A 57671-nucleotide genomic window follows, 5' to 3' on the forward strand; every position below is an offset into this window, starting at 1 on the left:
AAAATTATTTTACAAAAAGAGATCCAACTATGCTGAAAAGATATATTAGTCCAATTTTATGGAGTTGATATTTCAGGAATCATAGCTGCTTGATATATGCTTTTGTACAAACTGGATGATCTGAAGAAATGATATTTGAGAAGTTATATTAAAGTTGTCTGATTTATGGCTGAAAGTAAAAAACAGCCCTTAATTTTTTATGAGGGCTGTTTTTTATAAAATATATACATTTAATTTTCTTTACATCAGTATTCTATTTAGCGGGCAAAATGCTAACTCCATCCACATACCATGTGTGAGAACTAGTGATTTTTGTTTTCATCTTAATTACAACATAAGAACCATTAGCTTTTTCCCAATATATCAAAGCTTGTGACTTATCTGGACTTATAAGTAAGGCGGACATTTTATCGCCCATATCAAGATTCTCTCTTCTCTCCTCACTATAAAAAGCTTCTAGGAAAGAAGATTGTTCTTCTTTAGAGAAAGAAGATAGTAACTCTTCTTCAAAGTTAAGTAAATTTAAAAAACGTCCATGTTGTAACATCTTGGTCTGTACTGACGTCTTTACTGTTAGTAAATGCTTTGACTTTTTCACTTTTTTGAATGATTTCCCTTCCTTTATTCCATGAATGGGTTAAGCGTTCCTCTACTATTTTGGCTTTATCCTGGTGTTCGGAACTTACTGTTGGAAAAAGAGAAGAGATAGCACCACTGGCATATGCGCTAGTACCAGTTATCAAAATGAAAGTGGCTAATCCAAGGACGATAAACATTTTATTTTTTCTTTTCATTACTAACACTCCTCATAAAATATTTTAGTTCAAATAATAAGTTTTTTCTCCTGAGTCGGACCAATCACTTCCATTACTATAGTAACCTTTTACTCGACCAGACCATTGCATTTTATATGATCCTGACTGGGTATGCGCACCATCGGTAATATGAGCTGTAGCATATTGGTCAAGATAATAATTGTCACTAACATCTAACTTCGATCCAAGATACGTACCATCTCTGTATAACTCGAAATATGCACGAATTTCAGTAACGAAATCATAACCCCGGTGAACGACAACTGCTCCTGCTAAGGCTGATTGCTGTTTATACATACTAGCAATTGCGGATGCTCTATCTCCTGCTGATGCTATTGATGCTGAAACCAACATACTACAAAAAATGTGAGAGATAGAATACTAAAAAACTTAGATTTCATTATTTCTGTAATCTTCATTTATATTACTCCTCAAAATGAATAATTCAAATCCTAATTCCATGATGTTCCATTTGGGAGAAAAATCATATAGTCCTGTAGGTATAACCCCATGACTTACCTTAATTACAATCATATGCCTTTAGATCCAGCCAAAGCAACGGAACCCAATCACCCATTATAGACCAAGCTACCACAGGAAAAACTTTGGTGTCTATTCTTTTAGTCCCAATTTATAACTTGGGCAGTACACTTTGTTATAGCCAAAAAAATAAAATGAAAGAAATTATCTCAATTAAAAACCGAGATAGTGAAGCTTGATAAGCAGTTAGAGTTTTTATGTACTTATCCAAAGAAATAATAAACCAATTAAAAGGAATTGCGAAAGTTTAACGACTCCTAAAAAATCAAAATAATTGTTGAAATCTTTAGTAAATCTCATTTGGTATGACAGAAAAGGCAGCACTGTTCTTTAAGAAATTGAATACCTATGAGGTGACACTAACAACTGTTAGTGTCTTCTCTAATTATTTTAGTTATATAGAAAATAAATATTAATAGATGTGGTCATCTGACAATTCACAGACGGATAACAAGATACCTACGCCACAACATTAAGCCCGATGGGAAGAACAAGGGATGGTCAAATATTAGGGTTCAAAGATTGCTGGCAAGCGAGATCCATTTGAGTTATATCACTTATGGCAAAACCGTTCCAAGCGTGGTCAGGTGGAACATGTACCTGAAGAAGAGCGGATTAAAGTCATGGGAACACATGAAAAGCTAAAAACGCCGGAAGAACATGAAGCGATTATGGGGCGGCTGCTGAAGAACAGAATGCTGAACCCAAATTCAAGGCGTAACATTTTTCCTTTGTCAGGTTTGCTGTATTGTGAGAAATGCGGTTCTCGGATGAGATTTAGAGTAGGTGAGAACAAGAAGCAGGGACAGCATTGGAGTGCATTGTGCTATCACCAGTACAAAGACGGAAGCAAAGGTGAACAGCGTGGCAAGGTAATGGATGCTGATTTTTTTAATGCTCTGTATGATCGGATTATACATGTAGATCCGAATATTCTGCGTGAGATTGAAATGCATGGCAGTCGGTATAATGATACACAGGTTATTATCGAGGTCAAAGAGCAGGAGTTGAAGAAGCAGAAGCGGGCTCTGGACAAGCTGCATGAATCTTATGAAGAGGACATGATAACGAAGCAAGTGTTTTTAGGGCGAAACGCTGTTCGGTCACGGCAGTTACAGAAGCTGGAGGAAGAGTTGAAGGATTTGCGGAAGGTTGTAGTAGATGAGAAAGTTTATCCGACTGTGGAGCAGATATATGAGCGGGTAGGTGAGTTAGGGAGTTGTGGGGCGCTTTAGTGACGAGTGAAGAGAAGAATCGGGCTTTGAAGAAGCTAGTGGAGCGGATTGTGTATGATCGGGAAGGGAATCGGGTGGAGCGGACGGTTTGTTATAAATGAAGATTGATATATTCGTTCTTATTACTTTCTCCTCACATGTTGAGTGCTGTGTGTTGTTGGTTAGGGAGTAGTGAGTTGGAGCCACATTCACCTGTTTAAATAGCTACTTTGCCCGAAGCTTCTAGAGTTCGGGCTATTTGTTATAACCAAAGTAATTAATTCAGCGTAGGACTTTTGATGAAGATACCGTTTGTTGGGTAGAGAATAGTATATATAGTACTACTTAAAAATGATGCTTCTGTCACTTGAGGAGGTCTTTTTTTGTTGCAAATGGGAAAAATTTCTGGAATTTAAAACCTAAATGGTCTATGCTTATTGTAGTTTTAGCATGTGTATAAATGATAGATTGTCAAGTTTTATTGATAGAAACCATCCAGAAGATTTTCCGGAATGAAATAAATAGGACATATAAAAATATCTTCCTGCAACGTAGGAGGATGTGAGTTTGGATAGATCAATGGAAGCTTTGTCCCATTTGTTTCGACGAATATCGAGAGGCTATTTCATTACAAGGGAGCAGATAGTTTATGACGTTTCGTGAGAAAATCCAACAATTGCGTAAAGGTGCAAGCGAGGCTCAATCTGCAACAAAAATTATCGATAAGCTCAAGGCCCTTAAAGACAGCAATGGTCCAGATACATCGTATAGATGGATATGGGAGTTGATTCAAAATGCTAAGGATGTCGTTAATGCAAGTGGGTTCGTTGATATCGAGATTAAATTTAGCGAAGTTAATAAAACTATTGAATTTAACCATAATGGTCGATTGTTTACTACTGAAAACATAGTTTTTTTGATTGAACAGGTTTCAACAAAAGAACGCTCATTGACCGCTGAGAATAAAAAGAAATCTACTGGAAAATTTGGAACAGGTTTCTTAACGACTCATTTGCTTTCTGAAAAGGTTTGGGTGCATGGTTATCTACAAGACGATGATGAAAGCCCTCGTTCCTTCGAGACATTATTAGACAGGACTGGACAAGATAAAACATCAATTATGAATGCTATAAGTGAGAGTTGTGGTATGCTGGACAACGGAACAGAGTGTACTGTTAATGAGAATCAAATGAATACGAAGTTTGTTTATGAATTGGATAGAGTAGGAATAGAAACAGCAAAGTCAGGCCTAAGAAATCTTCTGATTTCTATTCCATATGTATTTGCATTTGTGCCAGAGTTAAGTTCAATAACCGTTAGTATGGATAATTATGAAAGAGTGATTCGAAGAGGGGGAAGATTCACTGTAGACCTTGAATCTGCTAATGTTACCGAGGTGCAAATCGCAAAATCAAAAGGTGAAAATCCTACTTATGAAAATAGGTATGTCTTTGTGCAGTCGAATGATGAGGTATCGATTGCTGTAGAAATTAAAAAAAACAGTACAAATGAAAAACATTTAATTGGTCTACATAAGGAATTGCCACGGATTTTTTGCGATTTCCCCTTACTAGGCACTCATGACTTCTCATTTCCAGTAGTTGTAAATAGTCCGTTGTTTAATCCCACAGAGCCTCGTGACGGCATCCCCTTGATTCATTCCGAGCGTTCAGGTGGTGACTCAGAAGATAACAGAAACAGAATTATAAAAGCAATAAACCTATATAACAATATGCTTGACTATTTTGCAAAGGAAGGTTACACAAACCTCTATAATATTGTTAAGATTTCTGAACAATCCGAAAAAAATTGGCTCGACTCAGATTGGGTTGAGAAGATTCTTATTCATCCAATCAAAGAGCATATAAAAAGAACTACTTTCATTAATAATAGTTTGGATGAAACTTGTTCTCTTTATGATGTTTGGGGCACCTCAAGCATTTTGATTATGAAAGATGAAACTCCTGAATATAGAAGTAAAGTTTGGGAGTTGTCAAATATATTGATGCCTGCGAAGATGACCCGAAAAGATGAAATCGAAAACTGGTACAACTCATTGTGGGTGGAGTGCCGCAATTTTGGCATTGTTGATCTAATTAAAGAGGTTGAGGACTGTGGTAATTTGGTGACCCTGAGTATTCGTTTGGGTTGTGATTCGATAAAATGGCTTAACGATTTAATTATTCTTCTATATCATAATTCAAGTAAGTTCATTGCTGAATTAGGGCTAAATCCATCCATTCTTCCTAACCAATGCGGAGATTTTTTACCTTTGGATAGAATATATGCTGAAAAAAATATCGGTGAAGTATATAAGGATATAGCCTTAATTGCAGGTATTAATTTCAGAGCAATATTGCTTGATAATAGGGTCTCAACAGACTATCTGCAAGGGTTGCGAGAATTTAACTTGAATAATGTATTTAGTGAGCTTATTCAAACCCCAATTGATCAAGAAACAAAACTTGAATTTTATAAAGCAATCACCAATCTTCGTACAGGAAAAAATGATAAGCAAAACGAATTTGTGGATATTGCTAAATGCCTATATCCAAATTACTTTGATCAATACAGCAGAGTAAATTATCTTAATGATAAACTGCTCTCCGATGCATTGAAGTTTTGGAGGGAGAAGATTTGTATAGATTTAAGTGACTGTGCCTCTATTAGTAGTGTCCTTGAGCAATATGACTTTCAAAATAACAGAGAAGTAGCTGAATGGATATCAAAATTGACAAACCATTTCAGAATATGTGAAGACGAAAACTTACTTGATAGATATGCTGTATTACCAAATCAAATTGGGGACTTTATGCGCAGGAGTGAAATGTTTCTTGATGACGGAAGTCTTAATGAAATTCTAAAAGACGCGGCTATGTATTCAGGCAATGACGTAAGGAGAAAAATGATATTCGAGGGCATTGCACTTGAGTTGCCTTTAAACCGAACTATATCGCTTGAATCTATAGCTCCAACAATCACTGACTATGTTAGAAATAACAATAAATCTATAAGAATAAAAGATTTCGAGGTTAGAGAAACATTTAGAAACACTTGCGCATGGATTAGGGATAACCGCAAGGATAGTAGAGTTAGTAAAGCTTTTAAAGAACTTATAGAAAACCTTCATTGGTTTTATGACGATGAAGAAATTGCTGAAAGTATGGCAAAGTCAGAACAGTATGATGAAATTTTAAAAAGATACAATGTAGCTGATATAAATGAATTGGCTAATATACTTGCATCTCAACCATCTGCCGGGAGCGAAACTATCAGCATTTCAAAAGAACTGCTTGCTCAGTGGGGCATATCATCAGAAGAAGAGCTTTGCAAAGCACTGTCAAAAAATGTTTTTGGTTCTGCTCAAATCCACTATTCCAAAAGTGATCCTGAGGTTTTTAGTTACGTTAAAGATATTCTGAATCGCTCAAGAACTAATATTGTAAACTTTTTGCATGAACATGATGATTATGATTTTGATAAAAACAACCTTCAGCTTATAAAAAATACAGCGAATACGATTTTTAGAGTTCGTAAATTCGAACAAGAAATTTACATTATTGCTAGACCTTCAGATTTTGAACAAATAATTTTGTACTATGATACGGAAATAGATTTGCTAGATTTCGATAAAGACTGTGAGTTGTGGGTGGAGGATGGAGTTGATCCAATCCCCAAAAAGATCACTCTTGGCAGAATACTGAAATTAACAGGAGTAAATAAGATTCCATTAAGGAGTTTAAAGCATAATGATTGATAGACATACAATCAGTACGTTGTTAGGTTCAACATCTTTTAAGAACCTGGTCGGTGTAGGAATGGAATTAAAGCCGTATGAATTGGCTTTGCTTATGTTGCGTGCATTAGACAACTCCGAAGAATATGGGTATATCGTGATGGGTGTATCTAAGCTTATCAACAATTACGTGGTTGTTGGGTTAAGCCTCGCGGTTAAAGACAGTGCTAAAGAACCTATCTCTACTGCATTGAGCCTTATATCCGTTGAACTTGAGGTTGAGTACGATAACATAGATGTTAATGGGAAAAATGTATTTGTAATAAAGTTGAAGAATAGCCCCAAAGCTCCTTCTATGAATTTTTCAAAAGATCTCGATTCGCAAGAAGGTTTTATCAAAAATTTAATTGTAGCTTGTTTAACTTTACAAGCAAGAAAGTATTATTCTAATGCAAGTGAAGACGAGCGTAATGATTATATTGGTGACATGCTTGCAGCCATCGGTTATAACATAAAAGACCAAACTAGACGAGGAAGTTCTTCGTCAGGCAAAGGTACTGGTGAACTTGATATATTCGTGTCAAAAGACAGATTACCGTTTACTGTTATTGAAGCAATGAATCTTAGTTCTTTAAGTACAAACTACATTAACGAGCATTTGGATAAGATTTTTTCATACGATACTTCAGGTAATAAATTCAATGTATGCCTATCTTACGTCAAAATCGCAGACTTCAATTCATTTTGGGAAAGATATTCTGCGCATGTGACGAATCACAGCTATCCTGCCCCTTTGCTCTCATCAGATACAAGTATCGATGATGAATATGGGTATTCAGAATTAAGAATAATGAAGACCAATCATAATCGTTCGAGTAGAACGGTTATCTTGTATCATATTTGTGTCAAAATTCATTGATTTATACAAGATAATATGAAGGGTTGGAGTGAAGCTTGCTCTATGATATTTGGAACAATACATGATAGGGCATCCTACTATAATAAAAGTTTTATAAATCAAAGAACCCCAGAAAACAGACAAGCATGCCTGGAAATGGCGATTACAAGGTATTTTTCTGATTTGGAAAGTGTTCGAATACTGACAAAAGAAACTTTTTAAAGATTGTAGTTACTTATGGGTATATTAAATGGTGGTGTTAATGACTATGATGAGCAAATACTTCAATTGTTTTCACTGCGCCTTCCCCCACCTTTTTGGGTAAACTACCACTAAGCAATACTTTACCCAAATTCAACACGAAACGAGGTGATGCCTCATGACAACTTACAAAGTACCCAATAGATTAGCTAAGGAAAAGTCGCCGTATTTGCTGCAACACGCACATAATCCGGTGAATTGGTTCCCTTGGTCGGAGGAGGCTTTTGAAGTCGCAAAACGCGACAACAAGCCGATCTTTCTTTCTATTGGGTATAGCTAGTTGTTGATTCACACGTACCTGTCATTGATGAAATGTCCGGTCAATCATGAACCCCTATAACTTTCATATTCAAAATATGAATAAATGAGCAAAAAAGATGATGTCTCTGTGCCCAACACAGAAACGTCATCTTTTTTGATGTGTAAACATAGCATTCATCCATGAGGCAAATCTGATCCACAAAAGAATTTATATCATGATGCCATCACTCACAATGGAACCTATAATATTACTTTGAGCGCGATAATAAACTGGTATACAAAGTAGCCAGAGAAACCTATCAAAATAAATCCAGCGATGATGGATACCCATTTGATCATGGTCGGACTCATCACTTTTCTAGTTAGCGCTACCATCGCAAGTAAGCCCACATCATGCACGAGTATACCAGCTAAAATGCCAGCGCCGACGATTAAAAATTTGGTCGGTTGGGTCATATCATACGAATCAGAAAGTACAGCACCAAACACAGAAACCCAAAACACAAGATTACCTGGTGACAAAGCTACGAGTAAACCGTTACGATATGAGCTGAAAAAGGATTGACTTGGTTTCTCGCCAGCTAACGTAATATCTTGCGCGGAATGTTTTATGGAATCATAGCCTAAATAGGCCAAGAAACATGCACCAATCAGCCACATTGGAATTTGAATGTAAGAGATAGCAAGTACAGAAGCCAACCCCATATATAATGCAATAATTAATAAAAGATCGACTGTCATGCCACCTAATCCTACAGCCCAACCATGCATAAAGCCTTTTTTTAAACCTTGTTTGGTCATCTCAACGGTCATTGCCCCTACGGGCATAGCAATGGCAAGACCTGCTAGGAGATATGTGAAAAATATATCCAAAACACCACTTCTTTCTAAGTTGATAAGCTCATATGTCTATTAATATACACAATTAAGTATTAAAATTCAACAATTGGTTAATTATTATGCAGAAGCATCTCTAGCGATTCAGCAGCTATTAATAACTTTAGTCCAAGATAGTAACGACATTATGAAATGCGAAATGCTGAAACCTGCCTAAATACGCGGGGTCAAATAAAGGGTATAGAAAAAAGAAACTAAGATCGGGTGATCTCAGCTTCTTTATTGTTCATGCGCTGCTATGTACGCTCCCATTTTATGCATTAGATAAGTCAGGGAAGGCCATGGGACGTTTCGCCATTATCGAAAATCGATCGCATTCATCTTCTCAAGTTCTTTTTGGAGTTTCTTTTGGTAGGTCACTCGTTCTTTACTCCATATGCTAAGCTGTAAGACGAGGTAAAGTACAAATGGAGCCATATTCGAGTAAGTGAAAGATAAATCGTACCTATTAAACATGATGACAGTGCTTATCACTACGATGGCTGGAATAATCCCTCCCCAAACCCATGAGCTTCTTCTTGATAAATAGATCTGAAGTAACAATCCTCCGATAAGAACGATCCACATGATGATCTTAAACCACATGATATTATTCCTCCTGTTTTTCTTTCTTGTAATAGTCGATGATTTGTTTGGCTGTATCTAAATCAAGTTTAGAATCAATAGCGAGCTTACTAATGAAAATAGTAAAGGGCTCGCTTTCCTGCTTGTCACTGATCTCGATTTTTTGAATTAATTTATCCAGTCGTAATCGAACGGTGGGGTAGGAGACATCATAAATTTTAGCAATCTCTTTAAGTGAACCGGAATGAATGACGAAATTTTTAATAAATGAGATGTCTTCAATATCCAGCGATGTGATCCATTGTGGAATTTTATCCTTGTCCATTTGATAGCCTCCTCATAGTAGGTTTTTTAATAATTTTTATTATATACTAGATAAAATTAAAGTAAATAGTTAAAAATAATTAAATAATATCAATAACAAAGTTTAATTTATGTTTTTAATAAGTGAAGTCCGTCTCCAGTAACATTTGAGAGGAGGGAATAATAGACAGCGTAAAAGAACCGACGGGTGTGGTTGGTAGAAGAATGGTTTCTTTTTAGAAGGCAAGGACTGCAAGGGGAATGTGCAGATCTCTGTCTGCCACACTGACATCATACATATTCATAAATAGAAATTTATAGTAGACTGAAAAAATGATCTATTGTCAGAAACAGTTACGGCTCTTATGTACGCTGATTACAAATATATACAAGCTGTATAAATGAATGATCATAGTAGCTTCTTAACTAACCCTGTTACCGAAGTAGAAGTAAGTTCATATTGAGGAGAAATAAGCATATGAATCTATTAATTGTTGGCGATGTACATGGCTGCCTGCATACGTTTAAAGGGCTTCTAGGACAACATTGGAAGCCTGATGAGGAGCGGCTTATTCAACTAGGTGATCTAATTGATCGTGGAAACGATACGCCGGGAACACTCCTTTTGGCTAAACAATTGAAGCAGCGCCACGGTGCGAACGTTGTTTTTCTCAAAGGCAATCATGAATACGAGTTTGAACAGCATATAGTGAATGGTCCAAACGAATACTGGCTGCCGCAATGTGGCTATGACACATTGAATCAGCTTCGAGCCGCTGAAATGGAACTGCAGGAGGTATCCGATTGGATTGGTGAGCTCCCGCTCCTCTGGGAAAACGAACATGTATTAATAAGCCATGCGGGGGTTGCAGAGAAGGCGGAGTTCCCGTTGGATGAAGCAAATGAGATCGGTGTACTTTGGAATCGTACTCCGTTAAGGAATGTGGGCAAGCTACAAATTATCGGTCATACTCCCTGCAAGTCTGGCTATCCCGAATATGAAAAAGCGTCTCACTCGTGGAATATTGATACCGGAGCTTACCGGAAAGTTGCATTAAGTGCTATTCGCGTGACTCCTCTAGGAAAAGTGCTTGAGATTGTTCAGTCAGCGGTTGATCCAAGAGATGTGAGTGAACAGGATTAAGAACGTGTAATGACAATGCCTACTACAATAAGGTTCAAAGTCGACACAAAGTATCGAATCCCCTTATATTGCATCTCTCATAATAGAGTAGTACTTCACCAGGGTAATCAGAATCAGAGATTCATTATCCCGTAGGAGCGTACATCTACTTTTTCAAATGGGCAGAATAAAACAGCGCGCTCTGATTGAGTACAGGCGCGCTCTATTTTATTCCGAATTGACAGATAATCTTATATTGAACAAAGCTTGGTTATGTTGCTGTGGGCCAGACATAAATACATGTTCCGTTGTTTCAACAAATCATAAGAAGCCCTTAGTAGTATAGGATGTGTCTGAAAGTGAATTGACAATATAGTTCATTTTGTATACAATCAATTCGAAAGTTATCGAAATGTAATATTAATATCGGGTTTTTAAAACAGAAAAAGTAGGAGGTTTAATGTAAATGAGAATATTGATTTATGGCGCTGGGGTTTTGGGAAGTTATCTTGCCCATGTGTTGGTCCGGGGAGACAATGACGTGACTATGCTGGCGAGAGGACAACGGGTGGATGAGCTGCAGAAGGATGGACTTGTGATTCGTCATTACTTTCAACTCCATACTACAGTTGATAAGGTGAGTGTGATACGTGAGCTGAGGCCTGAGGATGAATATGACCTTATTTTTGTAGTGATGAAATACTCGGATTTCCAGACGGTACTGCCTGTGCTAGCCGCAAATAGCAGCAGACATGTGGTGATCACGGGTAATAATGCAAGTCCCGCTGAGATGCTGGATTATTTACAGGAAAATAGTCTTGTGGAGAAAAAGGTTGCGTTCGCTTTTCAGAACAGCGGTGGATGGCGGGAAGAGGGGAGAATGATCTGTGTTCGTGGTCCGAAGGTGCAAATGTCCATCGGTGGTCTAGGCGAAGAGCTGATCTGGCGATCGGTGATCGACCAAGCTTTTGTGAATACCAACTATAAACTGACTTATTATGAGGATATGGAGGTATGGTTAAAGAGTCATATGATGCTGATTTTGCCTATGAATTTCATTTCTCCTGCCAGTAACGGTAATCTGCGCCAAGCCGCAGGGAACAAGAAGCTGCTGAATCAGGTCATTGATGCTATAGATGAGGGCCATCAGGTATTGGAAGCACTTGGGTATACGGTTATGCCTGCAAGTCAGCCTAAGTTGGTCCGTGAGAAGCGGAAAATGTTCTATATAGGGCTGAAACTAGTCATAGCAGCCCCTTTCGGAAAAATATTGCTCAGTGATAGGGCAGTGTCTGCAGACGAGATGAATGCGTTACATCATGTCTTTCATGAGTTGAAGCAGCGCGCGAACATTCCGACCCCGAACTGGGATCAGCTTGCAAATCATGGCCCGTCCGTATTCAAATTGACATGAACTCCAGCGTAAGCTAAAATTATTTGATAATTATCGAATAATGACATTGTTTGATTGGGGTTGCTCACTAGTGGATACCAAAAAAATGGCGAAAATCTTTAAAGCTCTTTCGAATGAAAACCGGTTGGAATTATATCTAAAAATCGCGGAGTCCCACGAAGCCAGCTTTGAAGCGGGCGGCGGATTGTGTGTTGCAGATATCATCTCCTGTCTGAATATTGGAGCTCCTACGGTTTCCCATCATATCAAAGAATTGGTGAATGCAGAACTCGTGACCACTGAGAAAAAAGGAAAGTTCTTGATCTGCCGCGTTAATAAACAACTGGTTACGGAGATTACTGAAATGCTAGCTTTACGGTAGATGATTAACATTCATTGATTATATGGCTGAATAATATTTCGATAATTTATAAAGTGTGGAATTGTTGTGAAGCTGTTTCCTAAGATAAGCTTTTCGTTGAACTTCAACAGGAATTTAACATCTACTGATCTCCAATTATAAAAAGACTTTCGCGGCTAGATGTATACCAGCTAGAAATAGGAATTAACTCCCATTACTAAAAGTACGGGAGTTTTTGTTATGCATCCTGTAATACTCATCCTATTTTCAGACACTATTCTACGTTAACGCTTCTTGACTTTTGTGGGTTCACTTCAAGCACTGGACAGAAACCAGGATTCGTTAAACATAACAATTGGGTGAATTTCGGCTTAAGCTGGGCGAGCTCTGCGAAGTAGTTGCCGATCATATGATTAAGGGCTATTGATCCATTTTGGAAAGACAACGATGAGAGGGTCTGAATATGATGGTAGTAATACCTTTTTTCCCGTTTGGGCAGCTTGTATATGGTTGGTGGAGCATGAGGTACGACGTCAAAGTGATTCGCAATCCGGTAGGTGTTTAGAACATATGATGCAAAAGCTTTTGTAAAGGCTGGGTCGCCAACACGAGGAGAGCCGAATGTAAACAAATAAGGCGAGTTACAAGTAGTGTTGGCTGCTATATCAACCGCACATAGTGTCGCGAGTGCTCCACCAAGGCTGTGGCCTGTAATGTATAGGGTTTTGTCGGGTGACAGCTTGCTGATTGTGGAGATAATTCCATTGCGGGCTGAAGAATAGATGTCTGTGAAGCCACGATGTGTTAGAGCGTTTTCTTTAATATATTTGAATCTCTTTTGCGAGGCCTTAATATTAGATACCCAATCGGTCGTTGAGCTGGTTCCCCGAAAGGCAATAATAATCTCTGTCGGAGATTCCAGAATAAATCCAAATCGTTCCTGCACCTTGCTGGCGGACTTTGCTTGAATCGTATGGCGAACTGAATAATGGAGTGGAACGACAAACGAACCATCTGTATTTGTAAATTGTGCATAAGTCTGTCCGCAAACAGCAGCCAGAAAGATAGCACGCTCTTCTAATTCATTATCGTGACGCAGATAAATCCCACCTTTCCCTCCTATCCTATTTATGATAACAACACGAGATCGGTGCTTGTCGATCAGTCGAAACGTACCATTTATTCTAATTTATACTACAAATACATCACTCAATTTTTGAAGTCTCTAACATAATAGTATCCAGCTGATATTGCGCCAACTAATACTGCAATTGAAAAGCACATATAAATGATTTGTTTATAGTATACGGTTTCATCTGGAACAACAACGCTAAAAACTGTGAATAATACAAGGAGCGATATGAACATCGAATTCGTGACATGTAATCTGATTTGCAGACTGTATTCATCCTTTTTTCCAATTTTGTTCAAAAAATAAGTGTATATAATGACACTTATTAGTCCAACAGAAGTAACAATGCCAACAAACAAGTTAAAGTTGCTTCTAATGTCTAACCACGGATCTAAATTATTCAACATTTTCGTTTCCTCCTTTTTTGTAGGTAAATATTTCTTCAATACTTACACCGAAAAAATTTGCAATTCTGTAAGCAAGCAATAAAGATGGAAAGTAATTATTCTTTTCCATTACAAATATGGTTTGCTTAGATACGCCTACAACTTCTGCAAGATCACTTTGAGACATCCTCTTTAATACCCTGAATTCATAAACTTTATTAACTATTGAGTCTGATTTGTTTTCCAATATTAACTACTCCTTTCGTGTTTAGTGTAAATTACATTTAGAAAAAAGTAAAGTAAACTTATATATAATAATGATTTAGTATCATTTTATTGAATACTTATTAAGCTTATACAATCCTGTAGACGGGTACCCGTGAGGCGAAAAAGCGTTCGCCAAAGTACAGTAGAGAGTAAACCTTTTACTTAAGTAATCGGCTACAGTATCTGTCATGAATGAGATGTTCGCGTGGGTCTGGATTTTGGTCTGTGGATAACATGCTGTAATAGCCTCGTTCATTGAGAATCACTTGTTGATTAAACATCTGGTGTTTATAATGGATAGACAGTCAAGGTGCTCATTTTTTCTTTATGTGTTTATCATGAGTTAAGCGACAGATGAATCTAATTATATGGCACAAATGGAACAATAATTTGGAAGGTTTACAGGAATATCCTGTAAACGTAGACCAAAGAGTACTGTCATTATGATGGATGGGGTTGTGTTGTTGAAGAAGAATGATTGGGAAGTGAGGGCTTGATGCTTCTTGAGAAAGGTGCATAAATAAGGATTATGGGAAGGAGCATTCATCATACGATGAAGCAGCAAGAAGAGTACAAAGTCTGGAATCAATTACATATTGAGCTTGCCGATATCCGTCTGCATACACTTGCTGCGGGAGACGCAGTCAATGACTACCATTTGCCTGCAAGTGCTTTTCTATTCCTGTACAGGGGCAAAGCGCAGATACGGATGGATGGGCTTATTCATCCTGCTGAACATTTTTACTGTTTACATGGCTGCAAGGGTATGAGGCTGGATATTGAAGCAAAGGAATATCTGGAATATTATTTGGTGCTCTATCGTGGCGAATTTTCGCTCCGTCGAAGATATTTTCTAAGCAAGGGAGAAATTGCACCGTATCAGCAAATATTTTCCTTTGCTCCCACACAACCCGTAGGTCTCTATCAGATACTACACCGAATGAAAGAGGCATGGAGCGAATCGACGGAGAAGGATAAATTTGTGGTGAAAACACTGTTCTATCAATTTATATTGGAAATGCTTCAGCAAAAGCAGCAGTCAGGAGTTGATCTCCTTCCTACAGAAGTTGTTAAGCAAGTAGTCCAGTATATGCATAAGCACGTAGACGAGCCGTTGACACTGGAGCTTCTAGGACAGAGGTTCGGCTACAATCCACAGTATTTGGCCCGTAGATTCAAGGAATTGACGACGCGCAGTCCAATCGATTATTTAATTGGAATCCGTATTGGCAAAGCGTGCCATATGCTTCAGTATACGGATGCATCGATTTCCGATATCTCCCAGAGTGTAGGTTATGAGGATGTTTTTTATTTTAACCGCATATTCAAAAAGAACGTCGGTCTCTCTCCCAGCCATTTCAGAAAAAAGCTGTGCGATGAAGAGGATGTTCGGTTTAATCCAGATATAAGGTGGGGATTGTCCATATCGGAGTCTACTTCTCGATGTTATATTGATAATGATAATTATTATCGATATAACAAAAGAGGAGAATATTCTATGTACAGAACATCCAGAAAAAATATAATGGCAACACTTTTACTCTGTATGGCCTTATTGGTTACAGCTTGCGGAGGGGGAGCCCCATCGGAAACGTCTGCTCCCGTCTCCAATTCTTCTGAACAAACTCAGAAAGCAACGCCCGTGGCAGCCACCAAGATTGTGAATACCATGTTCGGAGAGGTGGAAATATCAAAAACTCCTGAACGCATCGTGGCGATTCAATATTTGAGCAGTCTTCTGGCAGTAAAGGCTAATGCAATCGCCTCTACGACCCGCATCATGGACAACCCGTATTTCAGAGGTTTAACGGACAATATTGAGATTGTCGGTTCTTCCGGCAATGATGTTTCCTTTGAAAAGCTGATTGATCTTAATCCTGATCTGATTGTTGTAATGACCTCGGATGAGGAAGAATATAATAAGTACAACAAAATTGCACCAACGGTTGCCATTCCCTATGGGTACTTTTCATCCATTGAGGAGGAAGTGAAGTTCTTTGGAGATCTGCTGGGGCGGGAGGAAGAGGCCATCGCATGGATAGCTGATTATACTGCGCGAATCGCTGCTGCCCATGCGAAGGTCCAAGCAGTGATACCCTCGGATGCAACTTTTAGTATTATGCAAGAGTCAGACAAGACATTAAGTATATATGGCAGTGAGTTTGGCCGTGGCGGAAAAGTTATTTATGAGAATCTAGGACGGAAATCACCTCCATCCTATAATGAAGCTTTTGCGACAGAGAAATATAAGGATATCTCGATGGAATTATTGGACCAATATGCCGGAGACTATATCATCCTGACAACTGAGAAATCACTGGAGGAACTTCGCAAGGATTCAATCTGGGGGAAATTGGAGGCCGTCAAAAATGACAGGCTATATGCTTGGTCCAACAACCGCTCTTATTTCATTGACCCGTTGTCGGTGTTGATGCAGACAGAAGAATTGGCAGAGTGGTTGACGAATGTTTCACAGAAAAATTGACCAAGAACCTGATTAACTATTAGAAGCTTCTGCGATCGGACGCAGGAGCTTTTTTTGTTTGGCGGCATCTGACGGCCTTGTTCTGTCGCCATTAAAATTATCAAGTTATAAATGGGACAAGGAATGAAATATTTTAATTGTCACGATCTCGTGACGATGGTATTATTTACATAATATAGTACCATTACTTGGAATGTTAGTGGAGGCATGTATGGGGCATCTATTGTGTTTTCAGGTCCTTTTATCGAATGGGGAAAGACTGTGGCCCGCAACTATTTTTCCTGCGTGGGATGAGAGCATGCTGTTAAAGGATTTACATATGGTCCGTGAATTTTTAGAACGAGATGGAAATCTAATCGTTGCTGTTATGGCTTACGACTGCCACGGAGAGAGAATGGAAGGCCATAACCAAGTATTTAAGAAAGAGGAGATCGCTGTGATTCAAGGTCCCATTCTCAGCTTTCCCCCGTGTGGTATTAGCGTCAATGAGGTGTTTGGCTTATCCGAGGCGGCTCGACTGTGGGGAATTGAGGGTGGGGGAGCAACCATACGTAAAGCTCTCGAGCGTGGTGAATTTAGTCCAAGTGAGATTCGTAAATCGGATGGAATATTACTTGTTACTTTTTCTGGAATGCAGCGTAGATACAATGCAGTTATGAAACACCAGTGGCTGGAAATACAGTCTTATTTCGCTCAAGAAGGTGTAATCCGAGAAGAACCTGAGAATCCCCCTACATCACAACACACCTCCTTATCGAACCTTACACGACGTCATCGCAAAGCATCCGAAATTTAATATACCCTCGTTCATTTTAACTTGTCTTGTAGGATTTGCAGAGGAGGATGGAACGTTGTCTAGTACAAATATGATCAAACTAATCGGGCTAATGCTCATCGTAGCTGCTGTGAACATCCTCGTATTTTCACCGGGGTTAATAGGCGTACAGATTGGAACAAGCGCGCTCTCAACAGCAACGGGGGTTACCTTACTCTTTGCCAGTGGAGGGGTTCTTGTTATCGGAATCTATCATTTATTGTTTAAGAAACCGGTTATTATTCCGGTGAAACAAATCAAAACGTATGACGAGTATATTGAACATCTATCTCGATATCGCCATGCGAAAGGAATTGAAAGCGATATAAGTTTGGCGCTAGAACAAATGGAACGTATGCAGAAGAGGAAGCGTACTTTAATCGAAGTTCTACAGCAGCGATTTGAAGAGACAGAGATGAGTTATAAGAAGTTCGCATCTGTCACCCAAGAAGTGGAGCATCTATTCTACCAGAATATCAGGAGTATATTAAACGTCCTGCATGTGTATGACGAATCGGAGTTCGAGCGTGTCTTTCAAAAGAAGTCATCAGGTTTTTCCAACGAACTTGTTCAGAAAAAAGCAAGTGTATATCAAGATTACCTGTCAACCATCACAAGCTCAATCTCGAATAATGAGGAAATTTTGTTAAGACTGGATCAACTGCTATTAGAAATATCAAGCCTAGATCATATTGAACCTGGTGAGATTGAGCAGTTATCCTGCGTGCAGGAGTTAGACTCTTTAATCAGACAAACCAAATATTATAAACAGTGAGAGGTGCAGCGAATGGCCAATAGCAAAAAGATTGTATTATCTGTCTTGAGTGTGTTTGTCGTATTTATCCTTGTTTATCTTGGCGTGAACTTTACCTCCAACTTGGGTAAATCCAAATCGCAGGTTACGGCAGAAGATGCAGGTAAGCAGCTAAACAAGCTTTACTCCAATATCGCGGTGACGACCGAAACTCCCGTAAAAGGTCAAATCGATATTAATCCCGCAGATATTGGCGAGACATTGCCTGATATTTCGAAGTTCCCGATTACGGTCAATAATACAACGAATGAGTTTGTAGAAATTTTCTCATCGCCAGAAAAGTCAGGAGCAGGAGTAGATGGCTGGCTAGCGGAAGTTGCAGCCGAGTTTAATAACGCGAATATCCAAGTAAACGGCAAGGCCGCATCTGTCAAGATTCGTAATATTGCTTCCGGAACTGCAGCTGACTATATTAAATCAGGCAAGTATATACCCGATGCCTTTACACCTTCGAACGAGTTATGGGGCGAAATGGTAAAAGCGAGCGGAGTAAAAACTCAGCTTGTCACGAAGCGATTGGTGGGAAATGTTCCTGGTATTGTCATTTCGAAATCGAAACACGATGCATTAGTAGCGGCATATGGTTCAGTGAATGTCAAAACGGTTACGGAAGCGATCGCAAATAATGAGTTCAGCATGGGGTATACGGATCCATTTGCAAGCTCAACCGGCTTAAATTTCCTTATAACTTCGCTTCATACGTTTGATAGTTCTAATATCCTAAGTGATAAAGCCGTTCAAGGATTTGAGAAGTTCCAAGCGAACGTTCCGTTTCTAGCTTCGACCACGATTCAAATGCGCGATGCCGCTAAATCGGGTATGTTAGACGGGTTTGTACTGGAATACCAAACCTATCTTAATACTGCCGACTTCAAAAGCGGCTACGTATTTACACCCTTTGGTATAAGACATGACAGTCCGCTGTATGCATTAGGTGATCTTCCGAAGTCCAAATTGGAAGTCATTAAGAAATTTTCCGAATTTGTAACACAAGCTAAATATCAAACAATGGCTCAAGAAAAAGGATTTAATGAGCTGAACCAATATAAATCGGAGCTTGCTGTTGTAGAGGGCGGTCTGCTTGCATCTGCTCAGAAAATATGGAAAGAAAAGAAAAATGGAAGCAAGCCGATTGCAGCCGTGTTTGTAACCGATGTTTCAGGTAGTATGGCGGGTGAACCGATCAATCGTTTGAAGGAATCGTTGCTGAAAGGACAAAAATATCTGGGGAAAGAGAACAGCATAGGTCTGGTCGCTTACTCCAATGATGTAACCATTCATTTGCCGATCAAAAAGTACGATACGACACAGCAATCGATGTTTGTTGGTGCGGTAAACAACTTATTTGCGGACGGAGGTACAGCTACGTTCGATGGTATTATTGTTGCCTTAAAAATGCTTCAAGATGAGAAAGCCGTTAATCCATCAATAAAACCGATGATTTTTGTACTGAGTGATGGCGAGACCAATCGGGGGAATACCCTCAAAGATATTAAGGATCTGATCGCAACCTACAAAGTTCCGATTTACACGATTGGTTATAATGCAGACATCCAAGCGCTACAGAGCATTTCAAGTATCAATGAAGCAGCCAGTATCAATGCGGATACAGACGATGTCGTCTATAAAATAGCGAACTTGTTTAACGTCCAAATGTAACCCTTATCTATAGGAGGAGCTATATGTCATTTTCAATGGAAGTTGCAAGTCCGGAAGACATCCAAGCTGCAATTGAGCAAGAGGTTAAACCTGTTCCCGAGGAAGTCGCCAAGCTGCAAGCGTTGGCTGATTCCAATGTCGCGTCTATTATGTCTTTAGATCTTGATTCGCTTGAGAAGAGGAAAGAAATACTGCAATCGATTGACTCGTTCGGTATGAATACGATGAGAACATCTTCAGGCAAAAACAATTTACTGCAAGTTTCGGTCGGTAACCTTTCCAAGACAGGAGATGAGGGCGGCCAAGTAGCAAAAGGCTTAACAGAGTTGCACATGCAATTAAAAGACTTGGACCCAAGCGTCATCGACTTTACAAAAACAGGATTTTTAGGCAAGTTGTTTAATCCGTTACGCGCTTATTTCTTGAAATATCAAAAAGCAGATGCGGTGATAGCAGATATTGTCGTCTCCCTGGATAAAGGGAAAACAACCTTGAAGAATGACAATACGACGCTTGAGATTGAACAGCAGGCGCTGCGTGACTTGACAAAAAAGCTGCAAAAGGAAATCGAACTGGGTACTTTAATGGACAGTTCCATTGAAACGCAGATCGAAACAGCCAAGGCTCGCAATGAAGATACAGACAAAATCCGCTTCATCACCGAGGAGGTCCTGTTCCCACTTCGTCAACGGGTAATGGATATGCAGCAAATGATGGTTGTAAACCAACAGGGGATTATGGCGATTGAAGTGGTCACACGTAACAACAAAGAATTGATTCGAGGCGTGGACAGAGCTAAAAACGTGACGATCTCAGCCTTGAAAATTTCTGTAACAGTAGCTAGTGCGTTATACAATCAAAAGATCGTATTAAAAAAAATTGAATTGTTAAATCAAACGACAAATGAATTGATCGCGGGCACTTCAAGAATGTTAAAAGATCAAGGTGCTCACATCCATAAACAATCGCTTGAAACCAACATTTCTGTAGAAACCTTAAAACAAGCGTTCACTGATGTATTATCAGCGCTTGATTCCATCAGCACCTACAAACAAGAAGCACTCCCTAAGATGCGCGACACGATCGATCAGTTCAGGGAACTAGCGGATACTGGTGAGCAGCAAATCCAACGTTTAGAAAAGGGACACAAGCTGGGCTTGTAATGATCTATTTCCAACACCGTATGAGTTCTTGTTCATATTAACGTGAAACAGATGGTTTATCCGTTCAGAGGATGCCCGTATCTCAACATGTATAAAGCATGACCAGTCCATGGGTGAATCCGCGGGCTGGTCATGTTTGTGTATTGATTTGGTAAGTTATATCCGAACTCCATGTGACTTCATTGATGTGTGGCAGCTGCCTTTTCTACTTAGAGGAACTTCTTTATTTCATTAAAAGCTAACTCGCGATGACCTGCTTGGCAGTGTTGTTCACCACCTGTTTCTTTCGTAAATACTTTAGTCGTAATGGAAGCCGCATTGCTTAATTCTTGTTGAATTTGCGGCAGGCGGCTGATAGGCACGTATTGATCATCTTGTCCAGCTAGTAATAGAACATCCTGATTAATGAATTGGCCGATTCCATGCATCGTATGTTTTTCAATAGCTTTAAATAGTTCAAACGGCGTTGCTGCACCCGTATTCTCCATACCCTTGGTAAGTTTCCATTCTAAATCCATACTATTAGCCATCATTTTTTCGAGTAAAGAATTAACTTGATCTGCTTCATTATGGTCAACCAGCTGCATGATACTCTTATAAGTCTCTGCTGGCATCCGGTTTTTTAATGCATCTAGTCCACAATAGAAAATGTTAAAGGCAATGACTTTATCGATTCTTTTTTCGAAAGCAGCAGCACGCATGGCCAGATAGCCGCCCCAAGAAGCGCCTAAAATACTGACACGATCTAATTTGAAATAATCAATTATCGTTGATATTGGTTTTTCCCAGTTGTGAATGAGTTTAAGGCCGTTCTTCAAGGCGGTTCCTTGGCCTGGCCCATCAAATACGATAATATCGTAATTAATTCCTTTTATAAATTGCATCATTTTAAGCATCTCTTCCATGTAAGAATCGTAACCACCAAACACAAGTAAGGTTTGGTTAGCCCCAGGCGTCAATAATTTTACAGCAGGAAGATAAGAGCCCTCATAAGGGATTTGAAAGAAATCATAGTCAAATTCAGTATATCCTTTATAGAACGTTTCTCGATATTTTTGATACATGGTGTCTTTATTAGGGTCTTCAGGTGACAAATAAAATTCTGCTGCTTGATAGTAGACGGAGGCTAAGTCAAAGTCCTTGCTGTTTTCACGCTTCTGTGCAAAATCAAGCCAAGTTTCATACCAGCTGTGTGCATCCTGTAATCTCGGAATCATCTGTTCCAAGTCAGCTTGTGCGCGATCATCTTCTTGGTAATAATCATTCATAAACCGATTGATTTGCAGATTAAATTGTTCATCTTGTACATAAGTTTTAAACATGTTGATTCCTCCTTTAGTAGGTATGTGCCTACTATAGAGCAGAGTTATGTACAAAAAAATAAGTAAAAGTGCCGCAAATGTACGATATCTTACAAGTTATATAGGAAGTGTTCAATAACCTACAATTAAGGAGTAATTGGTTGATGAGTGAAGACATCAGAGTGTATAAAACGAAACTAGCGATAAAACGAGGATTTATCGAGCTGCTCCAACAACAACATTTTAAAGAGATTACGATCAAAAACATTTGTGATCAAGCGCTTATCGGACGATCGACTTTTTATAGTCATTATTTGGATAAGTACGACTTGTTAGAAAAGATGGTTCAACAACATGTTCTTGATTTTACAAATGAGATTAAACAACGATTTGATTCTATCGATGAGGGCAAGGTGGCTGATGCTATCGAATTTGTCACCGATACGATGATTGAACATCAAATTGAGATTTCCACATTGTTAGAAGTGCACGAAGAAACAGCAGATCTACGCAAAGAATTTGAACACATTTTGTTCCGTACTTGCTTGGATTATTTAACTCGTCATTTTTCTTCAAGTACGATTGCATTAGACTATTTGGCAGAATTATATGCCGCTAACTCGATTGTGTTTTTGAATAGAGTCTTAAGACATGGGAAAGAACCTCCTATCATCCTGCTTGCCAATCAAATGCAGCAATACATTTTTGGTCAGTTAAAGCCTAATCGAATGTTTAATTCAAACAAAGACGAAAAGGGGAAAGTATAATGCTAGAATTACAAGCGAATCAATTCAAAGTAGTTGAATCTTTTTTTATGAACAAAAAGAGCTGTATCCCAGCGTTATCTGTTATTTATGGCAACTATCCAGGTCGAGTATTTGTAGATGATGAGCAAACACCTCAAATCGCAATAGTTTGGGCTACTGGTAGATGGATGTACCTAGAGGGAAGTCTATCAACAAAGCACAACAAAGTAGATGTGAGCCGTTTTTTACAGCATATCGTTATACCCGATTGTAAACAGCGTAACGAGAATTGGTTTGAAATTTATACTTCGGATGATAAAGCGTGGAACTATTTTTTTGAAAAGGAAATCGCTTTTTTGAAAGTAAATAAGCATTATGAATCCGTGTATGCACTAAATCTAAATAAATTTGCTCCAGTTAAGCGGCAAGTTAAAGTGGTAGAAGAGCCGATAAAAATTGACCTTGTTCATTTCGATATACTGCCTCAATCATTTTATGCATTTCCATATGTCAGAGATGAGTTTAAAGCGAAGAAGTGCATAGGAGTAGAAGTAAAGAAAGATAATCAGCTCATCACCGTTTGCAAAAACAACGGCTTTATCGTTGGAAATGAGTATTTTATTGATGTTGATACATTTGCTAAAGAAGAGCGAGGTAAAGGATATGCAACAGTTGCTGCCATTCGGTTAATGGATCACTTGTTAGAACAACAAATGTATCCTTTGTGGGAGACCACACATGAAAATATACCCTCACATAAACTAGCTGTAAGGCTTGGCTTTGAAAAAGTTGAAAACTATCCTGTGTATTCGTTTAATCTGGAAATATAAAAAGCATATAATCGAATGCGGCCTCATCACGATTACTATAGGCAAGGATGTGAGTATAGATGTATGTGCTGAGACGGGCAGAAGTGCTCAAATGGAAGAAAGACGAAAAAAAGATGGTGTTTGCTGTTGAGTTTCCTATGCTGCTAAGCTGTGATCATACGGTAAAGATCAAGTGGGACTGGGAGTGGACGACACTTCAAAAGGGGCAGGTAATCTTTCTGCGACCTGGCAAGTCAGTGAATATTGTCCTTGAATCTGATCTCCATACAGCACAACTGTTCAAGGTGTGCTTTCAGAGTTATACGTTAATCGAGGACAGTGGAGACAAGTTGACCTATAATGAGGAGCACTCGCAGCTGCCTGCTCATGGCGCGATGGCGGTCACAGGAGCATCAAGTTATCGTATATTCACCATGCTGGAAGAACTGACGAAGGAAGTGATAACTAACAACGATAGTGCCTGTGACCGCCACCATTATAAACTAAGCGAGCTGCTTCGTTCATTTATACAGGCGTTAAAACCAGCTGGCGAGAAAGTAGATCCAGTCATATGGAAGGCGCTAGAATATATCAATTGTCATTTTGACCAGCAGCTGACTCGTTCTCAATTGGCGAAGTTGGTCGGATTTAATACCAGTTATTTTTCGCGTCTGTTTCATAAGCAAGTAGGGCGCAGTTTTTCTGATCATTTGACACGCGTGCGAGTAGATAAAGCAAAGCAGCATTTGTTGGCGAGTAATGCTACATTAGGAGAGATTGCGGCAAAGGTTGGTTATGCGGACGGGCTGTACCTAAGTCGTAAGTTTAAACAGACCGTCGGCATGTCACCGACGGAATACCGAAATCTACCTAAGCCTAAGCATGTGGTGGCGATGCAGTATGCAGGTGATTTGCTAGCGCTTGGTATTCAGCCAATTGCGGCCCCTTTCACGCCGTGGGAAGTGTCTCCGCTTGTACACGGAGATTTGGAAGGGACGCTTGATCTGGAGCGGGAAGATCCGGCAGGGAACTTGTATGGACTGCAAGTAGATATGATTGTGGCACCCGAATACCTTTATTATTGGCCTGGTAAAATGGAAAAGTTGGAGCAGCTTGCTGATGTCATCGTACTGCCATGGAACCGTGGAGATCGACTAGAAGCAGTTCGTCTTATGGGGCATATTATGGGCAGGGAAAAAGAAGCTGATCAGTGGATTGAATGGTACATTGGACGTGCGCGTTCAGCAGCTGCCAAATTAAAGACACGGATAGGTCCTCATGAAACGGTGGGGCTGTATGAGGTATGGGAAGATCGTTCGATTTGTATTTGGAATGCAACTGCTAGAGGTGTATTCAATTTATTTGAGGGCTTAAAATTGACGCCTCATCCCCGTATCCAACGAGAGGTGCTGACTCCAGATAACCATCTATTCATTGAGGAATCTCAATTATCAGCGTATGCGGCAGATCACATGTTTGTGGTGCTTCCCTCCGAGTCCTCTGATTTATACGACAGCTTCACAGATAAACTTACCGAGCGTCCTATCTGGAGGGAACTGTTCGCGGACGGACGCCGACGCGTGTATCCACTCAAGCTGGAGGAATTCTGGTGTAATGATGCTGCTGCACTTGTGAGGCAGCTTGATATCATGGCGAATTTAATGCTAAATGCTGCTGATATCTCTATAAAGTAACGATTGTCCATGATGAAGTAGTCACATTTTGAAATAGACGGTTTAGAGATGGGAGGGTACGATGATGTAGTGTTAATTGAGAAAGATAATCATTACTGATCGGAGAGAGAACATGATCCATTATAAGCAAAGACGATGGGGAGTCATTTTAATTACGATATTCCTAGTTATACTGAGTGGGTGCAGTGGAGAGAGCCAGTCTGCACAGTCCGAATCAACGACCAATAGGGCTGTGACAACAAACAGTGGGGATTCCGGCCAAACAGCCAAGAATACATCTCCTCAGACAAAACAGAATTCCACTGTGGATACAGAAGCCCAGACTCGTATCGTTTCAACGGTACATGGCGACGTTGAGATACCGGCCAATCCACAGCGCATCGTTACGCAAGGTTATTTGGCTGACTTTCTGGCACTGGGCGTTAAGCCAGTTGGTGCTCCTTATTGGGAGATCGAGAGTCCGTATGTCAAGTCGTTATCGGCGGGAATTGAGGACATCGGCCAGATTGACGGTGGTTCCGTGGAGAAGATGTTATCGCTTAGCCCTGACTTGATCGTCACAGTTGGCGGAGATGACAAACTAAACGAACAGTACCGCAAGATCGCGCCAACTGTAGTGATTCCCTACGGCACCTATCACGAGGTGCACATTGAAATGAGAGCGTTTGGAAAGATGATCGGCAAAGAGAAGGAGGCCGAAGCATGGCTAACGGAATTTGACGAGCAGGTAAAAAAGGCAAAGGATGCAATAAAAGGTGTCGTGAAGGAAGGTACAACCTTTACCATCATGGGTCCTTTTGGCAAAGACTTCTATATTTATGGTGATACCGTCAACCGGGGCGGACAAGCCATACATCAGCAATTGGGTCTGACTCCGACTCCAAAGGTGAAGCAGGATTTGATTGATAAAAAGATCAATGCGCTGAGTATTTCGGAGGAGAAGATGGCGGACTATGCTGGGGATTATATTTTCCTGGATATTTCAGGTGGTGCCGAGTTCGACGAGAAGTCACCAGTGTGGGCTTCCCTTGAGGCGGTTAAGAACAAAAGAGTATTTAAGCTGGATGGTGACCGATTCTGGCCGTATGACCCGATTGCTGTCCAATCGCAGGTGCAAGAGGTAGCAGCGATGATTCAAGACCGTCTGGGTACGAAAAAGTAACAGCCAAATTTTATAGATCCTTCAACTGAAGCTGTCATTCTATCGAAACATGGGTGGAATGGTCAGCTTCTTTTACTTTTATGATGAAAAAATACTAATCGGTCTGTTCCAAATCTAGCATTGAAGCTGAGAATTGTTATCAACTATAATAAGAGGAGGATTGCTAAGCTTTAGTTGTTAGCATCTGGTCATGGTGTACTAAGAAAGAGAGGATGCAACGATGAACCTTAACGATCTGATTCAGCTGTGGAATCATGCATCCATGAAAGTGATGGACGTTCGTCATTACACGGTGCGACCGAGGAAAGAATCATATACATATCCGCTGCCGACTAGTGTATTTTTGTATGCTGTACGAGGCGATGCGCAAGTACAAGTGCAGCATATCCATTATACAGTTCGCAGTGTGCAGCTGATACATGGAGGCAAAGGACTAACCCTTGATCTGTTGGTGACGGACAGTGAATTTGAGTATTATCTGATTTATTATAAAGCGGTGCTTGCGTTGCCCTGCCGTCAAGATATTGTTGGTCTGCTGGAGCGGAGCAATGTGTTTCAACTGCCTTATACGTTTACGCCGCAAGAACCCATTTCCTTACTGTATCTGGCGGACAAGCTGCTAAAGACATGGAACAGCGCGGAGATGGATGCCTTAAGGCCTTTTCATGCAAGAACCATATTTCATCAGTTCGTCTGTGAGCTGCTGCAGCAAATGAATGGACAGCATGATTCGTATGTGAAGCCTGACCTGGTTATGCAGGCAAAGCGGTATATTTATGATCATTATGCCGAGCCGATTACGCTGGAGGCGCTTGCTGCTGCGCTGAATTACAGCATTCCGTATTTATCCAAGCAGTTTAAGCTGAGCACAGGACAGAGTCCGATCGATTATCTGATTGATGTTAGACTCAACAAGGCGCAGGAACTGCTTTCACAGACGGATGCGACAGTGCAAGAGGTTGCTGTAGGTGTTGGTTACATGGACCTCTCTTATTTTATAAGAGCATTTAAGAAGCATGCGGGTTGTACGCCAGGTCAATATAAAGAACATAGACACCGTAAACGGGGAAGCTCAGATAATCCTATGACGAGGCTAAGATCAGTCCTTGTTCCCTCTCTCCATCCCAACTACAATACATTTATTAGTGAAAATGATTATCAATTAGTTGAAGGGGAGAAAGAGCAAATGTTAAAACAGGGTACAAGGTGGAAGATTCCGATGCTCATGTTGGGAATCGCCTTGTTTTTAGGTGCTTGTTCCGGAACGACAAATGTCATTAGTGGATCTAACGGATCTAATTCTACGCAGTCTGCACAGCAAACTACTGAAGCTTCGACACAGAAGAACGAATCAGTTACGCAGCAATGGCCGCGAACCTATAAAGACGGAGCAGGCAGGGACGTTGTGATTAACTCGGAACCGAAGAAGATTGTGGTGACTCATTTTGGGATGATGGAGTATTTCTTTGCACTCGATACCCCGCCAATCGCTTCTACGCTTGCGGATCGAATGCTGTCATCGTTTGAAACGCTTAAGCCTTATGCCAACATGAAAGTCAAAGATATCGGGGAAGTGACAACGCCTGATCTGGAAATGATGGCAGAGCTTGGCCCTGACCTCATTGTGGCTTTTGCGGGCACACATAACGATGTGTATGAGGATTTAAGCAAAATATCGCCAGTTGTGATGATTAACAACGCGGATTGGGATTGGTCAGAGACACTACGTCAATATGCGCAATTAATCGGCAAGGAGCAGCTGGCGGAGGACTATATCACCAAGCTACAATCTTTGATGAAGGAGACCAAAACGAAACTGTCAACAATTCAGGACAAGACAGTGACGTTCTTAAGACCGACCGGAGACGGCAATACCTTCTATGTACTGGATGATAGTACAGTGAACTATGTATACGATCAAGCGAATGGGCTTGGCATGAAGACGCCGGGAACCTATAAGCTTGAAGGGGACGTGGTGTCGCTTGAGGGGATCACACTTCTAGATCCGGATTATATTTTTATCGTGGATCATGTAGAAGATTTTGATGCCCATATGACAGAGTTGAATAAGAGCAAGGTGTGGAAGTCTTTGAAGGCGGCAAAAGGGAATCATGTCTTTCCACTCGATGTATCGATTAGTACGCAGGGACCGCTCGCAATTGAGCATACAACCAAGCAATTAATCCGATTCCTAACAAAGTAATTAAAGTTTGACCTATACAGGGTAACTTGAGGAAGTGGGGGGATTCGAAGTGCAGCCAGTGTTCGTTAAGGATTCGTTGAAGGAACGAGAGTTGTTCATTTATTTACCTGAGGGATATGAGAAAGGCGAACAGCGTTATCCTGTCGTCTATGTGCAGGATAGCGGTGACTTGATTGATCCGCAGGAAAGTGGCTCTCTGCAAGCTGTTAGGGAACTGGCAGCTAGGCAGGAGTTACCGGGCATAATTTTTGTTGGCATTGCGTCGTTCGACCGTAATGAGGAGTATACACCGTTTGTTGCAACGAATGTATTTGATCCCACACGGAATTTTGGTGGAAATGCAGCAGGGTATGCTGCTTACATCGTAGATGAGTTGAAGCCCTATATCGACAGCAAGTATCGGACACTGTCAGACCAGAAGCATACAGGGATAATGGGATTTTCCCTCGGTGGCCTCATTTCATTTTATACAGGGATGCTGTATCCGGACGTATTTGGCCGAATTGGCAGCTTCTCTGGCTCTTTCTGGTTCCCCGGTATCGTGGAATGGGTACAGCAGCATCCCATTCGTAATACGGGCCAACGCTTGTATATGAATGTCGGACACGCCGAAGGAAGCGGGCGGACGAACGGTCAGCAGTGGATGGTGCCAAACACGAAGACAGTATACGAGCATTTGCTGCAACATGGTTTCTCAGAGCATACGATTCGTCAAGATATTTATGAGAGTGACTTTCATTCTTTTGAGCGCGGAGTACGTTATGTGCCTTGGGCGCTGCAGTGGTTGTTTAACGGGGAGTAAATTGTGATACAACTATTTATCAGTTACCATACAAGCAAAAGAGACTGTATTTAGCAGTCTCTTTTTGTCTATCCTCAACCATTAGATACGGTTTTTTATGAAATGAATTGATTGTCTTGGTTACGCAGTGAACTCCAGTAATTCGATCACATTTCCAAAAGGATCTTTGAAAGCATTATACAGCCCAGGCGGGCAAGGTTGAGGGGTGTCATAGATGAATTTCACACCTTTGGATAATAACTCATTCGTTGATTCAAGCAGATTACCTGTCTGGATTCCGAGTACAACTTGTGCTTCATAAGGATAAACAGATGTTGATACGCTTTTCACTTCACACAGTACAATAGGAATCGATTCATGCTTTAAGCTTACTGTTGCTGGATCATATTCCTCTGACAACTCAAATCCTAATTTTTCGCAATAAAATGCTTTTGCTAGCCCTATGTCGTTGACATAGATAGAAATGACACAGAATTTGTTCATGTAAACCCTCCCTTTCTGTCATGCTCAATAGTATACAGGGAGAAGGAGCACATTAATTCTTCTACTTTGCGCGATTTTGTGCAGTCTTTTCAAGCAGGAGTAAAGGCAAGTTTACCAAGATCGGAGGATCTGTGTCTAGGCGCTCTCTTAATGGCAGGATAATCGAATGATTGCTTGTCCTCGTAACCTCAATCATGTCCTTGTGTAGACCTCGGAGACAATGACCCAGAAGAAAATAGTCTTTAGGATTCAGACTCCAAGGGATAGATACTGCCATTACATAATAGTTGCCTGGCGGCATCTCAGAGAAAGTACATGAACGTCTTCCTCGATTGAGTGCTGTTCCGGCAATTGGTCGCTGATCGGGGATTGGCCTTGTGAATAAACCGACAAATATAATACCATCAAAGGCTGGTGGTGCTTTAATCTGACAAGTTACTCTTGCTGTTGTTATATCATCAGCCGATTCGAACAGAATATCTTGATTCTGATATTGATTCATGTGGGTTAGTAGCGTACTGGATGTCACGCGGAAATGTTTTGGCGATGCTCCTACATGCTGTTTGAATCTCGTATGAAAAGATCCCGTACTACGAAAACCTATCGAAAGTAACATTTTCATCATTAATGATGGGCCCTTAAGCAGATGCTGCTTGCCGGACTCTATCCGTAGTGCCGTTAAAAAATGACGAGGGGATATGCCTGTTTCACGTTTGAACACTCTCGTAAAATGATAGGGGCTATAGCCGACATGTGCAGCTAGTTGCTTGGATGTTATTTCTTGATCCATATGCTGTTTCATGTAATGAATCGCCTGTAAAGCTGTTTTTTGCCCCTCCGACTTCATACCGTTATTGGATTCGTAACAAAATGTATTCCCTGTGTGATCATCCATAATCCCCCTCCTGTCTACAAATTTATTCTATATTTTACCACGGAAGAGGGAGGTGCGCGCGCCCTATCCTTTGTAGAGATATCCCTTATTAGGTAGCATAAAAAAACCCTCTAATTAGTAATCGTTATCTTAGGTTGTTCGAGCAACGCAGGTGTGTTGAGCGGATGATACGAATAATAGACAGCGAGGAGTGTTCTTGATGAAAAAAAGAGGGGCTATGTTAATGGTGGTAATCATGCTATTGCTTTCGGCGTGTGCGCAGACATCGTCGGGTTCGACAAGCGAGAAGGAAGATAAAGCTGCAGTGAAGGGGAAGGAGAAGACCCTACAGTCGATAAGCAGTGGCAACGCTCATTATCCTCTTTCAATCCAGGTGTATACCAATGAAGGTAAAAAGATTACCCAAATCATAAAGAAGAACCTAAAAGAGTGGTCGTAATTGGCTCTGCCGTAGCTGAGTTTATGATTGAATTTGGTCAAAAGGATAAGGTTGTAGGGATAGGATATCCGGATCAGTCCTTGTCCAAATATGCAGATCAAATAACACAATTGCCGTTAATCTCAGAATCATGGCCTTCTAAAGAAGCTGTGCTGGCGCTGCAGCCAGATCTTATTTACTCGAGTTCTTCTGCTTTTAAAGAAGATTTGTTAGGAGATATTGGTTTTGGAATGAGCGTGGAATTCCGGTAGTCTCTGCTGTTAATTTTGCTGTTGGGCGTACCATAGATGAATATGTGAAGGAAATTAAAAATTTCGGCCTCACGTTTAACGTGGAAGAGAAGACAAATGACTATTTGAAAGGGCAGCAGGCCAGATTCGAGAAGATAAAGCAAACCACCGTAGCCGTGACAGAGACGCCTGAAGTATAGAACCATTTGCTGCAAAGTACAACTTGCCAAAATAAAAGAAGTAAGCTATATTGAATGTAATTAGATAATCTAACTATATGGGTGAGGAGCTGTGCAAGTGAATCGAAAGCCTGCCAAAGAATACACAACAGAGCAGCAGCTGCCTAGACTGGGGACCGCTCCGTATTTGAAGCTGATGGAACGTACTGCCGCAGCAGAGACGAATCAATATGCAGCTCATTTGGGGCTGATTATGTTATGGCTGGGAGATAGCGTCTTGGATCTGGTGGATCAGGACTTGTCCTCTTTTGACATTACCGAAAGCAAGCTGGATCTGCTGTTGTTATTGTCTCTCCACGACGCTCAGGAGTTGGTAACACCATCGTCGATTGCAGATCGCTTGGGTATTCGACGTTCCTCTGTTACATCATTACTGATTTGGTTGGAGAAAAGGAATTGGATTATTCGTGAACCCTACGCGAAAGACGGTCGTATGACCCACGTTCGGATCAGCCCTGAAGGCAGCTTGTTATTACAGCAAGTATTGCCTACGTTCTGGTCAACCTGTGCATCCCTGGTAGAAGAATTAAATAAAGAGGAGCAGGAGGTGTTCAGGAACGTTCTAGTTAAGCTAAATAAAAATATTGAAAATCGACTAGGAACAGGAAGATAATTTTTTTACTCATATAGTTAGACAATCTAATTACATGGAAATCCATCCATTTTGGATCGAGCAGCATTTACGTTTATTTTGAAATGAAGGTACGTGATCACAATGAAACACACACAACATTCGATGAATCAGCAGCAGACGCGTGCGCATCATTTGATTACGCTGCGCACAATGGTAAAGGAGATGTTCCTGCACACCCGGGCGCAATGGGTCTTGCTTGTGATTGGTGCTATCTCTGTCATTGCCATCTCCGTACTTGAATTTACGATTCCTCAGCTGACCAAGCATATTATCGATCAGATCATTCCTGATAAAAGGTATGCTGCACTGTTGGAAACGGGAGGTCTTATTCTGTTGGCGGGACTGCTGTTAGGGGCTTTTAACTTCGGCAGCAGTTATGTGATGACACTTGTCAGTCAGAAAGCTGTTTTTCAGCTGCGGAACAAGCTGTATAAACATACCTTAAGTTTGGATCTAACGTTTTTTGATCGCAATCGCACTGGGGACCTGATGACAAGGTTAACAGGTGATGTGAATCAGCTGCAAGAGCTGGTTTCAGCCGACAGCCTGTCCATCCTTGCAGATATGATTACTTTTGTTGCGATCATTGGATACTTGTTTTACACGGACTGGGAACTGGCGCTTCTGACCCTGATTACACTGCCTTTTTTATTTATCACATCCCGATTTTTCAGTCTGCGGATTAAAAGTGCGTATCGGGCGGTTCGTCGTATATCGGCGGAATTAAACAACTCGCTTCAAGATACGTTGTCTGGCATTCGAATGATCAAGTCTTTTGCTAGTGAAGATAATGAGGCCAAGGCGTTTACGGAATGGAGTGAACAGCATCGGGCAGCAACCGTCTCGGCATCTCGGCTGTCAGCGATCTTCGCGCCAATTATTGATTGGCTGAATCATGTAGGCATGACCATCGTGCTGCTGTTCGGAGCGTGGCAGATCATGCACAATCGCATGACTGTAGGTGAGATTATAGCTTACTTGGCCTACTTGCGCTTGCTGCAAGCTCCCATTCGCTCTTTCAGCAGATTGATTACTAAATTACAACAATCTGCGGCGGCATTCGAACGGATTCAAGAAGTGCTGGCAGTTGTTCCGGAGGTTTGTGATAAGGAAGGTGCCATTGCTCTTCCTCCTGTTAAGGGAGAAATTGTGTTTGATGATGTGGAGTTTGCGTATGAAGAGGGCAGACCTATTTTGCAGAACTTCCACTTGCGACTGCGGCGTAATCAGACTACAGCTCTAGTTGGCTCTTCAGGCTCAGGCAAATCAACAATTGCATATCTGATTGCCCGATTATATGACGTCCAGCGTGGCGATATCTATATTGACGGCCATCCATTAACAGAAGTGACAGTAAAATCACTTCGCCAGCAGATGGGCATTGTGTCGCAGGAAGTCATCCTGCTGAATGGCACGATTCGTGACAATATCGCATACGGCAGGCCAGAAGCAACAGCTGAAGAAATTACAGCAGCTGCGGTGGCCGCAAATGCTCATGAATTTATTTCTGCATTTCCAGAAGGATACGATACGCCGATAGGGGAAAGAGGGGTTAAGCTTTCAGGTGGTCAAAAACAAAGATTGTCCATTGCTAGAGCCTTCCTGACGAATCCGCGCATTCTCATCCTGGATGAAGCTACGGCTGCTCTCGATACGGAATCGGAACAACATATTCAGCGTGCGCTGTCCTTGCTCCTGCCGGGGCGCACCTGTCTGGTGATTGCCCATCGACTCTCGACGATTCAGAACGCGGACCAGATCGTTGTGCTGGAGCACGGTCAGATTATGGAGCTTGGAAATCATGAAACACTGCTCCAGCAAAAGGGGAGATACCAAGCACTTTACGATATGCAATTTCCGATCAAGTCCACTTTTGAAACCATATTAAAATAGAGGTGTAACATGAATAACCTTACAAATGCATCGGCTTCAAACAGAAATTATTCGCTTATGACCATCATACTATGCTGGTCTGGCCTTGCCGTCATGTCCAGTTTGTACGTCACGATTCCACTTATTTCTGTGTTCGCACAGCTTTACAGTATATCGCCAACACAGGCTGCGGCTGCGGGAAGCACCTTTTCGATTGGCTTTGCGATCGGCTGCTTGATCTATGGGGCGCTGTCCGACAAATACGGACGGAAAACCGTCATATTTGTGGGACTGCTTTTTCTAACTATGATCTCGTTACTCCTTGGATTTGTTGATCAATTTGCATGGATTCTCATTCTAAGAGGACTACAAGGGGCAGCAGCCGCCACGTTCTCACCAGTCGCTCTTGCCTATGCAGTAGAAATGTATCCTGCGGAAAAACGGGTTACGACGATCGGGTTTATCAGTACAGGATTTTTGGTAGCAGGGATAGTAGGGCAAGTGTTCAGCAGCGTGGTTAGCGAGCAGTATGGATGGAACGCAGTCTTTTATGTACTTGCAGTTGTATACGTATTAACTGCTGTCTTCGTGTTCTTCTTCCTACCAAAGGGAGGCGTTCATCAAGCTCATGCTAATATCTGGGAACCAATTAAGCAAATCGGCAGCGTATTTATCCAGAAACAACTGGTACTGTGTTATTTAGTAGCATTTGTACTGCTTATGTCTTTTGTAAGCATGTATACGGTGTTGGGCAGTTATTTAAGTCAAGCTCCATTTGAACTGAGCAAGCAAGAGATCCTGTATGTCCGAACCATTGGCATTTTAGGTATGCTCGTCTCTCCATTCGCTGGAAGAATATCCAAGCATCTTGGTATACGTGTCACGCTGCGTGTAGGGCTGCTGTTAGCCATCATAGGATTAGCCTCTATGGGGATGATTTCGAATTTGCCGCTGCTTGTAATCATGAGTATCGTCTTTGTGTCAGGCATTGCCATTGCTGTGCCATCGCTTGTATCGCTAGTTGGTCAACTGGGAGGGAAGATGCGGGGGATAGCGGTATCCGTTTATACGTTTATATTGTTTACAGGCACAAGCTTTGGTCCGATTATATCGCTTTATTTCATGAAGAGCAGCAGCTATTTGATTACATTTATCCTGTTGGCATGTATACTGTGCGTTGGTCTGCTGGCTGCCATGCTCATCAATCGGGAGGTTGCTGAGGAGATTAAACCGCCGGTGGCAGCAGTAGAGGTGTGATGTGTAAATAATAGGGAATATATACGGTGTTTGAGATCGAATAAATAGTAAAGTCCCAAGGAGCATAACCACTTTCCGAGGGGATTTTTCATTCATAAAGGTGAATTCATCTTATTGTATATGCTCAATACATAGAAATCTAATGTGTCAAAAATCCTATGTCGTCACTCCCGAATTATGTGTGAGTCACAAAGACAATGTTATGCTAGTTGCAGTTCCAGTAATAGATATAACTACAATTTTAAAAGTATTAGTCGTTAAGAAATACTCCCATCACAACAATTAAGGGCTTTTGATGTATTACCTAAGATGATGAAAGTTTTTTACTCAATTGATAAGTCGTACCATTTTTTTTAAGAAAGGTTGAATTCGTTGGTGTGCGAATTGAAGAATTGGTGAAATGGAATGCCGTCCTTATCTGTTATACATTTTTACATTGTTAAGCCATATGTATATAAACACATCTGAAGAAATATAATAAACAATTAACAAACTTATCTGCATATCTCTAGAATAATATAAAATATTCTAATTCGTGAGAATGAAATGAGTTATGTTGTGATTTGCATATAACTTTAATTAAGGGATGGCTATATATTGAAAATATCTGTACATTAGTATATGTTACTTATAGTGAGCAAGCTTAAGTTTTGCCCTTTCATTTATGACCCCACTTATAAATTCACCCATGTTGTCAACTAGCGGTCAATAGCACCCTCACCAAAAATATTTTTAGTTAGCAAGAACATTACCCTTTTGCAAACTAACTCCTGTACTAACTCACTCAATTTAAGTACCTTAGAAACCCATTCCATGAATTCATATCAAAGGAAAATTTATTCGAGTCATTCATCTTGATATAAAAAGACTAAGGAAGAGAAAATCCTTCCTTAGTCTTTTGTCAAGCAAGTAAATTAAACACAACAACGGCAAGTAAAATAAAAACGATGACAAAAGTGATTTTATATCCAACTTGTAAATGTGTGTTGTTTTTCTTCTTTTTCCAATAAAAAATTGGATATGCAATAGAAATCAAAATAATAAGTACTGCTAGTACAGTTGACAGTGTATTCATGATGTTCCTCCTTGCTTTTTCCATCCTTATAAAGGTTTGATATCAAACTCATAGTGGTTCGATATCAAATATCGCCAACCACGTTACTGCTGCGTAAACTCCATTTCCTTTGTTATTGGCATTAAACCGTGTAGCCACTAAGTAAAAGTATCCAGATGTAGCACCCGTAAATCCCGATACTGGAGGTAACCATGCAGTGGCACCTGTAATAATAGCCCCTCCAGCAGCTACAGTATTATAGTAGTCGATGGCTTGCAATGTTTGTTGGTAATTAAAGTTGCGATCATATCCCCACCAATAATAAGTCCATTGACCATAAACTGCAGATGTAGAAAGAGCATTATTATCTATAGACAAATCTGAGTTGATGACAATATCATCCTTTTGCACCAATGTATTGAGTGCATCAAAATGCTTTTGTAGCTTTGCTAAGTTGTATTTTTCATAGATCTCAGAAGGAACATTTTTGAACTGGATCTTACCTTCATTTGTAACATTTACGTACGGCTCTACAATAGAAATGATACTTTCAGAAGAAATTGTTTTTTTCTTCACTTTGAGCAAAAACACTAGGTGAAATAACTGCGAAAAGCATGAACAATGACAGCAAGGATAACAACGATTTTTCAAACCAAATCTAGCTCTCATTACTTTTATTTTAATTACAATATGAATATTAACATAGTTATATTGGTAAATTAAGAGATAAAAGTAAAATGATTCAATATACCTAATAATATGTAATATTCGACATAAAATTAATTTTGTTAGAAGGAGTATTTATTGAACCTCGTACAGTTAAATTGAAATTTATAAGTAAAATGGGGGAATAAGCTGTGTTTTAGAAATTTTGAACTGCAAGATATATGGGAATATATTACTTTTGTTAATTGGTTTGGGATGTTCAGCATCATAGATAATCATCGTATAATGTTCATTCTTTCGAGCGTCTCTTATGGCTACCATTGGGATTCAGTACAGTGAGAAATCCATCTGGAGACACCGCTATTTTAGTTGAACTAAAGTTACTTGAAAGGAATTTCAATCTTTCTGCATCAAATAATAATTAATACTTATTTGGACGATGATCGCAATGAAAACGATACAGGAGCAATCAAGTGATGTTGAGAAGCGTTTAAAGCATGATAAAATAGCAGACCAATGTTAGAACAATACCAAACCGTAAAACTGCACTTGCGCAAATCCAATGAGGAGATTACCTAGTCCTTGGCAGTCGGGCAATCACAGTCAGCACCTATCTGTGACTTTACCGGAGGCAAGGATCTGGTTAAGAAATTTTCCCTCGACCGCTAGAGCCCTAAGTAAAGAGCAGCAAGAGAATTTGAAAAAGGTCGTCATGGATGTGGTTCCGCATGACGTGGAATTCGCAGCCAAATACATTTAGACGCTGCAAATCATCGGGGGGGCGTATCCATCAAAAGTTTGTCAAAGCTACGCCATTCGTGATGTCCAAACCCATACCATCGAATGAACATGAGTTATATCAAGCCTACCTACACGTTTGCATCAGCTGACGAAAAAAAGCAATGCTTGTTTGGAGAAGCGACTTTTCCGGAGGTGGAAAAATAAAGGAATTGTGAAATTAATTATTTATGGTTTGAGGGTGGAAGCATGATTCAAGATTACCAAGCCCTTCAAAAGGCGTGGTTTGCCTTGGGGAAAGAGCGATTCATTCAGACAACTGGCAATCATGCGGTGGTAAACTGCTGGCTACACTGGATTATGCCATCGGATCTATTTTTGCTCTCCTTGAATCAAATCATCTGAACTTACTGCCTTAAGAACTATTCCATCATTAGAAACTTTGCTTTTAGCTTTACTAGTAACTTGATATCCACTCTGACTTAGAATCGATGGTAAGGAGTAGGGGGAAAACCATCACATGCAAGGAGAAAGTAAATTGGGGGGGAATTAGGTATTCAGATAATGTTTTCCTCATAATGAACATTAAAAGTCTTGCTTTGGTTTGTCTTAGATCAGACACAGTATCGAAAATATCTAATTTTCATGAATATTTGATCTAGTTATACTAATTAAATTATATAAGGGTTATCAAGTTAGTCATATTAAATGACAACGAGGTAAACCTATTTATATTAACCTGTCCTCTTACCTTTATTAATTGCACCTATTTCGTTAGAGCGTCTTCATATTTGTATCGAATGTCCTAAGTACTGAAACAATGAGAGTTAACATAAGGGGAGAATTTGATGAGGGGAATTATATTAGGTGGTGCAAACATGATGTAGCTAACTTAGAAGAGGAGGAAGTTATTATGTGGTGGAGTACTTTTTATTTCGACAGAACAACTCACATTTCAACATAATGTATATCCAATATAATCCTAAATAATTACTATATAATCCAAAAATACTATATACTCGGATCAAGGCGCATGTTAAGGTTAAATCAAGGTTGGCTAGCCGATAACTGATATTCTTTCACATCTTGATATTTCATAAATCAAATCACACTAATAGAATCCGAATAGATTCTATAGTAATGGGAGGTTTCGAATTTGAAAAGATATAAGAAATTATCAGCGTTAGTCGTGCTTGCTGCTTGTTTAATGGCCTTTGGATCGGGTTCTGCGTTTGCTAAGCACGGTTGGGGAGATACAATGAGATCTGCTGAAGTCTTGTCAGGAAGTTTTTATCAATCATGGGTTCCGTTGGAGAGTTTGAGTGATGAAGATTGGTATGTTTATGATAATTCTTATGGATCGTTTGATCAAAATTACTATGTGTTGTTGACTCCCCCATTTGGCTTGAATCTACAACTTCAATACGTTAGAACAGATTATGATAATAATATTATATCGATCAACTATATAAACCAAAACGGATCTGGTTTACAAGAGTTTCACAGTGGTTCTGTTAAAACTGGAGAAAAAGCCTTTTACAGAGTAATGCCAGTAGGTGCAAATGATTTTGATCCAAACTCCAAATATAAGTTTGACTTTAAAAAAACAATTTAAATACTTTTTTCAAAGAGACCCTATCAGCAAACAATTGGTAGGGTCTTGGTTGTATTATTCTGCTATGTAAGACTCAAAAGCTAATATATTCAGCGAATATTGGACTAAATGGAACGGTATCGAGTAAGATTCTAACGAAAAAAAGTATTTAACAAAACTCTACACCATTCTTATCAATCGGGAGGTAGCGGAAGAGATTAAACCGCCAGTGGTGCATGTAGAGCTGTAAGCTGTTTCCTCTGAACATCTTACCAAGATATATAATATAAGTAATATGATTTTCATATTAAAAGAACGACAAAAGTATATTTCACCTCTTAAAAAAGGGTTGCTACAATGGAATCGTCAGCTAAAGGAGGAATTAGAATGAAATACCGGAGGCTCGGTTCCAGCGGATTATCCGTAAGTGAGATTGCTTTTGGAAACTGGATTACACATGGTGCTCAGTTAGATAATACTACAGCTCATGCTTGTGTTCGAGCAGCGCTTGAAGCGGGGATTACAACATTTGATACGGCGGATGTGTACTCAGACACGATGGCAGAGATCGTATTAGGGCAAGCTCTGAAAGAAGTGCGCCGAGAAAGCATCGAGTTATGCACCAAGGTCTTCCATCCTACAGGATCAGGGCCTAACGATAGAGGCCTGTCCCGCAAGCATATAATGGAGGCTTGTCATGCTTCACTGAATAGATTGCAGACGGATTACATTGATGTCTATTACGCCCATCGTTATGATGCAACCGTCTCGCTTGAAGAAACCTTCTTGGCCTTTGCGGATCTGGTTCGTCAAGGAAAGATTCTATATGTAGGCATTAGTGAATGGACAGCACCGCAAATTCGCCAAGCTGCCGCATTGGCAAGGGAGTTGAGAGTTCCACTCGCGGCCAGTCAGCCTCAATACTCGATGTTGTGGCGTGTGATAGAGGGCGAAGTTGTTCCTGCCTGTGAGCAGGAGGGAATCGGACAGGTGGTCTGGTCACCACTTGCGCAAGGTATTTTGTCCGGAAAATACAAGCCCGATCACGCGGTTCCGCAAGGCTCGCGGGCTTCGACTGCAGCAGGCGCTCCATTTTTCGATAAATTAGCAGGGCAGTGGCTGCGTCCCGAAGTCTTAGTCGCTGTAGCGAAGCTCGCTACACTTGCAAATGAAGCGGGCTTGACGCTGCCGCAGCTTGCTATTGCATGGGTGCTGCAGAAGCCGCAGGTGTCAGCTGCCATTATTGGAGCATCCAAGCCAGAGCAAGTAGAAGAAAACGTCAAGGCAGCAGGAATTCGGTTAGACCTTGAATTGATGAGGCAAATAGACATCATATTGGATGGCCTAGTGGAACGTGATCCTGGCAAAACAGGGTGAATAAATTACTAGTCACTAGGTATGGCAGTCTGATCTAAGTCAGCTATCGTCTCTAGAAACAGGGATAAGGCGGCGTTTTTAATGTCTGTTCTCCAAGCGGCACAGAGGGGAACGACTGGAGTGCTTTCCACAAAAGGCCGAAACACAACACCACTGCGGCGAAACACGGAAACGGAAGAGGGCACGATCGAAACGCCAAGATTGGCTGCAACCAAGTTCACAATCGTGTACATCTGGATCGCTTCCTGAATCACATGTGGATAAACGTTGTGTTGAGCGCAAAAACCGATGATGAGATCATGGAATGGAGTGCCCAGTTGTCGCGGAAACAAGATGAACGGGTACGCTGCCAAGGCGCTTATGGACAAAATCGGTGACTTGGCTGACGGATGTTGTTCGGGAAGCACCGCAACTAACGTTTCGTTAGCTACAGTTCGACAGTCAATATGTTTTGCTGGTTCAATAAATCGGACAAATCCAACATGAATGCTTCCCTCTTGCAAGGCCTGCCATTGCTGCGTCGAGGTCATTTCACGCAGGGAAAGTTGGACTTGTGGATAGCGCTCTCGAAATACTTTTAGCATGTCAACCATTATTCCGCCCGCTGCTGAATCCACGAATGCAAGGTTCAGATGCCCAGTAATGCCCTGACTGGCGAGCTGCGTGGCGTGGATAGATCTTTCCAATTGGGTTAAGATCAGTCTTGCTTCCTCCAAGAATACGACTCCGGCGTGTGTAAGCTGGACGTGCCTCCTGGAACGCTCAAACAACTGTACGCCGAGCTCATTTTCCAAGGCTTGAATTTGCTGAGTAAGAGGTGGCTGGGTCATATTTAATCTCTCCGCAGCACGGTTAAAATGAAGTTCTTCTGCAACTGCAATAAAGTACTTTAATTTACGTATGTCCATGATATTTCCCTTCGCTCCACTGATTGATTCTCCTATTAAGTATAAGGATTCCTGATCTCCAATGAAAGAGAACTAATACAACTGCATGTTTTACGAACAAGCTTCTGTGGCTTAGATGCCGCAGGGGCTTGTTTATGCTGCATAGGCCACGAGGTAGAGGTGGCCTGCGTGTATAAATAGTCAGTTTTGATCTTCAGTGGAGCTTGTGGCGTGGCATCATTTCATACGTGCGAGAATGTAAAGGACAGATCCCGATGTTTTATATTTCCATATGGCAATATTTTAGTTATAATAACAGTGATAATGATTATCATTGTTATTATAGATATATATTAGCGATGGAAAGGGATGTGAACATGAGACATCATTTTTTTGTTGATAGTCCTGAGCGATTTGAAGAGACGATAAGACGGATGGCCATACAGCGTTACCGAGAAGATTATGGTCATATCCGTACTGTACATTATGAAATGTTGGAAAGATGGGGCACAGGAAGAGTTGAAGTCTATCGTGTACTGAATTGTGCAACGCTTATGTTATATGATGTTACCTTTCACGATGACGTCATCTTTGAATATGAGATGAAACGAGATTATTTTGGACTTTCCTATTGTATAGATGGGGAACTGGAGTTGCAGGAGCAGGGAGAAAATTTGGTTCATTTCAAGAGCAGCAGCCTATCGTTATCCAAATCCTGCGACATGCGAGGCTGTACACGACATTATGGAGGCCAACGGTATCAAAGTGTATCGCTAACTGCGGATTCAGAGCAGATGTCTTTGCTATTTGGAAGCAGTGGTAGTGTCTTATGGGAGCAAGCCATCCACAGACTCGATAATGCCACCCGCCAACGCTACTTTATAGGGGTGCAAGCAAGTGCCGATATAATCGAGATCTTTAATCGTATCTACAATTGCGGTTTCCCGGAGAAATCAAAGATTCTTTATTATGAAGGCAAAGTCATGGAACTGCTATCTCTCCTGCTAGCCGTCGAACTGCCTAGACAGGAAGATATGGCAACATTTTTGCTGGATGATTATGAGATCCGTCAGATCCGGCTTGGTCATGACAAGTTGATGGAGACACTTGGAAATCCACCGACGTTGACAGAATTGTCCAAGGAGCTGGCCATCAGTCGGAACAAGCTGACCAAAGGCTACAAGTTGATATTTGGTCAAACCATCTATGTCCATTACCGCAAAACATGTATGCAAAATGCTACCGCTATGCTGGCCAACTTAAATAAATCTATCCAGGATATCGCGCTGGATGTGGGCTACTCCAATGCCAGTAACTTCTGCAACGCCTTTAAGCGCGAGTTCGGCTTGACCCCCTTGCAGTATCGTAAATCCAAATTAAAACGATTTCATCATCAAACAAGTACGCATGCAACATAAATGGTGCGTGCTGCACAACAATTAAATATCATCCTCCGTTATAGTGATGGTGTATCCGGTTTTCGAATGACAGCATATTGGGGGATGTTTTGTCTGAATGTGTCGAGAGGCAAGGAGGGTCCAGCATGATGCTTAGCCATCGAATGGTCAAGGGAGCGATAGACATTGTTTTTACTCTGCTCGTCGTAAGTATACTATCCTTCCTGCTAATGCGTGTATCACCTATTGATCCCGCAGAAGCATTTGCCATTAGAAATACGCTCCAACCATCATCAGACATGATTGCAGAGCTAAGAAAAGAGTTGGGATTAGATGGTCCATTAGGTGTTCAATACGCGACTTGGCTGAATCATGCACTTCATTTTGACTTTGGCAAGTCGCTAATGAATAACAAGCCGGTACTGGACCAATTTATTGCTACGATACCGTTCACATTCCGCATCGTGGCCTTATCCGCTGTTCTCCAAGCAGTGGGAGCGATCATACTTGGATGTGCTGGTTACATGCTGCGCTATCGATGGTCTGGCATTGTGGTTAGAGTAATCACGATTGCATGCATCTCGATACCAGGCTTCTATCTGGCTACGGTTTACCTGGATATTGTTGCAGTTAAGCTGCATTGGATATCGGTTGTGGGCGACGAGAGCTGGCTGAAGGTATGGCATCCGGCGTTCTGCCTAGCTGTTCCGATGGCTGCTTTCTATGGGCGATTGCTTACTGGCCTGCTGGTCAAGGAGATGGAAGAAGATTATGTGATGTATGCGCGCTGTCAAGGGCTGAATGAGAACTATATCTTGTTCCGCCACGGTATGCCGCACGTGCTCCTTGCTCTGCTGCCTAACTTTATGCAGAGCATTGGATTTACGGTGGCAGGGGCAACTATTATTGAACAAATCTTTTCTGTACCTGGAATCGGCAATGTCATTATCACAAGTGTAATTAACCGTGATGCCCCGATGATTCACTTTTCGATTCTGCTGCTTGCAGCAGTCTTTATGCTGACGAGCCGGATGTCAGACGCAGCTCGGCTGTGGCTCAATCGAGATGCGATAAGGGGGAACAGGGAATGAGCGGCTGGCAAAAGCTACGAATCAGTACAGCTGTGCTCGTATTGATAGTATGCGCATTTGCATATATGTTGGCACCACATGATCCCTACTTGGTTGATATCGGCAAGCGGCTGCTGCCTCCTAGTGCAGAGTATCCGTTTGGTACCGATTCGATGGGCCGCTGCGTGTTGTCAAGGGTATTGTATGGAGGCAAGACGACTCTTGGCATTGTGCTGCTGACATGGTTGACAACTATAATCGTAGGGATGCCGATAGGTATCGCATTCGGATTTTGGCGCGGGAGACTGCGTTGGCTGGGGGACAGTTTATTAAATGTATTTGCTTCGTTCCCACCGATTGTGTACCTGATCGTTTGGATTGGGGCTTGGGGAAGCGGTTTGTACACGGTAGTCGTTTCATTATCCATCGCATCACTTGTTAGTCTCATCAAGCTTGTGAAGGCGAAAACGGAGCTGGAGCGAGAGAAAGCGTACGTATATTGTGCAGCAGCAGCTGGAGCAACACGTTTGCGTATTATGTTCTGGCATTTGCCGCCTAACTTGGTTAGGGACGCTGCCGTGCTGCTTAGTTTGATCAGCTCGGATATGATTTTGATGATTAGTGGCTTTTCTTTTATTGGGTTGGGACTTGAACAGAATGGCATTGACTGGGGCGCTATGATGCTAAATGGCCGGGAAGTTGCGATGCTGCGTCCAGATTTAATGTTGTATCCGCTAGTTTTTATTTTTATGTGCGCATTTGCCTTTAATGTATTGGGAGAAGAGCTGAAGTAGGAGTGGATGGGCGATATTAAGCTTGAATCGAATCGGTGTGTCTGCTGCTGACGGAAAAAGATTGTTACACGAAATTACTTGTCGCGTGCAGCGCGGGACAGCCATAGGTGTGACGGGAGAAAGCGGATCCGGGAAGACCACATTATTAAAGGCGACAATGGGCGTATTAGGTAAAGAATGTACGCTGGATAGTGGAAATATGATATTAGATGGATGCGACCTGGCTGCACTTGCTGCAGTTGACAGAAGAAAGGTGGCCGGAAAGTCGATAGGCTTTATTCCGCAGCTGCCAATGACGGCATTTGACGCACGACTTCGTATAGGCAGCCAAATTCAAGCTGTATTCCGCAAACGGCTTGGCTTGAATCGATTAGACGCGGCACAGCTTGCACAGTCGAAGTTAAGACAGGTCCAACTTTCCGAAGTTGAACGTGTGATGCGGAGCCGACCAGGAGAACTGTCTGGCGGTATGCTGCAGCGAGTTGCGCTTGCGATCCTGTTCGGCCTGAATCCGCCCTACATGTTGGCCGATGAGCCAACGGCCGCATTAGATCCTGACAATCGGGAGGCTGTGATTCAGCTGTTGCTGGCCTTCAAACAGACGTCAGGACTCCTAATTGTGTCGCACGATGTCGAGGTGCTGGAACGCATTTGCGATCAAGTACACGTCTTGTACAATGGCGAGTTTGTGGAACAAGGAACGATGAAACAATTGCTTGATCAGCCACGGCATATCTGGACTTCACAGTTTGCACGCAGTGTTGCGCAGCAGGAGAAAGGATACTGGTTATGGGAGAAATCCAAGTATCAAAGTTAAGCATGAGTTATGCTCAGCATCAACGTTTATCGTTAAAGGTGTTAAATGAAATTACCTTTCACTGGCGGGAAGGCGAGAATATTGCAATTATGGGCAGCAGCGGCAGTGGGAAGAGCACACTAGCCCGTCTGCTGCTAGGATTGGAGCGTCCTGTATCGGGAGAGATTGTACTAGATGGAATTAATCTAGTTGGGTTGAGTCCCAAGGCATGGCGTTCCTACCGTAAAGTTATACAAGGTGTATTTCAGGATGCTTCTGGCACGCTAAATCCTCGGTTGTCCGCGTATCGGAATATGGAAGAAGCGTTATTGAATTTGACCGATAAGACTCCGCGGGAGCGCAGAAGAGAGATTGAAGCATTGATGGAACGGTTTAATCTGGAGAAGGCCATTCTCCAAGTACCGGTGCGATCACTCAGTGGCGGGCAACAGCGCAGAGTGTCACTGTTAAGAACATTGTCGGTTAAACCACGTTATTTAATACTCGATGAAGTGCTGAGCGGCTTGGATACCGTTTCAAGTGATGCCGTTTTGGCTACTTTAGACGATTATCGGAAGTATTATGGCTGTTCTTATCTATTGATTACGCATGATCCTTACAGTGCTTATCGACTAGCAGACAGATGTTTACTAATAGAAAAAGGCTGTTTGACAGCCGAAGGTGTCAAAATGGAGCAAATGCAATCTGCCGTGCACGCCTAGTAAGCACAACAGAACACATATCAATCAAGCTAAATAAAAGGAGATTAAGATGAAAACCAACTTTTTTCGTATTCGGATAGTTGCTGCTTTTCTCTGTTTAATAATTGTGTTGAGCGCGTGTTCTACTAACGGATCTAAACAGGATAAAGATACGCTAGTCATTGGATATATCGGAGAACTGAGCAACTTTTATCCTACTATGACAGACATGCATAATAAACCGTTGATCCAGCTTGTATATGATATGCTTGTCCGTTACGAGAATGGGGAGATCAAGCCAGGACTCGCAACCGAATGGAAATTTAATGAGTCCGGAACAGAGCTTACATTTAAGGTAAGGCAAGGGGTAAAGTTTCATGATGGAGAAGCATTAAATGCAGCAGCAGTCATTGCTAATCTGGACTATTACCAGCATGAAGGCAATGCCTCGTTCCTTAAAGCAGTGTCTACAATCGACAAGTTGGAAGCTGTTGATGAATACACCGTCAAAATAACGTACAAAGCACCTTATTATCCTGTACTGCATGATTTTGCTACACAGTATTTGGCCATTGTGTCTCCGAAATCCATTATTAAAGATAACTATCAGTCCATGAATGGCACGATTGGAACGGGACCTTATATTCATGATTCTTTCAAGAAAGGCGAATACACCTCGTTTAAGAAAAACAAGGACTATTGGGGAGATAAACCTGCATATGAGCAGATCGTGGTGAAGTATGTGCCAGATTCAGCTACACGGCTGAAGGCACTGCAGACGGGTGAGGTTGACGTTATTTTCAGCTCCACGATGATTACGAACGATGAATTTAAACAAGCGACTTCGATGGCTGGCGTCAAAGGCAAGACATCTACGGGAAGCCACACTAGAGCATTGGCGATAAATGCTTCCAGCGAAAATTTAACTGATCTACGGGTTCGTGAAGCAATTGCATACGCGGTTAATAAGCAGGAGCTTGCAGAAGGATTAACCTACGGCAATGAGGCACCAGCCGATCAGATGTTTGATGGAAATATTCCTTATATTAAGCAGGGGTTACGAACTAAAAGAGCCTTTGATCTCCAGCAGGCTGCTGCACTATTGGATCAAGCGGGGTGGAAGCTGAACGAAGGAACAGGTTATCGAGAGTTAAATGGCAAGCCGAAGAAGCTGCGGTTCACGTATGAGACAGGAGATACGTTTAACAAGCAATTGGCTACAGCTTTGCAAGGGCAACTGAAGAAAGTCGGACTTCAGGTTGATGTGGAAGGCACAGATGTGATGACCTGGTGGACGGACTGTGTGGAAGGCAGATATGATATTACAATCTGGAATGCAAAGGGATCGCCAGAGGACCCTCATCATTTTGTTGGTCCTATGTTAGATCAGACTGCACATACAGCGTCAATGTCTAAACTGCCAGAGGTGGCTGATATGAAGAAGCGTATAACCGAAGTATTACATACACGTGATGAAGCAAAGATTACTTCAGGTTATGATTTTATTTTAAACTACTTAAATGACAACGTAATCGTTGTCCCCCTTACTAATGCTAAAGAGTTGATATTATATCGTACAGATAAAGTTGTGGATTACACGTTCGGAGGACTTGAAAATGGATTTAATCCGGTAGGCGTACAAAAACCGGCTGCTAACCAATAAGCAGAATAAGAGTATCAGATCAACCAGGTAAGGATGGTTATGATTAGCGAAATTATCTAACAGGCACATAATTGTAGGTAGACCGCCGTTTCCACCAGTAGGTGAATGAGGCGGTCTATTTTATTCTGTTTTAATGGTTTATAAACATAACGGAAACTAATTGTAGGCCTGTAATATGTGTTAGCCTGCTGCATGAAGTTAATGTTCAGCGTCCAGAACCACGTTTCCAATTTTTGATGAAGATTTAGTGATTAGCCGTGCCCCCCAGAAGATGGCTGCCCCAAAAGCGAATCCACACGTTAGAAAAAGCGGCATAATGCTGCTGCCAGCATACAACAGGACACCGATCATTGGACCTGCAGCCATTCCCAAATACCGTATGAAATTGTACACGCCAATTGCGGTAGCACGCTCTTCTGGAAACAGCTCCGTAAGCAGGGTAGTAGGTATTGAACCTGTTAATCCCATAAAAAAGCCGAACAGACAAACATCTAAAATGAGAAAAGAAAGCGAGAGCTGTGCAGTAAACGCAAATAAAATAACGGATAAGGCGTGCAAGGCAAATCCATAGACCAGACTTTTTCGAGCTCCGATTCGGTGTAACATCCACCCACCGAGCTTGATGCTAATAATGGTGGAACAAGACATCATAAGCAGGATGACACCAGTCTTGGCAGGTTGAAACAAGTAAGTATTGTTTAATATTTGCGGCACAAAAGTCAAATAAATAAAATACACCATGAACTGAAAAAATCCAAATAGGAGTATGACCAAACTCACTGGGTTTTTAAAGATTAAAGAAAAGTGCTGGGTATTGCTTTGTTTTGAATGAGTGAATGCAGGTTTCGTTTCTGGTAATAAAATAAAGTTAGCGATTAATAGCATGAGACTGATTGCCGCCAACAATAGAAAAGTTGCGCCATATCCATACTGTTCCCCGATTACACCTCCTACTAGTGGGCCGATTGCGGGAGCGAGCATTAGCAATAATTGATAAGTAGCCATGCCTTGCGACAGTTGTTTTCCACGAAATAAATCACCGATAATTGCAGCCGCTACGACGGGAACTGCAGCTGCACCTACCCCCTGCAGCACACGGAAGAAGAGTAAATAACCAATAGTTGGAGCGTAAGCACAACCGATAGAAGCGATAATATACAGCACAAGAGAGGGAATAAGAACTGCTTTCCGCCCCTTTGTATCAGCTAGAGGCCCGAAGACAATCTGCATAACGGCTAAAGCTAACGTAAACAAAGAGACGGATAGACTAACCAAATAGCTTGTAGTATGCAGTTCTGCTTGTACTTGCAGGAGTAATGGATTGTACAAATTTTGTCCCAATGAAGCGATAAAAGCACTAAATCCAATTAAATACAAAATGACACGTAATTTCATCGTAATCCTCCTTTATATATGACTGACTAACAGTCAGCATGATGTATCTTACATGATTGACTTTGAGTCAGTCAACTATTAATATGAAAATGGGATGATGACAACAACTGAAAGAAGGATCTAAATGGCAAGAATAACGAAAAATCCTGAAGAACGAAAAGCAGAAATTATGGATGTCGCTTTAGAGTTATTTGCGAGTAAGGGCTTTGAACATACAGCAGTAAGCGATATCGTCAAAAAAATTGGAGTAGCGCAGGGCACGTTTTATTACTATTTCAAAACCAAAGAAGAGATCATGCTAGCGCTTATTAATCGCTCTTTGGTCGAGCATGAGGCGTCCGTTAAAGCTATTGATCAGAATGTAAACATGTCGCCCTTTGAAAAGGTTAACGCCATATTGTTTCCTCAACCAATCCACCAGAAAGTGGGGGATTTCCTTCATCATGAAAATAATGCTTGGATCCATCAGAAATTTCTAGTTAAAAAAATTAATGAAATGACACCCTATCTGTCTCGTATACTGGCGGAAGGAACTAAAGTGGGAGCTTTTAAAGTGAAGCATCCACAAGAAACAGCCCAATTCTTATTAACTGCGGTGAACTTTATGTTGGATCAGGGTATCTTTGCTTGGGACGATACGAACCTAGTTGAGAAGAAGAGAGCAGTGAAAGAAATTGTTGAGAACATAGTTCTAAAGGATACCGTGAACGAATAAAAACCATCACGGCAGCCAGAATGCAGACAAAGAAATTGCACACTACATGAAATTACCAGCACGAGTATTTTTTATTGTGCTGCACTTATGGTTTGAAATATTGGCTTTTATCCCATCCTGTCTAATGGTAATACCGATCAGAAGGGGGGAGAGAGAATGTCAAGTGATACTATTGCCGAGATCACCAAATCTAACAATAGGAAGTTCCTTTATCATTTTACAAGAGCGAGAAATCTACCGGCTATTGTTCATTTTGATGCACTATTTTCCAGCAATCACATTTACCCGCAAAATGCCGGTAAACGTCGCTTGGCACTGAAGGAAATCAACTATATGGGATACCTGATGGTTATGAATTCACATCTACGGATTCCTGACAGTATGATTGATCCTGCCTACACACAAGAACAATTTAGAGCATGCTTAGATCGCCATGTATTTTTTTGGCCAACATGGAAAGATTGTCAGAAGATGATAGATACCTATAAGAAAAGGGAACCGGATGGACAGTTTGTTATTCTGGTATGTGATGCATATTCGTTATTATTAGCGCATGCGGGCAGAGTGAAGCTTTCTAAATATGACTCAGGAAGTGCACCACGATTTCCTAAACATTGTACGTATAGAAAGAGTCCACATTTGTTTTTGCCTTTAGAGGATTTTAAGAAAAGACTGCATAAACAGGTGCCTGTAACTGCCTCAGAAATCAAAGAAGTACTAGTCGAAAGTCAGGTATTTAATTTGTCTGCCTATATACGTGCTGTGTACACCGGGGATCTTACATTTATACCTGAATGCTGGGGACATCTGACAAAGCCTTTACCAGTAACCTAAATTTTGTATGCGTTGAACAATCCCGACCTATGTTTATGAACAGGTATCGTGACTTCCTGTCCCTACCTATATATTGGGCTCAATGTGTGTTTTTGTCGCACCTATTTGATTTATGGAGGAAAGGGGGAGCAATGATGAGAGGCAGCGTATCTCTTCCGCTGCAAAATAAGTCATTTCGCACTTTGTTTTCGGCACAGGCTATTTCAGATTTGGGTAGTTAGTTTGATTTTACTGCCTTGTTTGTCCTGTTTGCGTACCATTGGGAGCTTGGGCCGCTTTATTTGGCTTTATTGCCCCGGCAATCGGGGCTATCTTGCTGGACCATTTTAAGTGGGGGCGTATTTTTTCTTTCTGGATGCGCTATGATTTTGCTCGGGGTATTTACCGCTTACTTCACCAGAAAATCTATGACAGTTAAATAGGTAATGGCCGATTTTGACGAATGATATGTATGAAGACGTATTATATGATGAGCTTGAACAGCATTTAAAGAGTTCTTACAGCAGAATCAAATGATTTATCTGTACTATGGAGCTGACTGTGTGTATTTATTTTTCTATAAGGAACTGGAGAAAGCAGTAGTTTATTTAGATTCACTTGATGTAGCTTGATTTTGTCCAGTCTAGAGACAGACAGTATTAATATTTTGCTAGCAAGTGAGTAAAGAGTAATCGAACGAACGTCGATTACTCCCGGTAATGTGTGGTATCACCATATAAATCAACGTTCTGAACATTATTCTGAATAGTAACTTTACATAGTGCAGTTGGGTGAATGTCGGGCATGGTACCGATTTCATGCAGCTGTTTATTCATAAAATAGCTCATAATCGTTTTGAGGGTGATCCGGTGAGTTACAATAAGCACCTGTTGACCTTTGTGCTTTTCTAGAATCTCTTGGATCGTAGGAATTGTTCTTTGCCTTAATTCACTGTAGCTTTCTCCTTGACCAGTGGGTTGATATAGATGAGGTTTATGAAAAAAATGACTAAATGAGGTCGTGAAGTCTTGAGCGATTTGTTCGATATGTTGGCCTTCCCACAAACCCATGTTGATTTCTTTTAATGTGTCAAGTTGTATGATTTCATCTAATCGATAACCGGATATAATACTTGCGGTAGTTATCGCTCTGTGACTTGAGCTGCAATAGACAGCATCAAATGGAATGGCAGACAAGCGCTCTCCTAACCATTGGGCTTGTCGAACTCCAGTTTGTGTAAGCGGGGAGTCCTTATGCCCCTGCATCTTCTTCATTAGATTCCATTCGGTTTGACCATGACGGGTCAAATATAATGTAGTTTCCATCTTTAATTCCTCCATACCCTGTTGTAAATCTACATCTAGTATAAGGTTTAGATACATAATTAAATAATATATAATATCTAATATACATAAATAAATTATATAGGTGGAGATGCAGTTGAACCTTCATGTACTGCGACTATTTTATTATGTTGCGTTAACTGGCAGCGTAACTAAAGCTTCTGAAATACTGCATATCAGTCAACCGGCCATTTCGGCACAAATACGCAAATTTGAAAATGACAATGATATTCAACTATTGAAAATTCAGGGGAGAGGTCTGATGGTTACGCCGTTAGGAAGCAAGCTGATTAAGCCACTGGAAAAGTTGTTTTTAATAGAGGATCAGGTGCGGCTTTTGATTGAAGATCATCATAACTATCCGGAAGGGAAGTTACGAATTGCGGGAAATTATTTTGCAACAAGTCTACTAATTCCGAAGTGGGCATCCTTATTCAAACAAAAATTTTCCGCAGTTGAAGTTCATATTACGACAGTCAATTCTCATGATGCGATTGAGAAATTAATTAACTTTGAGGCGGATATAGCGATTTATAGCGATATTGGAATGCCATTCACCGATTCAGATTTATTTGAATCAAAAGAGCTGTACAGGGGGGAGTATATGTTTGTAGTCGCCCCCGGACATAAGTATGCCTTACAAAAAGTTTCATTTAAAGAAATAGCTTCTGAACCATTTATTATGAGAGAAGAGGGAAGTGCTGCGCGAGAAAGATTATTTCAGCTATGTCAGGAACAGCAGGTCGCCCTCCCTCGAATTGAATTGCAATTTAGCGGGGTGAATGAAACGATTCATGCCGTAAGGGCGGGTTATGGCGTAAGCTTTGTATCTTCTTTGGTTGCTGAACCTTTATTTGAGCAGGGGGTTCTTGCTCGAGTGGATGTGCAGGGGATTTATTCAGCCAATTCTATATTACTAGGCACAAGAAAAAAAGAGCATCAGGAAATGTATGTTAATGACTTCATTTCTTTAGTTGTCAATAATTTAGATACTAATCTCTATTAAGCCGCGGATAGTATAATAAAATGGACGATTGATTTCAAAGAAATGAAGGTGGATAAGAGATGAAGTATTGTTATGCTTGTGGAACTGAATTAGCTTCCAAGGAATGTGACAGCGAGGGACTGATTCCGTATTGTTAGGCTTGTGAAACATTTCGCTTTCCGATTTTTAGTACGGCAATTAGTACGGCTGTACTGAATAAAGAGCGGACCAAGGTGCTGCTGATCCGACAACACAATATGGTGGATTATATCCTGCTGGCTGGTTATGTTAATCGCGGGGAATCAGCAGAAGAGACGCTGATCCGTGAGGTGAAGGAAGAGGTAGGGCTGGATGTAGGAACATACAAGTACATGCGCAGTCTTTATTTCGAACGTTCTAATACATTGATGCTAAATTTCGTTTCTGTGACACATGATGAGACGCGGATGCAAATAAATGCAGAAGTTGATCATGCGCAGTGGTTTGCTTTTGATGAAGCCAGAAGGGTGATTATGAAAGGAAGCATGGCAGAGTCTTTCTTATTGACGATTCTTGAACACGTTGAAGCGGAAAATGCTAGGCAATTGAATAGCTGAGCTCAAAACAGCGAACACCTTAAAACACCTTTAAGTTGAAACTGCGACTAATGACTTATAATCGTAGAACTTAAAGGTGTTTTGTATGGATGAGCCTAATTGAAAGCTGTCTATCGTACGAATGGAAGGAATTGATTTCATTACTATGACGTAATTGTGATGCCATGAATAGATTAGTTCAGCTTTTGAATCAATGTCGAAACTATAACTTCCATTGCATTCTCGTCAAGCGCCGATAGATGTGTGGGACTGATCATCTGGTGAGCTTTCATTTGATAAAAATCAAGAATAGATCGCTTCATGGTAATGTCGTATTGAATAGAAAACGAGGGATCTAACAAACGTCGTAAAACGAGTTCATCTTGCATCATAAAAATGTCGGAATTTACAGGGTTAAAAACTCCCTCCTGTATACCCGCAACAAAAAATTGCTTCAGTTGTTGATTGCGTTCTTTTTGTGCAAGCATAATCTTCTCATGCAGCGCAGGGAATAAGGTAAGAAGATCTTGTAGAAAAATATCCGATACATAGGCAGCAAGCATTAACGATTGCTCGGAAATATGCTGAAATTGCTGCACAAAAGTGGTGCTGTTATCGGCAGACACCTCTTGACCACGGATATAGTTTGTATATAGATAGACGACAGACTCCACAATTTCCTCTTTGGATTGGAAATGTTTATATAAAGTCGCTTTGCTGATATCCATATATTTTGCAATATCATCCATCTTTAAAGTGCTGAGGCCGTTCTTCCGCATGTAAGGCATAATCTTATATAAATATTTCTCTCGTTTATTCGCTGCTGTCATCGTAACATCACCCTTATGTCTTTGTAACCTAATTATAACCTACAATAGAAATCAAATAAACAAAATGAACAAATTAAACTAAATATATAAAATTAGTATACTTTGTATACATGGTGTGCTATGCTGTCTGCAGCGATATCCAAACGTAAAACGAGGAGTGTATACGATGCAGGCAACTAGTTTTAATCAAATCGTGTTAATTACGGGAGTAAGTAGTGGTTTCGGGCAACTAATTGTAACAACTGTGGCAAAGGCGGGGCACACGGTGTATGCCACTATGCGAGACATTCATGGGAAAAATGCTGATAAAGCAGATGAATACAGACGTATGGCTGAACAATCAAATTTGAAGGTTTATGTACTTGAAGTGGATGTAACTTCATCTGTGCAGGTGGAGCAAGCCGTGAATGAAATAATAGCAATTGAGGGTCGTATAGATGTTGTTGTAAACAATGCAGGAATTGGCGCATTCGGGGCCTCAGAAGCGTTTACGATCGAACAATACGAACATATGCTTAATACAAATCTGCTTGGTTCATTTCGGGTGGATAAAGCCGTATTACCCTTCATGCGTGCGCAAAAATCAGGCTTGTTAGTTCAGATTTCATCCATCGGAGCCCGATGTATTTCCCCATTTTTCGGGTTATATTGCTCAACAAAGTCTGCTGTTGAAACGATGGCAGAGTCGCTGCGTTATGAGCTGTCTAATCTAGGAATAGACTCCGTAATTATCGAACCTGGGGCATTCGCTACACAATTTGCACATAATAATCAACTTCCTCAAGAGCAAGATCGAGCAGCAGCTTATGAATTTATGATTCCGATATTTCAACAGATCATACAAGAGTTTGAACAGATCACACGTGATCCCAACTTGCCAACCAATCCTCAATTGGTCGCAGATGCAGTGTTAGAGCTGATTCAAACTCCGGCGGGAGAAAGACCATTACGCACCGTTGTTGGGATGGATCCCGGTGTTGCGCCTATAAATGAAGCTACGGAACAGTTGCAATTTCGTACGATGGAGCAGCGTGGCATTGGGCATTTGGTGGATATAGAAGCGGCTCGGGCTCATCATAGCTAAGTTCTGCAAAACTGAGGGGGAATCGATTGCTTTATAGTCATTCGCTGCCAGCATTACGAGCGCCATCGTGGTACAGGTCAGACGTGTGAAGTAGAAAGTTTCGCACTTTACCTGTTTGAAGCGTGATACGATTCAGTAGGGCATTATCAATGGGTGCACCTCTTGGTACATCCTTTTGGTAATGCCTTTTTGCGTTACTACATGCTAGAAATCGGGAGGATGATGACCATACATCGCCCAAAAATTCAACCCTATGTGGAATAAAATGTGAATGCTATGATGGGATCAAGCTAGATGATCAAGGATTGCTTCAGCATCTCTTTTATAAGGAGTCTTAACGATGAAAACCATTATGATTATTGAAGACGAGATGGCTATTTCACTAGTTCTGTCAGCCTATATCCAGAAGGCTGGTTATAACTGCGTGGTCTTTGCGCAGGGGAATGAGGCACTTGAGCAGTTGGAATCGATCCAGCCCGCACTTATTTTACTTGATATCATCCTGCCAGGGATGGACGGATGGCAGATTTTGCACGAGATACGATGCAGAAACGCCTGTCCCGTCATCATGCTCACGGCTAAAGGAGATATTAGGGACCGCCTTTGTGGATTAAACAATGGCGCGGATGATTACGTTACGAAGCCATTTGAGCCTGCAGAGGTAGTAGCCAGAGTCCAAGCCGTATTACGTAGGCCACCACAGACTATAATTACAGAACATCAGAAGCATTATGGAAGTCTTAGAATCGATTTCAAAACCCGCACGGTTTACTTGAATGGAGCTAGCTTGTCTATAACTCCCAAAGACTTAGCTTTGCTGCTTTTCCTTGCTGAACATCCCAATCAAATTTTTCACCGTGAGCAATTGATCGAACGCGTATGGGGAATGGATTACGATGGAAGTGATCGTGCTGTGGACCACGCGATCAAACGTCTGCGTCAAGTGCTGATCCATTTGCCATCGGAAGAAGCCGAGATTCGGACGTTGCGGGGAACGGGGTATCAGTTCTATGCCAACAACAAGAACGGCTAGTCGAAACACCTTGCTTCGGTATTGGACTGTGCGTTATGTGATCACGTTAAGTATAGGTTTGCTTATTATCGGAATTTCTTCTATTGCATGGCTTAAACATGAGGCATTGACTCGTCGATTACATCATGTGCAGAGCTTTGCAATGGAGGCAGCACAATATGTAACCACCGATCGTGGTAACATGGTTGTGCCAGACCAGTTCTATGAGTGGATTGATCTTAATCAAAGGCGCCATAAGCTGCCCGGACAATTTGGTTTAACCCTATTTAATCAAGCAGGCGATATTTTGTTCTATAAAAGTGCCCCTGT

General features: G+C 41.1%; 55 protein-coding genes and 1 pseudogene (1 of these 56 cut by a window edge). 39 read left to right on the forward strand and 17 right to left on the reverse strand.

The annotated features are described in order from the left end of the window. Positions 1–253: 253 nt before the first annotated feature. Genes QP775_RS01975 through QP775_RS01985 form a run of 3 tightly spaced genes read right to left on the reverse strand, consistent with a single transcriptional unit; the run spans position 254 to position 1112 of the window. Positions 254–547, reverse strand: a complete 294-nt coding sequence (locus tag QP775_RS01975) for a hypothetical protein (protein ID WP_285103162.1) — start codon at positions 545–547, stop codon at positions 254–256. Next, positions 513–794 (reverse strand): hypothetical protein, encoded by a 282-nt coding sequence (locus QP775_RS01980; RefSeq protein ID WP_285103164.1) that lies wholly within the window; start codon positions 792–794, stop codon positions 513–515. The genes QP775_RS01975 and QP775_RS01980 overlap by 35 nt, the downstream gene beginning before the upstream one ends. Positions 795–818: 24 nt before the next feature. Beyond that, positions 819–1112 (reverse strand): hypothetical protein, encoded by a 294-nt coding sequence (locus tag QP775_RS01985; protein WP_285103166.1) that lies wholly within the window; start codon positions 1110–1112, stop codon positions 819–821. Between the two features lie 830 nt (positions 1113–1942). Between QP775_RS01985 and QP775_RS01990 the strand changes: the two genes are divergently transcribed. The 4 genes and pseudogenes from QP775_RS01990 to QP775_RS02005 form a co-directional block, all read left to right on the forward strand. Beyond that, positions 1943–2590, forward strand: a complete 648-nt coding sequence (locus QP775_RS01990; protein WP_285103168.1) for a recombinase zinc ribbon domain-containing protein — start codon at positions 1943–1945, stop codon at positions 2588–2590. Positions 2591–3218: 628 nt separating this feature from the next. Next, on the forward strand, positions 3219–6326 hold the full coding sequence (locus QP775_RS01995) for a sacsin N-terminal ATP-binding-like domain-containing protein (RefSeq protein WP_285103170.1): 3108 nt from the start codon (positions 3219–3221) through the stop codon (positions 6324–6326). Next, the gene (locus tag QP775_RS02000; RefSeq protein WP_285103172.1) at positions 6319–7224 is read left to right on the forward strand and encodes an RNA-binding domain-containing protein; all 906 of its coding nucleotides are present in this window, start codon (positions 6319–6321) and stop codon (positions 7222–7224) included. Before QP775_RS01995 ends, QP775_RS02000 begins: the two co-directional genes overlap by 8 nt. 358 nt (positions 7225–7582) lie before the next feature. Next, positions 7583–7741, forward strand: a pseudogene (locus QP775_RS02005) (DUF255 domain-containing protein); the annotation flags it as partial. A 224-nt stretch (positions 7742–7965) separates the two neighbouring features. Here the strand turns inward: QP775_RS02005 and QP775_RS02010 are convergent. From QP775_RS02010 to QP775_RS02020, 3 genes are all read right to left on the reverse strand, one after another. Continuing rightward, positions 7966–8598, reverse strand: coding sequence for a LysE family translocator (locus tag QP775_RS02010; protein WP_285103176.1), 633 nt, complete (start codon positions 8596–8598; stop codon positions 7966–7968). 321 nt (positions 8599–8919) lie between these two features. Next, positions 8920–9207 (reverse strand): hypothetical protein, encoded by a 288-nt coding sequence (locus QP775_RS02015; protein ID WP_285103178.1) that lies wholly within the window; start codon positions 9205–9207, stop codon positions 8920–8922. A 4-nt stretch (positions 9208–9211) separates the two neighbouring features. Further along, entirely contained in the window at positions 9212–9511 is a 300-nt protein-coding gene (locus tag QP775_RS02020) for a DUF2089 family protein (RefSeq protein ID WP_285103179.1), read from the reverse strand. 456 nt (positions 9512–9967) lie between these two features. On the opposite strand from QP775_RS02020, the gene QP775_RS02025 reads away from it, so the two are divergent. The 3 genes from QP775_RS02025 (at position 9968) to QP775_RS02035 (ending at position 12387) form a co-directional block, all read left to right on the forward strand. Beyond that, positions 9968–10633, forward strand: coding sequence for a metallophosphoesterase family protein (locus QP775_RS02025; protein WP_285103181.1), 666 nt, complete (start codon positions 9968–9970; stop codon positions 10631–10633). 445 nt (positions 10634–11078) lie between these two features. Next, positions 11079–12026 (forward strand): ketopantoate reductase family protein, encoded by a 948-nt coding sequence (locus QP775_RS02030; RefSeq protein ID WP_285103183.1) that lies wholly within the window; start codon positions 11079–11081, stop codon positions 12024–12026. Positions 12027–12066: 40 nt separating this feature from the next. Continuing rightward, entirely contained in the window at positions 12067–12387 is a 321-nt protein-coding gene (locus QP775_RS02035; RefSeq protein WP_239327380.1) for an ArsR/SmtB family transcription factor, read from the forward strand. A gap of 253 nt (positions 12388–12640) precedes the next feature. Here QP775_RS02035 and QP775_RS02040 read toward each other — a convergent pair whose 3' ends face one another. Continuing rightward, complete coding sequence (locus QP775_RS02040) at positions 12641–13312, reverse strand: lipase family protein (RefSeq protein WP_481857227.1); 672 nt, start codon at positions 13310–13312, stop codon at positions 12641–12643. A 582-nt stretch (positions 13313–13894) separates the two neighbouring features. Then, positions 13895–14134, reverse strand: a complete 240-nt coding sequence (locus QP775_RS02045) for a helix-turn-helix transcriptional regulator (RefSeq protein WP_285105660.1) — start codon at positions 14132–14134, stop codon at positions 13895–13897. Positions 14135–14680: 546 nt separating this feature from the next. Here QP775_RS02045 and QP775_RS02050 point away from each other — a divergent pair. From QP775_RS02050 to QP775_RS02070, 5 genes are all read left to right on the forward strand, one after another. Continuing rightward, the gene (locus tag QP775_RS02050; protein WP_285103187.1) at positions 14681–16636 is read left to right on the forward strand and encodes an AraC family transcriptional regulator; all 1956 of its coding nucleotides are present in this window, start codon (positions 14681–14683) and stop codon (positions 16634–16636) included. A 211-nt stretch (positions 16637–16847) separates the two neighbouring features. Next, entirely contained in the window at positions 16848–17432 is a 585-nt protein-coding gene (locus QP775_RS02055; protein ID WP_239327382.1) for a helix-turn-helix domain-containing protein, read from the forward strand. 55 nt (positions 17433–17487) lie between these two features. Then, positions 17488–18225, forward strand: coding sequence for a hypothetical protein (locus tag QP775_RS02060; RefSeq protein ID WP_285103190.1), 738 nt, complete (start codon positions 17488–17490; stop codon positions 18223–18225). A gap of 12 nt (positions 18226–18237) precedes the next feature. After that, positions 18238–19923 (forward strand): vWA domain-containing protein, encoded by a 1686-nt coding sequence (locus QP775_RS02065; protein WP_239327384.1) that lies wholly within the window; start codon positions 18238–18240, stop codon positions 19921–19923. Between the two features lie 23 nt (positions 19924–19946). Beyond that, complete coding sequence (locus QP775_RS02070) at positions 19947–21086, forward strand: toxic anion resistance protein (protein WP_239327385.1); 1140 nt, start codon at positions 19947–19949, stop codon at positions 21084–21086. A gap of 209 nt (positions 21087–21295) precedes the next feature. Here QP775_RS02070 and QP775_RS02075 read toward each other — a convergent pair whose 3' ends face one another. After that, positions 21296–22408, reverse strand: a complete 1113-nt coding sequence (locus QP775_RS02075; RefSeq protein ID WP_285103194.1) for an alpha/beta fold hydrolase — start codon at positions 22406–22408, stop codon at positions 21296–21298. A 143-nt stretch (positions 22409–22551) separates the two neighbouring features. On the opposite strand from QP775_RS02075, the gene QP775_RS02080 reads away from it, so the two are divergent. The 6 genes from QP775_RS02080 to QP775_RS02105 all read left to right on the forward strand — a co-directional run bounded on the left by QP775_RS02080 (position 22552) and on the right by QP775_RS02105 (position 29803). Continuing rightward, complete coding sequence (locus QP775_RS02080) at positions 22552–23154, forward strand: TetR/AcrR family transcriptional regulator (RefSeq protein WP_285103196.1); 603 nt, start codon at positions 22552–22554, stop codon at positions 23152–23154. Then, entirely contained in the window at positions 23154–23963 is an 810-nt protein-coding gene (locus QP775_RS02085) for a GNAT family N-acetyltransferase (RefSeq protein ID WP_285103198.1), read from the forward strand. Before QP775_RS02080 ends, QP775_RS02085 begins: the two co-directional genes overlap by 1 nt. 59 nt (positions 23964–24022) lie before the next feature. Then, positions 24023–25636: a helix-turn-helix domain-containing protein gene (locus tag QP775_RS02090; protein WP_285103200.1), complete on the forward strand. Its 1614-nt coding sequence runs from the start codon at positions 24023–24025 to the stop codon at positions 25634–25636. A 112-nt stretch (positions 25637–25748) separates the two neighbouring features. Continuing rightward, on the forward strand, positions 25749–26798 hold the full coding sequence (locus QP775_RS02095; protein ID WP_285103202.1) for an ABC transporter substrate-binding protein: 1050 nt from the start codon (positions 25749–25751) through the stop codon (positions 26796–26798). Positions 26799–27018: 220 nt separating this feature from the next. Continuing rightward, positions 27019–29001, forward strand: coding sequence for an AraC family transcriptional regulator (locus QP775_RS02100; protein ID WP_285103204.1), 1983 nt, complete (start codon positions 27019–27021; stop codon positions 28999–29001). 49 nt (positions 29002–29050) lie between these two features. Then, a complete protein-coding gene (locus QP775_RS02105; RefSeq protein ID WP_239327392.1) occupies positions 29051–29803 on the forward strand; it encodes an alpha/beta hydrolase in 753 nt (250 codons plus the stop codon). A 120-nt stretch (positions 29804–29923) separates the two neighbouring features. Here the strand turns inward: QP775_RS02105 and QP775_RS02110 are convergent, their stop codons facing one another. Further along, a complete protein-coding gene (locus QP775_RS02110) occupies positions 29924–30286 on the reverse strand; it encodes a VOC family protein (RefSeq protein WP_285103207.1) in 363 nt (120 codons plus the stop codon). A 61-nt stretch (positions 30287–30347) separates the two neighbouring features. Beyond that, positions 30348–31181 carry a helix-turn-helix transcriptional regulator gene (locus QP775_RS02115; RefSeq protein WP_285103209.1) on the reverse strand — a complete coding sequence of 278 codons (834 nt, stop codon included), beginning with the start codon at positions 31179–31181 and terminating at the stop codon, positions 30348–30350. 199 nt (positions 31182–31380) lie between these two features. Here QP775_RS02115 and QP775_RS02120 point away from each other — a divergent pair, with 199 nt between their 5' ends. The 6 genes from QP775_RS02120 to QP775_RS02145 all read left to right on the forward strand — a co-directional run bounded on the left by QP775_RS02120 (position 31381) and on the right by QP775_RS02145 (position 35852). Then, entirely contained in the window at positions 31381–31620 is a 240-nt protein-coding gene (locus tag QP775_RS02120) for a hypothetical protein (RefSeq protein WP_285103211.1), read from the forward strand. Then, complete coding sequence (locus QP775_RS02125; protein WP_285103213.1) at positions 31611–31871, forward strand: TroA family protein; 261 nt, start codon at positions 31611–31613, stop codon at positions 31869–31871. The genes QP775_RS02120 and QP775_RS02125 overlap by 10 nt, the downstream gene beginning before the upstream one ends. Before the next feature lie 44 nt (positions 31872–31915). Further along, positions 31916–32050, forward strand: a complete 135-nt coding sequence (locus tag QP775_RS02130; RefSeq protein WP_285103215.1) for a hypothetical protein — start codon at positions 31916–31918, stop codon at positions 32048–32050. A gap of 97 nt (positions 32051–32147) precedes the next feature. Then, on the forward strand, positions 32148–32702 hold the full coding sequence (locus QP775_RS02135) for a MarR family winged helix-turn-helix transcriptional regulator (protein WP_285103217.1): 555 nt from the start codon (positions 32148–32150) through the stop codon (positions 32700–32702). Positions 32703–32804: 102 nt separating this feature from the next. Further along, the gene (locus QP775_RS02140) at positions 32805–34616 is read left to right on the forward strand and encodes an ABC transporter ATP-binding protein (protein WP_285103219.1); all 1812 of its coding nucleotides are present in this window, start codon (positions 32805–32807) and stop codon (positions 34614–34616) included. Between the two features lie 9 nt (positions 34617–34625). Next, positions 34626–35852 carry an MFS transporter gene (locus tag QP775_RS02145; RefSeq protein WP_285103221.1) on the forward strand — a complete coding sequence of 409 codons (1227 nt, stop codon included), beginning with the start codon at positions 34626–34628 and terminating at the stop codon, positions 35850–35852. A gap of 901 nt (positions 35853–36753) precedes the next feature. On the opposite strand, the gene QP775_RS02150 is transcribed toward QP775_RS02145, so the two are convergent. Both QP775_RS02150 and QP775_RS02155 read right to left on the reverse strand, forming a co-directional pair. Further along, positions 36754–36927 carry a hypothetical protein gene (locus QP775_RS02150; RefSeq protein WP_285103223.1) on the reverse strand — a complete coding sequence of 58 codons (174 nt, stop codon included), beginning with the start codon at positions 36925–36927 and terminating at the stop codon, positions 36754–36756. A gap of 48 nt (positions 36928–36975) precedes the next feature. Further along, a complete protein-coding gene (locus QP775_RS02155) occupies positions 36976–37482 on the reverse strand; it encodes a hypothetical protein (protein WP_285103225.1) in 507 nt (168 codons plus the stop codon). A 1984-nt stretch (positions 37483–39466) separates the two neighbouring features. Between QP775_RS02155 and QP775_RS02160 the strand changes: the two genes are divergently transcribed. Both QP775_RS02160 and QP775_RS02165 read left to right on the forward strand, forming a co-directional pair. After that, positions 39467–39925, forward strand: coding sequence for a hypothetical protein (locus tag QP775_RS02160; protein ID WP_285103227.1), 459 nt, complete (start codon positions 39467–39469; stop codon positions 39923–39925). 366 nt (positions 39926–40291) lie between these two features. Next, the gene (locus tag QP775_RS02165) at positions 40292–41281 is read left to right on the forward strand and encodes an aldo/keto reductase family protein (protein ID WP_285103229.1); all 990 of its coding nucleotides are present in this window, start codon (positions 40292–40294) and stop codon (positions 41279–41281) included. 8 nt (positions 41282–41289) lie between these two features. On the opposite strand, the gene QP775_RS02170 is transcribed toward QP775_RS02165, so the two are convergent. Next, entirely contained in the window at positions 41290–42189 is a 900-nt protein-coding gene (locus tag QP775_RS02170; RefSeq protein WP_285103231.1) for a LysR substrate-binding domain-containing protein, read from the reverse strand. Positions 42190–42545: 356 nt separating this feature from the next. On the opposite strand from QP775_RS02170, the gene QP775_RS02175 reads away from it, so the two are divergent. The 6 genes from QP775_RS02175 (at position 42546) to QP775_RS02200 (ending at position 48589) form a co-directional block, all read left to right on the forward strand. After that, complete coding sequence (locus tag QP775_RS02175) at positions 42546–43586, forward strand: helix-turn-helix domain-containing protein (protein WP_285103233.1); 1041 nt, start codon at positions 42546–42548, stop codon at positions 43584–43586. A gap of 125 nt (positions 43587–43711) precedes the next feature. Beyond that, a complete protein-coding gene (locus QP775_RS02180) occupies positions 43712–44656 on the forward strand; it encodes an ABC transporter permease (protein WP_285103235.1) in 945 nt (314 codons plus the stop codon). Then, positions 44653–45429, forward strand: a complete 777-nt coding sequence (locus tag QP775_RS02185; protein WP_285103236.1) for an ABC transporter permease — start codon at positions 44653–44655, stop codon at positions 45427–45429. Before QP775_RS02180 ends, QP775_RS02185 begins: the two co-directional genes overlap by 4 nt. Before the next feature lie 22 nt (positions 45430–45451). Continuing rightward, entirely contained in the window at positions 45452–46246 is a 795-nt protein-coding gene (locus QP775_RS02190; RefSeq protein WP_285103238.1) for an ATP-binding cassette domain-containing protein, read from the forward strand. Beyond that, complete coding sequence (locus QP775_RS02195) at positions 46219–46947, forward strand: ATP-binding cassette domain-containing protein (protein ID WP_285103240.1); 729 nt, start codon at positions 46219–46221, stop codon at positions 46945–46947. Before QP775_RS02190 ends, QP775_RS02195 begins: the two co-directional genes overlap by 28 nt. 49 nt (positions 46948–46996) lie before the next feature. Next, a complete protein-coding gene (locus tag QP775_RS02200; RefSeq protein WP_285103242.1) occupies positions 46997–48589 on the forward strand; it encodes an ABC transporter substrate-binding protein in 1593 nt (530 codons plus the stop codon). Positions 48590–48787: 198 nt separating this feature from the next. On the opposite strand, the gene QP775_RS02205 is transcribed toward QP775_RS02200, so the two are convergent. After that, on the reverse strand, positions 48788–49984 hold the full coding sequence (locus QP775_RS02205) for an MFS transporter (protein ID WP_285103244.1): 1197 nt from the start codon (positions 49982–49984) through the stop codon (positions 48788–48790). 124 nt (positions 49985–50108) lie between these two features. Here QP775_RS02205 and QP775_RS02210 point away from each other — a divergent pair, with 124 nt between their 5' ends. Continuing rightward, positions 50109–50699 carry a TetR/AcrR family transcriptional regulator gene (locus QP775_RS02210; RefSeq protein WP_285103246.1) on the forward strand — a complete coding sequence of 197 codons (591 nt, stop codon included), beginning with the start codon at positions 50109–50111 and terminating at the stop codon, positions 50697–50699. A gap of 156 nt (positions 50700–50855) precedes the next feature. Further along, positions 50856–51533, forward strand: coding sequence for a DUF7002 family protein (locus QP775_RS02215; protein ID WP_285103248.1), 678 nt, complete (start codon positions 50856–50858; stop codon positions 51531–51533). Between the two features lie 686 nt (positions 51534–52219). Here the strand turns inward: QP775_RS02215 and QP775_RS02220 are convergent. Next, positions 52220–52837: a histidine phosphatase family protein gene (locus tag QP775_RS02220; RefSeq protein WP_285103250.1), complete on the reverse strand. Its 618-nt coding sequence runs from the start codon at positions 52835–52837 to the stop codon at positions 52220–52222. A gap of 115 nt (positions 52838–52952) precedes the next feature. Between QP775_RS02220 and QP775_RS02225 the strand changes: the two genes are divergently transcribed. Continuing rightward, on the forward strand, positions 52953–53861 hold the full coding sequence (locus tag QP775_RS02225; protein WP_285103252.1) for a LysR family transcriptional regulator: 909 nt from the start codon (positions 52953–52955) through the stop codon (positions 53859–53861). A 191-nt stretch (positions 53862–54052) separates the two neighbouring features. Next, the gene (locus tag QP775_RS02230; protein ID WP_285105662.1) at positions 54053–54436 is read left to right on the forward strand and encodes an NAD(+) diphosphatase; all 384 of its coding nucleotides are present in this window, start codon (positions 54053–54055) and stop codon (positions 54434–54436) included. Positions 54437–54609: 173 nt separating this feature from the next. Here QP775_RS02230 and QP775_RS02235 read toward each other — a convergent pair whose 3' ends face one another. Further along, positions 54610–55245 carry a TetR/AcrR family transcriptional regulator gene (locus QP775_RS02235; RefSeq protein ID WP_285103254.1) on the reverse strand — a complete coding sequence of 212 codons (636 nt, stop codon included), beginning with the start codon at positions 55243–55245 and terminating at the stop codon, positions 54610–54612. 166 nt (positions 55246–55411) lie between these two features. Here QP775_RS02235 and QP775_RS02240 point away from each other — a divergent pair, with 166 nt between their 5' ends. From QP775_RS02240 to QP775_RS02250, 3 genes are all read left to right on the forward strand, one after another. After that, positions 55412–56329, forward strand: a complete 918-nt coding sequence (locus tag QP775_RS02240) for an SDR family oxidoreductase (protein ID WP_285103256.1) — start codon at positions 55412–55414, stop codon at positions 56327–56329. A gap of 340 nt (positions 56330–56669) precedes the next feature. After that, positions 56670–57362, forward strand: coding sequence for a response regulator transcription factor (locus tag QP775_RS02245; protein ID WP_285103258.1), 693 nt, complete (start codon positions 56670–56672; stop codon positions 57360–57362). Further along, positions 57340–57671, forward strand: the 5' end (the start) of a protein-coding gene (locus QP775_RS02250; protein ID WP_285103260.1) for a HAMP domain-containing sensor histidine kinase. It continues 1228 nt past the right edge of the window; the window shows 332 of its 1560 coding nt (coding positions 1–332); the start codon lies at positions 57340–57342; its stop codon lies beyond the right edge, outside the window. Before QP775_RS02245 ends, QP775_RS02250 begins: the two co-directional genes overlap by 23 nt.

The organism is Paenibacillus sp. UMB4589-SE434 (genome assembly GCF_030226685.1).
In the GTDB taxonomy this organism is placed as follows: domain Bacteria; phylum Bacillota; class Bacilli; order Paenibacillales; family Paenibacillaceae; genus Paenibacillus_B.

What these genes read in the sequence shown, in the direction of transcription:
- QP775_RS01975 (WP_285103162.1), bottom strand. Translation starts at nt 547, where the DNA reads ATGTTACAACATGGACGTTTTTTAAATTTACTTAACTTTGAAGAAGAG.
- QP775_RS01980 (WP_285103164.1), bottom strand. Translation starts at nt 794, where the DNA reads ATGAAAAGAAAAAATAAAATGTTTATCGTCCTTGGATTAGCCACTTTC.
- QP775_RS01985 (WP_285103166.1), bottom strand. Translation starts at nt 1,112, where the DNA reads ATGTATAAACAGCAATCAGCCTTAGCAGGAGCAGTTGTCGTTCACCGG.
- QP775_RS01995 (WP_285103170.1), top strand. Translation starts at nt 3,219, where the DNA reads ATGACGTTTCGTGAGAAAATCCAACAATTGCGTAAAGGTGCAAGCGAG.
- QP775_RS02000 (WP_285103172.1), top strand. Translation starts at nt 6,319, where the DNA reads ATGATTGATAGACATACAATCAGTACGTTGTTAGGTTCAACATCTTTT.
- QP775_RS02015 (WP_285103178.1), bottom strand. Translation starts at nt 9,207, where the DNA reads ATGTGGTTTAAGATCATCATGTGGATCGTTCTTATCGGAGGATTGTTA.
- QP775_RS02020 (WP_285103179.1), bottom strand. Translation starts at nt 9,511, where the DNA reads ATGGACAAGGATAAAATTCCACAATGGATCACATCGCTGGATATTGAA.
- QP775_RS02025 (WP_285103181.1), top strand. Translation starts at nt 9,968, where the DNA reads ATGAATCTATTAATTGTTGGCGATGTACATGGCTGCCTGCATACGTTT.
- QP775_RS02030 (WP_285103183.1), top strand. Translation starts at nt 11,079, where the DNA reads ATGAGAATATTGATTTATGGCGCTGGGGTTTTGGGAAGTTATCTTGCC.
- QP775_RS02035 (WP_239327380.1), top strand. Translation starts at nt 12,067, where the DNA reads ATGACATTGTTTGATTGGGGTTGCTCACTAGTGGATACCAAAAAAATG.
- QP775_RS02050 (WP_285103187.1), top strand. Translation starts at nt 14,681, where the DNA reads ATGGGAAGGAGCATTCATCATACGATGAAGCAGCAAGAAGAGTACAAA.
- QP775_RS02055 (WP_239327382.1), top strand. Translation starts at nt 16,848, where the DNA reads ATGGGGCATCTATTGTGTTTTCAGGTCCTTTTATCGAATGGGGAAAGA.
- QP775_RS02065 (WP_239327384.1), top strand. Translation starts at nt 18,238, where the DNA reads ATGGCCAATAGCAAAAAGATTGTATTATCTGTCTTGAGTGTGTTTGTC.
- QP775_RS02070 (WP_239327385.1), top strand. Translation starts at nt 19,947, where the DNA reads ATGTCATTTTCAATGGAAGTTGCAAGTCCGGAAGACATCCAAGCTGCA.
- QP775_RS02075 (WP_285103194.1), bottom strand. Translation starts at nt 22,408, where the DNA reads ATGTTTAAAACTTATGTACAAGATGAACAATTTAATCTGCAAATCAAT.
- QP775_RS02080 (WP_285103196.1), top strand. Translation starts at nt 22,552, where the DNA reads ATGAGTGAAGACATCAGAGTGTATAAAACGAAACTAGCGATAAAACGA.
- QP775_RS02085 (WP_285103198.1), top strand. Translation starts at nt 23,154, where the DNA reads ATGCTAGAATTACAAGCGAATCAATTCAAAGTAGTTGAATCTTTTTTT.
- QP775_RS02090 (WP_285103200.1), top strand. Translation starts at nt 24,023, where the DNA reads ATGTATGTGCTGAGACGGGCAGAAGTGCTCAAATGGAAGAAAGACGAA.
- QP775_RS02095 (WP_285103202.1), top strand. Translation starts at nt 25,749, where the DNA reads ATGATCCATTATAAGCAAAGACGATGGGGAGTCATTTTAATTACGATA.
- QP775_RS02100 (WP_285103204.1), top strand. Translation starts at nt 27,019, where the DNA reads ATGAACCTTAACGATCTGATTCAGCTGTGGAATCATGCATCCATGAAA.
- QP775_RS02110 (WP_285103207.1), bottom strand. Translation starts at nt 30,286, where the DNA reads ATGAACAAATTCTGTGTCATTTCTATCTATGTCAACGACATAGGGCTA.
- QP775_RS02115 (WP_285103209.1), bottom strand. Translation starts at nt 31,181, where the DNA reads ATGGATGATCACACAGGGAATACATTTTGTTACGAATCCAATAACGGT.
- QP775_RS02120 (WP_285103211.1), top strand. Translation starts at nt 31,381, where the DNA reads ATGAAAAAAAGAGGGGCTATGTTAATGGTGGTAATCATGCTATTGCTT.
- QP775_RS02140 (WP_285103219.1), top strand. Translation starts at nt 32,805, where the DNA reads ATGAAACACACACAACATTCGATGAATCAGCAGCAGACGCGTGCGCAT.
- QP775_RS02145 (WP_285103221.1), top strand. Translation starts at nt 34,626, where the DNA reads ATGAATAACCTTACAAATGCATCGGCTTCAAACAGAAATTATTCGCTT.
- QP775_RS02150 (WP_285103223.1), bottom strand. Translation starts at nt 36,927, where the DNA reads ATGAATACACTGTCAACTGTACTAGCAGTACTTATTATTTTGATTTCT.
- QP775_RS02165 (WP_285103229.1), top strand. Translation starts at nt 40,292, where the DNA reads ATGAAATACCGGAGGCTCGGTTCCAGCGGATTATCCGTAAGTGAGATT.
- QP775_RS02170 (WP_285103231.1), bottom strand. Translation starts at nt 42,189, where the DNA reads ATGGACATACGTAAATTAAAGTACTTTATTGCAGTTGCAGAAGAACTT.
- QP775_RS02175 (WP_285103233.1), top strand. Translation starts at nt 42,546, where the DNA reads ATGAGACATCATTTTTTTGTTGATAGTCCTGAGCGATTTGAAGAGACG.
- QP775_RS02180 (WP_285103235.1), top strand. Translation starts at nt 43,712, where the DNA reads ATGATGCTTAGCCATCGAATGGTCAAGGGAGCGATAGACATTGTTTTT.
- QP775_RS02185 (WP_285103236.1), top strand. Translation starts at nt 44,653, where the DNA reads ATGAGCGGCTGGCAAAAGCTACGAATCAGTACAGCTGTGCTCGTATTG.
- QP775_RS02195 (WP_285103240.1), top strand. Translation starts at nt 46,219, where the DNA reads ATGGGAGAAATCCAAGTATCAAAGTTAAGCATGAGTTATGCTCAGCAT.
- QP775_RS02200 (WP_285103242.1), top strand. Translation starts at nt 46,997, where the DNA reads ATGAAAACCAACTTTTTTCGTATTCGGATAGTTGCTGCTTTTCTCTGT.
- QP775_RS02205 (WP_285103244.1), bottom strand. Translation starts at nt 49,984, where the DNA reads ATGAAATTACGTGTCATTTTGTATTTAATTGGATTTAGTGCTTTTATC.
- QP775_RS02210 (WP_285103246.1), top strand. Translation starts at nt 50,109, where the DNA reads ATGGCAAGAATAACGAAAAATCCTGAAGAACGAAAAGCAGAAATTATG.
- QP775_RS02215 (WP_285103248.1), top strand. Translation starts at nt 50,856, where the DNA reads ATGTCAAGTGATACTATTGCCGAGATCACCAAATCTAACAATAGGAAG.
- QP775_RS02220 (WP_285103250.1), bottom strand. Translation starts at nt 52,837, where the DNA reads ATGGAAACTACATTATATTTGACCCGTCATGGTCAAACCGAATGGAAT.
- QP775_RS02235 (WP_285103254.1), bottom strand. Translation starts at nt 55,245, where the DNA reads ATGACAGCAGCGAATAAACGAGAGAAATATTTATATAAGATTATGCCT.
- QP775_RS02240 (WP_285103256.1), top strand. Translation starts at nt 55,412, where the DNA reads ATGCAGGCAACTAGTTTTAATCAAATCGTGTTAATTACGGGAGTAAGT.
- QP775_RS02245 (WP_285103258.1), top strand. Translation starts at nt 56,670, where the DNA reads ATGAAAACCATTATGATTATTGAAGACGAGATGGCTATTTCACTAGTT.